This window comes from bacterium, assembly GCA_019637795.1.
Taxonomy (GTDB): domain Bacteria; phylum Desulfobacterota; class Binatia; order HRBIN30; family CADEER01; genus JAHBUY01.
Window position 1 is genome coordinate 1 of sequence record JAHBUY010000001.1, and the last position, 57,206, is coordinate 57,206.

The 57,206-nt window shown below is 72.2% G+C and carries 51 protein-coding genes and 1 tRNA gene (1 of these 52 running past the window's edge); 14 read left to right on the top strand and 38 right to left on the bottom strand.

Features of this window, described 5'->3' with window-relative positions; all coding sequences use genetic code 11:
* Positions 1-82: 82 nt before the first annotated feature.
* The gene (locus KF840_00005; protein ID MBX3023273.1) at positions 83-2,134 is read left to right on the top strand and encodes a hypothetical protein; all 2,052 of its coding nucleotides are present in this window, start codon (positions 83-85) and stop codon (positions 2,132-2,134) included.
* Positions 2,135-2,158: 24 nt separating this feature from the next.
* On the opposite strand, the gene KF840_00010 is transcribed toward KF840_00005, so the two are convergent.
* Both KF840_00010 and KF840_00015 read right to left on the bottom strand, forming a co-directional pair.
* Positions 2,159-3,412: an LLM class flavin-dependent oxidoreductase gene (locus KF840_00010; GenBank protein MBX3023274.1), complete on the bottom strand. Its 1,254-nt coding sequence runs from the start codon at positions 3,410-3,412 to the stop codon at positions 2,159-2,161.
* Between the two features lie 163 nt (positions 3,413-3,575).
* Entirely contained in the window at positions 3,576-4,430 is an 855-nt protein-coding gene (locus KF840_00015; protein ID MBX3023275.1) for a tetratricopeptide repeat protein, read from the bottom strand.
* Positions 4,431-4,567: 137 nt separating this feature from the next.
* Here KF840_00015 and KF840_00020 point away from each other — a divergent pair, with 137 nt between their 5' ends.
* Positions 4,568-5,281 (top strand): enoyl-CoA hydratase/isomerase family protein, encoded by a 714-nt coding sequence (locus KF840_00020; protein MBX3023276.1) that lies wholly within the window; start codon positions 4,568-4,570, stop codon positions 5,279-5,281.
* A gap of 7 nt (positions 5,282-5,288) precedes the next feature.
* On the opposite strand, the gene KF840_00025 is transcribed toward KF840_00020, so the two are convergent.
* From KF840_00025 to KF840_00040, 4 genes are all read right to left on the bottom strand, one after another.
* Complete coding sequence (locus KF840_00025) at positions 5,289-5,741, bottom strand: RNA-binding S4 domain-containing protein (GenBank protein ID MBX3023277.1); 453 nt, start codon at positions 5,739-5,741, stop codon at positions 5,289-5,291.
* Between the two features lie 9 nt (positions 5,742-5,750).
* Positions 5,751-5,972: a hypothetical protein gene (locus KF840_00030; protein MBX3023278.1), complete on the bottom strand. Its 222-nt coding sequence runs from the start codon at positions 5,970-5,972 to the stop codon at positions 5,751-5,753.
* 48 nt (positions 5,973-6,020) lie between these two features.
* Positions 6,021-6,290 (bottom strand): helix-turn-helix transcriptional regulator, encoded by a 270-nt coding sequence (locus KF840_00035; GenBank protein MBX3023279.1) that lies wholly within the window; start codon positions 6,288-6,290, stop codon positions 6,021-6,023.
* A gap of 172 nt (positions 6,291-6,462) precedes the next feature.
* A complete protein-coding gene (locus tag KF840_00040) occupies positions 6,463-6,633 on the bottom strand; it encodes a hypothetical protein (GenBank protein MBX3023280.1) in 171 nt (56 codons plus the stop codon).
* A gap of 146 nt (positions 6,634-6,779) precedes the next feature.
* Between KF840_00040 and KF840_00045 the strand changes: the two genes are divergently transcribed.
* On the top strand, positions 6,780-7,898 hold the full coding sequence (locus tag KF840_00045) for a D-alanine--D-alanine ligase (protein MBX3023281.1): 1,119 nt from the start codon (positions 6,780-6,782) through the stop codon (positions 7,896-7,898).
* A gap of 127 nt (positions 7,899-8,025) precedes the next feature.
* Here KF840_00045 and KF840_00050 read toward each other — a convergent pair whose 3' ends face one another.
* The 3 genes from KF840_00050 to KF840_00060 all read right to left on the bottom strand — a co-directional run bounded on the left by KF840_00050 (position 8,026) and on the right by KF840_00060 (position 9,410).
* Positions 8,026-8,310 carry a hypothetical protein gene (locus tag KF840_00050; GenBank protein ID MBX3023282.1) on the bottom strand — a complete coding sequence of 95 codons (285 nt, stop codon included), beginning with the start codon at positions 8,308-8,310 and terminating at the stop codon, positions 8,026-8,028.
* A 64-nt stretch (positions 8,311-8,374) separates the two neighbouring features.
* Entirely contained in the window at positions 8,375-9,184 is an 810-nt protein-coding gene (pgeF, locus tag KF840_00055; GenBank protein MBX3023283.1) for a peptidoglycan editing factor PgeF, read from the bottom strand.
* Between the two features lie 13 nt (positions 9,185-9,197).
* Positions 9,198-9,410 carry a hypothetical protein gene (locus KF840_00060; GenBank protein ID MBX3023284.1) on the bottom strand — a complete coding sequence of 71 codons (213 nt, stop codon included), beginning with the start codon at positions 9,408-9,410 and terminating at the stop codon, positions 9,198-9,200.
* 141 nt (positions 9,411-9,551) lie between these two features.
* On the opposite strand from KF840_00060, the gene ileS reads away from it, so the two are divergent.
* From ileS to KF840_00080, 4 genes are all read left to right on the top strand, one after another.
* A complete protein-coding gene (ileS, locus tag KF840_00065; protein ID MBX3023285.1) occupies positions 9,552-12,395 on the top strand; it encodes an isoleucine--tRNA ligase in 2,844 nt (947 codons plus the stop codon).
* Positions 12,392-12,892 carry a signal peptidase II gene (lspA, locus tag KF840_00070; protein MBX3023286.1) on the top strand — a complete coding sequence of 167 codons (501 nt, stop codon included), beginning with the start codon at positions 12,392-12,394 and terminating at the stop codon, positions 12,890-12,892. Before ileS ends, lspA begins: the two co-directional genes overlap by 4 nt.
* Positions 12,893-12,988: 96 nt before the next feature.
* Positions 12,989-13,984 (top strand): hypothetical protein, encoded by a 996-nt coding sequence (locus KF840_00075; protein MBX3023287.1) that lies wholly within the window; start codon positions 12,989-12,991, stop codon positions 13,982-13,984.
* 54 nt (positions 13,985-14,038) lie between these two features.
* The gene (locus KF840_00080; protein MBX3023288.1) at positions 14,039-15,130 is read left to right on the top strand and encodes a hypothetical protein; all 1,092 of its coding nucleotides are present in this window, start codon (positions 14,039-14,041) and stop codon (positions 15,128-15,130) included.
* Between the two features lie 40 nt (positions 15,131-15,170).
* Here the strand turns inward: KF840_00080 and KF840_00085 are convergent, their stop codons facing one another.
* From KF840_00085 to def, 11 genes are all read right to left on the bottom strand, one after another.
* Positions 15,171-15,815, bottom strand: coding sequence for a response regulator transcription factor (locus KF840_00085; GenBank protein ID MBX3023289.1), 645 nt, complete (start codon positions 15,813-15,815; stop codon positions 15,171-15,173).
* Between the two features lie 80 nt (positions 15,816-15,895).
* Entirely contained in the window at positions 15,896-17,308 is a 1,413-nt protein-coding gene (glnA, locus tag KF840_00090) for a type I glutamate--ammonia ligase (protein MBX3023290.1), read from the bottom strand.
* Between the two features lie 98 nt (positions 17,309-17,406).
* A complete protein-coding gene (locus tag KF840_00095) occupies positions 17,407-17,745 on the bottom strand; it encodes a P-II family nitrogen regulator (GenBank protein ID MBX3023291.1) in 339 nt (112 codons plus the stop codon).
* 71 nt (positions 17,746-17,816) lie between these two features.
* Positions 17,817-19,037, bottom strand: a complete 1,221-nt coding sequence (locus KF840_00100) for an ammonium transporter (protein MBX3023292.1) — start codon at positions 19,035-19,037, stop codon at positions 17,817-17,819.
* Between the two features lie 488 nt (positions 19,038-19,525).
* Positions 19,526-20,161 (bottom strand): SH3 domain-containing protein, encoded by a 636-nt coding sequence (locus tag KF840_00105; GenBank protein MBX3023293.1) that lies wholly within the window; start codon positions 20,159-20,161, stop codon positions 19,526-19,528.
* 18 nt (positions 20,162-20,179) lie between these two features.
* Positions 20,180-20,256: transfer RNA gene (locus KF840_00110), tRNA-Pro, on the bottom strand.
* A 151-nt stretch (positions 20,257-20,407) separates the two neighbouring features.
* On the bottom strand, positions 20,408-22,375 hold the full coding sequence (locus KF840_00115) for a PAS domain S-box protein (protein ID MBX3023294.1): 1,968 nt from the start codon (positions 22,373-22,375) through the stop codon (positions 20,408-20,410).
* Between the two features lie 323 nt (positions 22,376-22,698).
* A complete protein-coding gene (locus tag KF840_00120; protein MBX3023295.1) occupies positions 22,699-23,352 on the bottom strand; it encodes a ribulose-phosphate 3-epimerase in 654 nt (217 codons plus the stop codon).
* 67 nt (positions 23,353-23,419) lie between these two features.
* Entirely contained in the window at positions 23,420-24,721 is a 1,302-nt protein-coding gene (gene rsmB / locus KF840_00125) for a 16S rRNA (cytosine(967)-C(5))-methyltransferase RsmB (protein ID MBX3023296.1), read from the bottom strand.
* Positions 24,722-24,743: 22 nt separating this feature from the next.
* Positions 24,744-25,688 carry a methionyl-tRNA formyltransferase gene (gene fmt / locus KF840_00130; protein MBX3023297.1) on the bottom strand — a complete coding sequence of 315 codons (945 nt, stop codon included), beginning with the start codon at positions 25,686-25,688 and terminating at the stop codon, positions 24,744-24,746.
* A 215-nt stretch (positions 25,689-25,903) separates the two neighbouring features.
* Entirely contained in the window at positions 25,904-26,458 is a 555-nt protein-coding gene (gene def / locus KF840_00135; protein ID MBX3023298.1) for a peptide deformylase, read from the bottom strand.
* Between the two features lie 125 nt (positions 26,459-26,583).
* Here def and KF840_00140 point away from each other — a divergent pair, with 125 nt between their 5' ends.
* A complete protein-coding gene (locus KF840_00140) occupies positions 26,584-27,732 on the top strand; it encodes a nucleotidyltransferase family protein (protein MBX3023299.1) in 1,149 nt (382 codons plus the stop codon).
* Between the two features lie 50 nt (positions 27,733-27,782).
* Here KF840_00140 and KF840_00145 read toward each other — a convergent pair whose 3' ends face one another.
* From KF840_00145 to KF840_00175, 7 genes are all read right to left on the bottom strand, one after another.
* On the bottom strand, positions 27,783-28,994 hold the full coding sequence (locus tag KF840_00145; GenBank protein ID MBX3023300.1) for a hypothetical protein: 1,212 nt from the start codon (positions 28,992-28,994) through the stop codon (positions 27,783-27,785).
* 29 nt (positions 28,995-29,023) lie between these two features.
* Positions 29,024-29,818 (bottom strand): hypothetical protein, encoded by a 795-nt coding sequence (locus KF840_00150; GenBank protein MBX3023301.1) that lies wholly within the window; start codon positions 29,816-29,818, stop codon positions 29,024-29,026.
* 159 nt (positions 29,819-29,977) lie between these two features.
* Positions 29,978-30,541: a hypothetical protein gene (locus KF840_00155; GenBank protein MBX3023302.1), complete on the bottom strand. Its 564-nt coding sequence runs from the start codon at positions 30,539-30,541 to the stop codon at positions 29,978-29,980.
* Between the two features lie 83 nt (positions 30,542-30,624).
* The gene (gene priA, locus KF840_00160; GenBank protein MBX3023303.1) at positions 30,625-33,072 is read right to left on the bottom strand and encodes a primosomal protein N'; all 2,448 of its coding nucleotides are present in this window, start codon (positions 33,070-33,072) and stop codon (positions 30,625-30,627) included.
* 225 nt (positions 33,073-33,297) lie between these two features.
* Positions 33,298-36,477, bottom strand: coding sequence for a hypothetical protein (locus KF840_00165; protein MBX3023304.1), 3,180 nt, complete (start codon positions 36,475-36,477; stop codon positions 33,298-33,300).
* Positions 36,478-36,657: 180 nt separating this feature from the next.
* Positions 36,658-37,515, bottom strand: coding sequence for a CbbQ/NirQ/NorQ/GpvN family protein (locus tag KF840_00170; protein ID MBX3023305.1), 858 nt, complete (start codon positions 37,513-37,515; stop codon positions 36,658-36,660).
* Positions 37,512-38,654: a tetratricopeptide repeat protein gene (locus tag KF840_00175; protein ID MBX3023306.1), complete on the bottom strand. Its 1,143-nt coding sequence runs from the start codon at positions 38,652-38,654 to the stop codon at positions 37,512-37,514. Before KF840_00175 ends, KF840_00170 begins: the two co-directional genes overlap by 4 nt.
* 190 nt (positions 38,655-38,844) lie before the next feature.
* Here KF840_00175 and KF840_00180 point away from each other — a divergent pair, with 190 nt between their 5' ends.
* From KF840_00180 to bamE, 4 genes are all read left to right on the top strand, one after another.
* The gene (locus KF840_00180; GenBank protein ID MBX3023307.1) at positions 38,845-39,411 is read left to right on the top strand and encodes a hypothetical protein; all 567 of its coding nucleotides are present in this window, start codon (positions 38,845-38,847) and stop codon (positions 39,409-39,411) included.
* 92 nt (positions 39,412-39,503) lie between these two features.
* Entirely contained in the window at positions 39,504-41,039 is a 1,536-nt protein-coding gene (locus KF840_00185) for a matrixin family metalloprotease (GenBank protein MBX3023308.1), read from the top strand.
* Between the two features lie 262 nt (positions 41,040-41,301).
* Positions 41,302-43,710 carry a matrixin family metalloprotease gene (locus KF840_00190; protein MBX3023309.1) on the top strand — a complete coding sequence of 803 codons (2,409 nt, stop codon included), beginning with the start codon at positions 41,302-41,304 and terminating at the stop codon, positions 43,708-43,710.
* Between the two features lie 178 nt (positions 43,711-43,888).
* Entirely contained in the window at positions 43,889-44,260 is a 372-nt protein-coding gene (bamE, locus tag KF840_00195) for an outer membrane protein assembly factor BamE (GenBank protein MBX3023310.1), read from the top strand.
* A gap of 69 nt (positions 44,261-44,329) precedes the next feature.
* On the opposite strand, the gene KF840_00200 is transcribed toward bamE, so the two are convergent.
* The 6 genes from KF840_00200 to KF840_00225 all read right to left on the bottom strand — a co-directional run bounded on the left by KF840_00200 (position 44,330) and on the right by KF840_00225 (position 48,455).
* Positions 44,330-44,725 carry a secondary thiamine-phosphate synthase enzyme YjbQ gene (locus KF840_00200; protein MBX3023311.1) on the bottom strand — a complete coding sequence of 132 codons (396 nt, stop codon included), beginning with the start codon at positions 44,723-44,725 and terminating at the stop codon, positions 44,330-44,332.
* A 16-nt stretch (positions 44,726-44,741) separates the two neighbouring features.
* Positions 44,742-45,491, bottom strand: coding sequence for an SDR family oxidoreductase (locus KF840_00205; GenBank protein MBX3023312.1), 750 nt, complete (start codon positions 45,489-45,491; stop codon positions 44,742-44,744).
* A 160-nt stretch (positions 45,492-45,651) separates the two neighbouring features.
* Positions 45,652-46,440 carry a transcriptional repressor LexA gene (gene lexA, locus KF840_00210; protein ID MBX3023313.1) on the bottom strand — a complete coding sequence of 263 codons (789 nt, stop codon included), beginning with the start codon at positions 46,438-46,440 and terminating at the stop codon, positions 45,652-45,654.
* 108 nt (positions 46,441-46,548) lie between these two features.
* Positions 46,549-46,953, bottom strand: coding sequence for a VOC family protein (locus tag KF840_00215; protein MBX3023314.1), 405 nt, complete (start codon positions 46,951-46,953; stop codon positions 46,549-46,551).
* Positions 46,950-47,234 (bottom strand): hypothetical protein, encoded by a 285-nt coding sequence (locus KF840_00220; GenBank protein ID MBX3023315.1) that lies wholly within the window; start codon positions 47,232-47,234, stop codon positions 46,950-46,952. Before KF840_00220 ends, KF840_00215 begins: the two co-directional genes overlap by 4 nt.
* Positions 47,235-47,237: 3 nt before the next feature.
* Positions 47,238-48,455 carry a GNAT family N-acetyltransferase gene (locus KF840_00225; GenBank protein MBX3023316.1) on the bottom strand — a complete coding sequence of 406 codons (1,218 nt, stop codon included), beginning with the start codon at positions 48,453-48,455 and terminating at the stop codon, positions 47,238-47,240.
* A 119-nt stretch (positions 48,456-48,574) separates the two neighbouring features.
* On the opposite strand from KF840_00225, the gene ggt reads away from it, so the two are divergent.
* A complete protein-coding gene (ggt, locus tag KF840_00230) occupies positions 48,575-50,341 on the top strand; it encodes a gamma-glutamyltransferase (protein MBX3023317.1) in 1,767 nt (588 codons plus the stop codon).
* Positions 50,338-51,300, top strand: coding sequence for a flippase-like domain-containing protein (locus tag KF840_00235; protein ID MBX3023318.1), 963 nt, complete (start codon positions 50,338-50,340; stop codon positions 51,298-51,300). Before ggt ends, KF840_00235 begins: the two co-directional genes overlap by 4 nt.
* A gap of 57 nt (positions 51,301-51,357) precedes the next feature.
* Here the strand turns inward: KF840_00235 and KF840_00240 are convergent, their stop codons facing one another.
* The 5 genes from KF840_00240 to KF840_00260 form a co-directional block, all read right to left on the bottom strand.
* The gene (locus tag KF840_00240; GenBank protein MBX3023319.1) at positions 51,358-52,653 is read right to left on the bottom strand and encodes an adenylosuccinate synthase; all 1,296 of its coding nucleotides are present in this window, start codon (positions 52,651-52,653) and stop codon (positions 51,358-51,360) included.
* Positions 52,654-52,681: 28 nt separating this feature from the next.
* The gene (serA, locus tag KF840_00245) at positions 52,682-54,280 is read right to left on the bottom strand and encodes a phosphoglycerate dehydrogenase (GenBank protein MBX3023320.1); all 1,599 of its coding nucleotides are present in this window, start codon (positions 54,278-54,280) and stop codon (positions 52,682-52,684) included.
* An 11-nt stretch (positions 54,281-54,291) separates the two neighbouring features.
* Entirely contained in the window at positions 54,292-55,440 is a 1,149-nt protein-coding gene (locus KF840_00250; protein ID MBX3023321.1) for an alanine--glyoxylate aminotransferase family protein, read from the bottom strand.
* Between the two features lie 329 nt (positions 55,441-55,769).
* Positions 55,770-56,339 carry a GTP cyclohydrolase I FolE gene (folE, locus tag KF840_00255; GenBank protein ID MBX3023322.1) on the bottom strand — a complete coding sequence of 190 codons (570 nt, stop codon included), beginning with the start codon at positions 56,337-56,339 and terminating at the stop codon, positions 55,770-55,772.
* A 56-nt stretch (positions 56,340-56,395) separates the two neighbouring features.
* Positions 56,396-57,206, bottom strand: the 3' portion of a protein-coding gene (locus KF840_00260; protein MBX3023323.1) for a homoserine kinase. 224 nt of this gene lie beyond the right edge of the window; the window shows 811 of its 1,035 coding nt (coding positions 225-1,035); its start codon lies off the right edge, out of view; its stop codon occupies positions 56,396-56,398.

Sequence of the window (57,206 nt, forward strand, 5' to 3'; positions counted from 1 at the left end):
GCGAGCGGTCGTCGCCGCGGAGTCGTTTGCCCGGGTCGACGCGGTGGGGCATAGCTCGGACGGTCCGAAGGGGGGAACACCGATGCCGCTCGTGCGCCGTCTCGCCGTCCTGCTGCTCGCCTGCGCGCTCGTCGCCTGCGGTGATGACGATGCCGCGGGACCGCGGCCGACCGCGACGGTCCCGGCCGCCACGGCGACGGCGAGCGCCCCGCCGACGGCGACGGCGAGCGCGCCGCCCACCGCGACCCTGGCGCCGACCCTGACCGCGACGGCGCCGCCGGCGCCGGCGACCGCGACGCGCACGGCGCCGCCGAGCGAGACGCCGACGGCGACGGCCACGGCGACGCCGGCGGTCGGCGCCGTGGCGCTGTTCAGCGCCGATCCCGCCAGCCCGGACAATCCGTTCCCCAGCGATCGCCTGCTCGACGACTCGGGCCACGTCGTGCTCGCCGCCGCGCGGCTGGAGGCCGTCGTCCCGGCGGATCCGCGCTTCGATGCGACGCGCGCCTATCTCGCGTCGACGGCGGCGCAGTTCTCGGCCCTGAGCGGCTTCAGCACCTTCGCGCCCATGCAGGTGGTGCTCGACGCGCCGCCGGCGACGGGCGCGCTTCCGGAAGGGGCGGTGATCGTGATGCGGGCCGAGGCGCCGTTCGAGGCGGTGGCGGTCTCGGCGGTCGGCCTGGCCGCCGGCAGCGCCGGCGCCAACGTGATCGAGATCCAGCCGTCGGTGCCGCTCGACGCGCGCGCCAGCTACGTCTACGTGGTGACCAGCACGGCGCGCGATGCCGACGGCCATCCGTTGCGCCGCGACCCCGACCTGACCGCGGCGCTGCGCGGCGAGGTGCCGGCGCTGAACGGCTGGCGGGCCTCGCTGCTGCCGGCGATCCAGCACCTGCGTGACGACCTCGACGTGGCGCCGGAGTCGATCGTCGCCATCGACCGCTTCACCACCCAACCGACCACGGACGACCTGGCGTCGATCGCCGGCCGGCTCAGCGCCGGCACCCTGGTGCCGGGCGCGCCGGACTTCGCGACCCAGCTTTCCGACCTCCCGATCGGCATCTTCCCCGAGGGCACGCCGCAGTTCAGCCAGCTCGTCGGCTCCGCCACCTCGGCGAGCATCGCGGCGGTGGCGGTCGGCACCTTCGCCGCCTACGACTTCCGCGGCGAGGACGGCGCGTTCGATCCGGACAAGGTCTCCGGGGCGACCCCGCCGGGGACCAACCAGCTCGACTTCTACGTCACGATTCCGAAGGGAGCGCCGCCGCCGGCGGGCTGGCCGGTCACCCTCTTCGGCCATGGCCTGGGGCAGAGCGGGCGGGACACCATTCTCATCGCCAACGTGCTCGGCAGCCGTGACAGCATGATGATCGGCATCTCGGCGGTGTCGCACGGCCGGCGCGGCAACTTCCTCGACTTCTTCGACTTCGCCCACCCATTCGCGACCCGCGACAACTTTCGCCAGTCGGTCGCCGACATGCTGCAGGTGATCGCGATGGTGCGCGGCGCCGACGCGCCGCCGTTCGACCAGGCGGACACCTCGCACCTGCGCTATCTCGGCCTCTCGCTGGGCGGCATCATGGGCACGGTGTTCATGGCGCACGCGCCCGACGTGCCGATCGGCATGCTGAGCGTGCCGGGCGGCGGCCTGGCGGGCATCATCCGCTCGCCGTTCATCGGCGACCTGCTGCAGCCGACGCTGGCGCAGGCGGTCGGCGTGCCGCGCGGCGACCCGTACTTCCCGGTCCTGCTGCACAACTTCATCAATGTCTCGCAGTGGGCGCTCGACCCCGGCGATCCGGTGAACGCGGCACCGTTCCTGATCGACCCGGAACGGCGGCTCCCCGGCGTGCCGGCGAAACGCATCCTGGTGCACGAGGGCATCGTCGACACCATCGTGCCGAACGAGACGACGGAGAACCTGGCGCGCGCCGCCGGCCTCGCCGATGTGAAGGCCAGCGGCGGCTGTCAGTCCGAGGACGGCTGCAGCGGCATCTGGCGCTTCGTGATGGCGGAGTACGGACAGCCCGCCAGCAACGGCCACCTGGTGACCTTCGTGGTGCCGCAGGCCCTGGCGCAGGCGAGGGCCTACCTCGAATCCGACGGCACGGCGATCATCGCCGCCGATCCATGACGTCGGCGCGGCGGCGGGCGCGGGTCAGCGGGCCGGATGCTGGCGCGGGATCTGCAGGCCCGCGCCCTGCCCCGAGGTCTCGGCGACGGCGCGCCCGTAGGCCTGGAAGGTCTCGATCTGGTCGTCGCTCGGCTGCGGCATGAAGGTCTTGCGCCGCAGCGCGGCGGCGATCGCCGGCGCCAGGCGCTCGGCCTTGGCGCGCTCGCGCTCGCCTTCGTGCGCCGTGAACTCGGGCATCACCTCGGCGGCGAAGAGCTGCAGCGATTCGCAGATGTGCTCGTGGCGGTTGCGGCCGCCCTGCTGGATGAAGATGACCTGGTCGACGCCGACGTCGGCGAACTTGCGCAGGTGGGCGCGCAGCATCTCCGGCGTGCCGATGCCGCCCTCGACCGGCCCCATGTCGGGCATCGCGTCGCGCACCCCCTCGAAGCTCTTCCAGATGTCGGTGCGGCCCGGCCGGTGGATGCCGAACAGGTAGTAGTGCGCCAGGGCGAAGCCGAAGAAGCGGAAGCCGTCGAGACCGCGGCGGCGCGCCTCGGCGGCGTCGCGGTGGCAGGAGAAGCCGGTGACCATGGCGACGTTCGGATTGGGCGCCCAGCCGATCGGCTCGCACTCGCGCTCGAACGTCCGGTAGTAATCGTCGACCCAGTGGCGCGCCTCGTTGGGATCGACGAAGGCGAAGGTGAGCGCGCCGAGCCCGAGCTTGGCGGCGGTGTGGATGGTGTCGCGGTTCGAGCACGCCAGCCACATCGGCGGGTGCGGCTTCTGCACCGGCTTCGGCACCAGGTTGCGACAGGGCATGGAGAAGAACTCGCCCTGGAAGCCGGGATAGGGATCCATGGCCAGCAGGTTGGCGCACTGCTCGGTGGCCTCGCGCCACATCGCGCGCTTCTTCGCCGGGTCGATGCCGAAGCCCTCGAGCTCGGCGCGCGAGGCGGACTCGCCGGTGCCGAAGTCGACGCGGCCCCCGGAGACCAGGTCGAGGGCGGCGATGCGCGCCGCCACCTTGGCCGGGTGGTTGTATCCCGGCGGCGTGAGGACGATGCCGTGGCCGAGCCGGATGCGTCGCGTGCGTTGCGAGCAGGCGGCGAGGAACACTTCGGGGGCCGGCGAGTGCGAGTACTCCTCGAGGAAGTGGTGCTCGACCTCCCACGCGTAGTCGATGCCCAGCCGATCCGCGAGCTCCACCTGGTCGAGCGCCTCCTGGTACAGCCGCAGCTCGCTGTCCGGCTCCCAGGGCCGCGGCAACTGGTGCTCGTAGAAGATGCCGAACTTCATCCACCCTCCCCGTTCGACCGCGACCTAAGCACAGTCGGCGGCGGCATGAACAGGAAAGCGGCGCGACCGGTCGCCCGCAGGTGGCGAGCGGCTGGATGGGCTTGCGCGCGGATCGCGGCGCCATGCGCGCGCCGTCAGGCGCCGCCGGCGCGGCGCCCGGGCATCAGCGGAACAGGGCCTTCGCCAGCTCGCCGCGGAAGCGTTCGGTGAGGTCGTTGGAATTGCCGAGGATGTCGAAGATGTCGACCATCGCCCTGCGGGCGCCGTCGTCGTGGAGGCGGCGGTCGCGCCGCACGATCACCAGGAAGTGCTGCAGCGCCTCCTCGTGGAATCCGGCGCCGGCCAGCGCCTGGGCGAGGGCGAAGCGGGCCTCGAGATCGTCCGGGCTGTCCGCCAGGCGGGCGCGCAGGGCGTCGATGTCGCCACTCCCCGATTGGCGGATGCGCACCGCCGCCGCCAGTCGATCGGCGGCCATGCGCTGGGGGCCGCCACCGACCCGGTCCAGCAGCGCCAGCGCGTCCTCGTGGGCGTCGCGCCCGGCGAGGACGGTCGCCAGACCCAGCAGCGCCTTGTCCGAGTGCCGATCCTCGGCCAGCACCTGGCGGAACAGCGCCTCGGCCTCCTCCACCTGGCCGGCGGCGAGGAGCACGGCGCCCTCCTCGGCCATCCGTTCGGGGCGGCTTGGCAACAGGCGGGTCAGGAAATCGCGCACCGCGGTCTGGGATTGCGCGCCGAGGAACTGTCCGACGATCTCGCCGTTGCGCAGACCGATGACCATCGGGATGCTCTGAACGCTGAAGGCCGTGGCCAGCATCGGGTTCTGGTCGATGTTCACCTTCGCCAGCTCGAGGGCGCCGCCGTGTTCGGCGACGAGGCGCTCGAGCAGCGGCCCGAGGGTGCGGCAGGGCGCGCACCACTCGGCCCAGAAGTCGACCACCACCGGGACATGGTACGAGCGGTCCATCACCCGCGCCTCGAAATCAGCGTCGGTGACATCGAACACGTGTGGGCCAGCCATGGGGGGGAAGATGCCAGAAAGCCGCGCCCGATCAACGCCACCGCGCCTGGTCAAGCTCGCGCCGCCGCCGCTCGCGCGCGCGTGCCGCCTCTGAAATGGCTTTGCGACCCGGTCGGAGACGGGATACGGACCCGCGCATGGCCGACGACGTCTACCAGCTCGAGCTCTCCGCCCCGGGGCGCAACGCCCTGAGCAGTGATCACATGCAGCGCCTGGTCGGCGCGCTGCGCGACGCCGGCGGACGCCCGCTGCTGCTGACCGGCGCCGGCGGCGCGTTCTCCGCCGGGCTGAACCTCAAGGAGGTCGCGTCGCTCGACGTGTGCGCCATGGCCCGCTTCCTGTGCCTGCTCGATACCCTGGTGCAGGCGCTGTACGAGTACCCCGGCCCGACGGTGGCGTGCATCGATGGCCACGCCATCGCCGGCGGCTGCGTGCTGGCGCTGTGCTGCGACTGGCGGGTCGCCGTCGATCGCGCCGACGTCCGCATCGGCCTCAACGAGGTCGCCCTCGGGCTGGAGTTCCCGCCGATGATCATGAACCTGGTGCGCGATCGCCTGCCGCGCCGCCACCTCGAGCGCGTCCTTCTCGAAGCCGGCCTCCACGATCCGCGCACGGCGTGCCAGCTCGGCTTGGTCGACGAGGTCGCCGCCGACCCGCTGCCGGCGGCCCAGGCGGCCGTGGCGCGCCTGGCCGGGGTGCCGCGCGCCACCTATCAGGCCACCAAGCGGACGCTGCGCCACGGCGTGCTGACCCTGAGCGATGGGCAGTTGCGCCACTTCCACGAGGAGGTGGTGCCGTCGTGGTGCACGCCGGAGGCGAAGGAACGGATCAGCGCCGCGTTGCGGCGGTGAGCCGCCGTCAGCCGAAGAATTTCCGCATCTGCCGGCGATCGCGCTTGGTCGGGCGGCCGCTGCCCGGGTCGCGGCGCGGCAGGGTCGAGTCCGCAACCGGCTCCGGCGGCGGTGGCGGGGTGAGGTCTTCGTACAGCGCGCGAGCCACGCTGGCCGGGCCGCGGCGCTCGGCGAGGTCGAGCACTTTCCAGATGCGCCGGCCGCCCGGGGTGGTGAAGGCGACCTCGTCGCCGGGGCGGATCAGCTTGTGCGGCTTGGCGCCGGCGTCGTTGACCATGACCTTGCCGCCGTCGCAGGCCTGAGCCGCCTGCGATCGCGACTTGAAGGCGCGCGCCGCCCACAGCCAGCGATCGACGCGCGTCGTCGGATTGGATGCGTTCGTGACCGGGCCTCCCGGCTCATTACCTAGCGCAGAAGGCCAGCGCCGATCACGCGGCGGGGCGCCCCCCGCCGCGTCCATCGGTTGTCCTCATGCCGCAGCCTGTTTCACCGCCGGTTCGTGGTCGTCGACCATCCGGGGGTGGAACGGTACCGGCACGATCTCGCAGCGCGGGTCTGCGTGCGCCCGCAGGGCCAGCCATCCGATGCGGATCGCCCCCACCAGGGCCACCGTCGCCAGGCCGAGGGTGAAGAACCCCGCGGACCAGTCGAAGGCGGAGGGAATCGAGCCCGTGCACGGATACCAGAACATGCCTCTCCTTCCTTTCAGCTCATCGCTGAAGCGCGGAGGTCGCCGAATCTACGCCGCAACCGCCCGAATACCGGCGCTGCCACCGACGACGTTCCGCTCGACCGACTCGCCGCACCCTTCGGCCTCGAGGAACCACTCCATCGGCCGCCCGGTGTACCGGGCGATCCGGAAGAGGACCTCGGTCGAGGGAATGCGGCCGTTCATGTAGTTGTAGATGGCCGACAGGCTGACGCCGATGTCGTAGGCGAACGCCTTCGGCTCGTCTGCCACCACCTCGCGCAGCCGCTCCGCCACAAAGTTCGCATCGAGCCCTTGCATCGTTGTCTCCTCCATTTTCGTTGTGTTGCGCCACGCGCCGTGTCGTGAGCCGCGATCCTGCCGGCCGGTCAGATCGTGGCTCGCGCGGTCCCTCGCGCCAGAGACCAAAAAAAAGGGCCACCGGTTTTCCCGGTGGCCCTTTTTTGAGCAGAAGGTTTGAGGTCGTGTTGCCCTAGGAGATCCCTCCCGCTGGACCACCGGTCGCCGCCGGTCGAATGGTGGTACGCACCTTATTGGCGCGCGGCGCCACCACCTGGACCGAGGCGAACGCCACCGCGCCGACGCACCACATCGCGCCGCCGTCGGCGATTAGATGGGTGATTTGCGTGTGCACGGTCTGCATCGATCTAGTCCGCGATTGGTATGGGCGGCTTGTATCGCAGTTCGCGGATTCGGCGCAAGACGATTTCTCCTACGAGCGTGGAACGGCTCGCGCTGGCGACCGACCGATCCCAGGGGGTTCGCGTGCCTGCGGTCCGCGTGTGCTACATGAGCGGCCCAATGACCCCGTCCCGCCAGACCGTCGGCATCCTGTTCGGTGGCCGATCGGGTGAGCACCCGATCTCGATCCGCTCCTCCCGCTTCGTGGTCGAGTCGCTCGATCGGCAGCGATTTCAACCGGCTCTGATCGGCATCGACCGCGCCGGGGGCTGGCACCTGCTGGCGGAGGACGCGTACTGGAAGCTCGCCGACGAGCTGACGCCGGACGCCGGCCGCCCGGTGGTGCCGCTGCCGCGCGGCGGCCGCTGCGGGCTGCTCGATCCGCGCCAGCCAGGGGCGTCGCTGCCGGATCTCGACCTCGTCTTCCCCGTCCTGCACGGACCGTACGGCGAGGACGGCACGATTCAGGGGCTGCTCGACAGCTTCGACGTGCCCTATGTGGGCGTCGGCGTGCTCGCCGCCGCGGTGTGCATGGACAAGGACGTGTGCAAGCGGCTGTTGCGCGATGCCGGCATCGACATCGTGCCCTACGTTCTGGTCACCGCGCGCGACTGGGCGCAGCGGCGCGAGACGGTGCGGGGCGCCATCGCCGCCCTGGGCCGACCGCTGTTCGTGAAACCCGCCAACCTGGGGTCGTCCCTCGGCGTGACACGGGTGAGCGAGAACGCCCCCGCCGTCCTCGAGGCGGCGATCGACGCCGCCCTGGCGCTCGACGCCAAGGTCCTGGTCGAGCGCGCCATCGAAGGCCGGGAGATCGAATGCGCGGTGCTCGGCAACGACGACCCCCGGGCCTCGGTTGCGGGCGAGATCGTGCCCGGCGAGGCGTTCTACTCGTACGAGGACAAGTACGCCGCCCACAGCCTGGCGCAGACGCGGATCCCAGCCGACCTCGACGACGAGACCGGTGAGCGCATCCGCGAGCTCGCGGTCCGCGCCTACCGCACCGTCGAGTGCAGCGGCATGGCGCGGGTGGACTTCTTCCTCGAGAACGGCAGCGGCAGGGTGTACGTCAACGAGCTCAACACCATCCCCGGGTTCACCTCGATCAGCATGTACCCGAAGTTGTGGGAGGCGAGCGGACTGGCGGGACCGGCTCTGGTCTCGCGGCTCCTCGAGCTGGCGGCGGAACGCCACGAATCGCGCCGCCGCCGCGCCGTGGCGGGCTGACCTCGGGACGAAAAAAAACCGCGGATCACACCGATTCGGATGAAGGCGGCCTCATCCGTGCAATCCGTGTGATCCGCGGTTCGTCGTTCGTCCGTCGCGGATGCCCCGGGCGCGCCGGCCGGCGCTGCTACATGTGCTCGCCCATCCGGTTGTAGTTCCCCTCCTCGCCGATCGGCTGGTAGCCGAACACGCGGTCGAGGCCGGGCCGGGACACGATGTAGTGGAAGGGGCGCATCACCAGCCACTCGACCGTGAAGCCCACCGGGTAGATCACGTAGTAAGCGAGACGGAGCGGGTTGCTGAACGCGTCCTCGTACTCCTGCTCATCCGCGTACCGATCGTCGGCGGTCGCCGCGCGAGCCGCCAGCGACACCATCGACGCCATCATCAGGGCCAGAAGCAGACGTTTCATGACCGACTCCCTTCCGGCTGCAAACTAGCCCCGCCCGTGGCGCCTCGCAACCGCGATTTGTGCATCATTGCGAGGGGGACGCGGGGCCTGCGAGCCGCCCGATGACGCTGAGCTGGCGGCCAGCCCGACCGCCGGAACGGCGGTGGGAAAAGAACTCGTCGCTGGCGCAACTGGTGCACGGCCCGACGTCGACGATCGCCTCGGACGGCACCCCCTCGGCGACCAGGATGAGGCGGTTCACCTGCCGGAGGTCGAGTTGCCCGTGCCCGCCGGCAGGTTGCCAGGCGTCCGGCATCGCCCCCCAACGGTCCACGAACTGGTCGCCGATCGCCGCCTCGACCCGGTAGCAGCAACCGCCGATCGACGGTCCGAGCGCGACCTGCCAGTCGGCCGCCGGGATTCCCAGCTCGCTGGCCGCCCGGCGCAGTCCGGCGGCGGCGATCCCCGCCAGCGAGCCGCGCCACCCGGCATGCAGGGCCATCACCGCCCCGTGCCGCGGCGCCATGGCCAGCAGGGGGACGCAATCGGCGGTCAGCACCGCCAACCCGATCCCGGGCGCGGTGGTGAGCAGGCCGTCGGCCTCGCCGACCGCGTCGTGATCGGTGGCGACGTGCACCACGCGGGCGCCGTGCACCTGCTGCATGCGGACGATGCGCAGCCCGGGAAGGGCGCGGCGCACCTGGGTCCAGTTGGCGCCGACCGTCCAGGGCCGGTCGCCGACCCGCTCCGAGAGGTTCAGCGAGGCGAGAACGCCGCCGCTGAAGCCGCCCCGTCGGCCAAAGAAACCGTGCCCCACCCCGCCCTGCCCGACCCAGGACGCCACCTGCAGCAGCGGCGGCGGGGCAGCGGCGAGCGACGGGGGAGCAGCGGACATGCGCCCGTCGCGGTCAGCGCAGCGGACGGCGCACCAGGGCGTCGTCCGCGAGCGGCTCGCCGCGCGGGCCGGTGCGCTGGTGCCCGTGCTTCTCGAGCGTCGCCAGCGTGTCCGGGTTCACCCACCGCACCCCGTAGACGCACGGCTTCGCCTGGCCGTCCTCGTCGATCGCCTGCGAGCTCGGAAATCCATCGCGCGAGAAGTTACTGACGATCCGCTTCCCCATCGCGCCTAGTTACCGCAGATCCGCGGACGTGCCAACGCGGGGCGCCGGCGGGGCGCGCGCTGCCAGGTCGGATCACCACCGCCGTCAAGCCCGAATTGAACTGGCCAGGGGGGGTTGGTACATCCAGTCTCCCCCGCCGCGATGGACTACAAGCACACGCTGAACCTGCCGCAGACGGACTTCCCGATGCGCGGCAACCTGCCGACTCGCGAGCCGGAGGTCCTGGCGCGCTGGCAGGCCGAGGCCCTCTACCAGCGGCTGCTCGACGCCAACGCCGGCGGCGAGCGGTACCTGCTGCACGACGGACCGCCGTACGCCAACGGCAACGTCCACCTCGGCACGGCGCTCAACAAGATCATCAAGGACATCATCGTCAAACGGCAACTGATGGCGGGCCGCTACGCGCCCTACGTCCCCGGGTGGGACTGCCACGGCATGCCGATCGAGCACCAGGTGCTGCGCGAGCTCGGCGGCAGGGCGCGCAGCCTGTCGCGGCTGGAGATCCGCCGCCGCTGCCGCGCATTCGCCGAGAAGTACTTCGCCATCCAGCGCGAGCAGTTCCAGCGCCTCGGCGTGCTCGGCGACTGGCAGCATCCGTACCTGACGATGACGCCCGACTACGAGGCGGCGATCGTCGGCATGTTCCGCCGCCTCGCCGAGCGCGGGTTCATCTATCGCGGCCTGCGCCCGGTGCACTGGTGCGCCACCTGTTCCACGGCGCTGGCCGAAGCCGAGGTCGAGTACGGCGACCACACCTCGCCATCGATCTACGTCCGCTTTCCATTCGCCGGCACGCCCGACGAAGCGGCGGCGCTGGCGCGGAACCCGGGCGATGGCGAGGCCCTGCGTGACGCGGCGCAGGCGGGACGGCTGGCGGCGGTGATCTGGACGACGACCCCGTGGACGCTGCCCGCCAACCTCGGCATCTGCTTCAACCCGACGCTCGACTACGTCGCCGTCGACCTCGGCGAGGAGACCGTGATCGTCGCCGCGCGCCTGGCCGACGCCTTCCTCGCCGCCACCGGCCTCGCCGCCAACGAGGGGCGCCGCTTCGCCGTCGCTCTCGACAGCCTCGACGGGCGCGACGCCTTCCGTCATCCGCTGTTCGCACGCCCGTCGCGGGCGATGTTCGAGACCCACGTCACCGCCGACGTCGGCACCGGCTGCGTCCACACCGCGCCCGGACACGGGTACGAGGACTTCCAGGTCGGCCAGAAGTACGGTCTGCCGACGCTGACGCCGGTCGACGCCGAGGGGCGGTTCACCATCGACGCCGGCCCCTACGTCGGCGGCAGGGTGTTCGAGTCGAACCAGCGCGTCGTCGACGACCTGCGCGCCGCCGGCCGCCTGGTGCACGCCGAGCAGGTCGCCCACTCGTATCCGCACTGCTGGCGCTGCAAGAACCCGCTGATCTTCCGCGCCACCGAGCAGTGGTTCCTGCGCATCGACCACGCCGGCCTGCGCGAGAACGCGGTGGCCGAGATCGATCGCGTCGGCTGGGTGCCGAAGTGGGGCCACGACCGCATCAGCAACATGATGCAGACCCGGCCCGACTGGTGCCTGTCGCGCCAGCGCGCCTGGGGCGTCCCGATCCCGGCCTTCGCCTGCGACGGCTGCCACGCGGCCCACGCCGACCCGGCGGTGATCGCGCACGTCGAGGCGATCTTCCGCCAACGCGGCTCCGATGCCTGGTACGAGCTGTCCGAGTCCGAGCTGCTGCCGCCCGGCTACGCCTGCCAGTGCGGCAGCACCGCGTTCACCCGCGACGACAACATTCTCGACGTCTGGTTCGACGCCGGCTGCTCGCACGACGCCGTGCTCAACGCGCGCGCCCTCGGCTGGCCGGCCGACCTCTACGTCGAGGCGGTCGATCAGCACCGCGGCTGGTTCCAGGTGTCGCTGATCACGTCGGTCGCCACCACCGGCACGGCGCCGTACCGCGCGGTGCTGACGCACGGGCTGATCCTCGACCAGAATGCCAAGAAGATGTCGAAGTCGCTCGGCAACGTGGTCGCCCCCGACGAGGTGATCGCGAAGCACGGCGCCGACATCCTGCGCCTGCTCTTCGCCTCCGTCGATTTCACCGCCGACACCTGCTTCTCGCAGAGCCTGATCACGCCCCTGCTCGAGTCGTACCGCAAGATCCGCAACACCTGCCGCTTCCTGCTCGGCAACCTCGCCGGCTTCGACCCGGCGCGCGACGCGCTCGCCGTCGACGCGATGCCCGAGCTCGATCGCTGGATCCTGCACCGCGGCCAACAGCTCCTCGCCCGCTCCCTCGCCGCCTACGACGAATTCGCGTTCCACCACGTGGTCCAGGGCGTGGTGAACTTCTGCGCCGTCGACCTCAGCGCCCTCTACCTCGACGTGGTCAAGGACCGTCTGTACACCTCGGCCCCCGACGCGCCCGGACGCCGCGCCGCGCAGACGACGCTGCACCGCCTGCTCGATCTGCTGGTGCGCCTGATGGCGCCGATCCTCTCGTACACCGCCGACGAGATCTGGGCCTACGTGCCCGGACGCCGCGCCGCCACCGTGTTCGAGGCCGGGCTGCCGGCGGTGGACGCCCTGCTGGTCGACGAGGCGCTCGCCGCGCGCTGGGAGCGCCTGCTGGCGGCGCGCGCCGTCGTCACCAAGGCGCTCGAGGAAGCGCGCAAGAGCGGCGCCATCGGCCACTCGCTGGACGCTCGCGTGCAGCTCGTGCCGAGCCGCGAGCTGCGGCCGCTGCTCGCCGGCGTGCTCGAGACGCTGCCGGCGCTGTTCATCGTTTCGCAGGTCGAGCTGGCCGACGCGCTCGGCGACGGCGCCCACGTCGCGACCTCCGAGCACCTCGGCGTCTCGGTGTCGGCGGCGCGCGGCGCCAAGTGCGGGCGCTGCTGGAACTTCAGCGAGCAGGTGGGCACCGACGCCGCGCACCCGGCGCTCTGCGAGCGCTGCCTGCCGGTGGTGCGCGCGTTGCCCAGCGAGGCCCGGGAGACGGCATGAGCAAGGGCCTCTTCGTCGGTCTGGTCAGCGCCAGCATCGTCGTCGTCGATCAGCTCACCAAGTGGATGGTGCGCAACGAGCTGCCCCTGCACGACGGCGTGCCGGTGTTCCCCGGCTTCTTCTCCATCGTCCACGCCGCCAACCGCGGCGGCGCGTTCTCCCTCTTCGCCGACACCCACGAGGCGATCCGTCTGCCGTTCTTCTTCGCCGCCGCGGCGGTGGCGGTCGGCTTCCTGATCTACTTCGTGCGCCAGATCCCCGCCGACCAGCGCCTGCTGCTGTTCGCCCTCGCCTCGGTGCTCGGCGGCGCCCTCGGCAATCTCATCGACCGCGCCCTCTTCGGCCAGGTCACCGACTTCCTCCTCGTCTACTACCGCGGCTGGACCTGGCCGGCGTTCAACGTCGCCGATTCGTTCATCTCGATCGGCGTGACGATTCTCGTCGCCCATTCGATCTTCGGCCGCGAGGCCGACCAACCCCGCGCCGCGGCGGGGTGATTCGCGAGCAGGATCACGCCACGGCCCACGCGGATGACACGGTTCGGGATGGACCTGCATCCGTGACCTCCGCGTGAACCGGGCGCGGCTCTTCCGATGAAGCGCGGCGCGGTGCTGGAGGCGGCGCTCGAGAAGCTGGCGGCGGTGCGCGCCGATCCCGCATCCCCGACGTCGCTCGCCACCCTGCGCACCGTCCTCGCCGGCCGCTCGAACCACGCCGCGGCGCAGGCGGCGGCGCTCATCGCCGCGCACGAGATCGACGGCCTGGTGCCGGAGCTGGTCGCGGCGTTCGACCGCTTCTTCGAGGATCCGCTCCGCCGCGACCCGGGCTGCGCGGCGAAGACGGCGATCGCCGACGCGCTGTACCGGATCAATGCCCCCGAGGTCGGCGTCTACGAACGCGGCATCCGTCACGTCCAGCTCGAGCCGGTGTACGGCGGCAAACAGGACACCGCGGTGCCGTTGCGCGGCACCTGCGCCCTGGCGTTGGTGCGCGTGCGCCATCCCGACTATCTGCTGGCCGTCGCCGAGCTGCTCGCCGACCGTGAAGCGCCGGCCCGGCGCCTGGCGGCGCAGGCGCTCGCCTATAGCGAGAACCCGGCGGCGCAGCCGCTGCTGCGCCTGAAGGCGCTGCTCGGCGACGACGAGCCACAGGTCCTCGGTGAATGCCTGCTGGCGCTGCTGGCCGTCGCGCCCGCGGCGTCGCTCGACTTCGTCGCCGGCTTTCTCGACCGCGACCCGCCCGAGGTCGCCGAGGCGGCGGCACTGGCCCTCGGCGGCTCGCGCCTGCCGGCGGCCCTGGCGCCGCTCACCGCCTGGTGGGAACGGGTGTTCGACCCGGCGATACGGCGCACGGCGCTGCTCGCCATCGCGATGCTGAAGAGCGACGCCGCCATCGCCTACCTGCTCGACCACGCCGCCCACTCGGCCGCGTCGCACGCCATCGCCGCCGTCGACGCGCTGGCCCTCTACCGCCACGACCCACGCCTCCGCGGCCAGGTCGAGGCGGCCGTCGCGCAACGACCCGAGCGCCCGTTGCACGCCGCCTTCCGGGCCGCCTTCGATGGCAAGGCGGCGCGCGGGGGCGACTGAGGGCCGCGGCGGCTCGCGCGGTCGAACGGCGCGTCGGCAAGGGGAACGGCACACATGACCAAGACGGTTCGGATGGAAGAGCAGATCGCGCGCTGTCGCATCGTGCTGTCGCTGGCGGCGATCGTGACGGTCTACATCGACTCGCAGACGCCCCTGCTGGCGCGCTGGATCCCGTTCGTCAGCGGCCGCTTCACCATGGACACGCGGCTCCTCGCGGTGATGCTGGCGTATCTCGGCTACAGCGTCGCCCTGTACGCGCGCACGGTGCGCGGGCTGTCGCCGCGCACCATCGCCGTGACGCCGTGGACCGACCTCGCCTTCGCTCTGACGATCGCGGCGATGACCGAGGGCGTGGCCAGTCCGGCGTACCCGTTCCTCGCCTTCGCGGTCGTCAGCGCCGGCCTGCTCAGCGGTCCGCGACGGGCGACTTTGCTCACCACCGTCACGCTGTTGCTGTATCTCTGCGTGCTGCTGGCCTCGACCCACGAGGACGCCGAGAGCTACATCCTGCGGCCGATCTATCTCGGCATCACCGGCTACCTGCTGGTGTATCTCGGCCAGCAGCGCCTCGACGCCGAGGAACGCATCCGCTCCCTGCAGGTCGCCGATCAGCGACATCGCATCGCCCGCGACCTGCACGACGGCTACGCGCAGGCGCTCGCCGGCGTCAACCTGCGCCTGGAAGCGGCGCGCGCCCAGTTGGCGAACGGCGCCGCCGATGTGGTGCTGGCGGACCTGACCCGGCTGCAGGCCAGCGTCCAGCACGAATACGACGACCTGCGCGACTACGTCCGCTCGCTCGCCGGCGTCGGATCGACCGCCAGCGAGCCGGCGCCGCGCCAGAACACCCGCATCCACTTCCGCGCCGATTTCACCGGCTCGCCGGACCGCCTGACGAGCGTGCTCAGCATCGTGCGCGAGGGGCTGAGCAACATCGTGCGCCATGCCAGGGCGCAGGCCGCTTCGATCGACATCCGCAGCGCCGACGACTCGGTGCAGGTCGTGATCCGCGACGACGGCGTCGGCTTCCGCGGCCAGAAGGCGCCCTGGTCGATCGACTCGCGCGTCCGCGAGGCCGGCGGGCAGATGCGCATCGGCCGCGAGGCCACCGGCACCGATCTGCGGATCACCCTGCCGCGGCCGTAGCAGCGGCGCGACCGCCGGGGCGCGTCCACCCGGCAGCGCGTCAGGATCTGGGCGCCGGCGGATCGCGGCGTTCGGTCGGGCTGATCAGCCCGGTGCGGACCGCGTAGAGGGTGAGCTCGACCCGATCGCGCACCCCGAGCTTCTGGAAGACGTTGTTGAGGTGCGTCTTGACCGTGCCCTCGGTGACGCCGAGGCGGCCGCCGACCTCGGCGTTGCGCAGGCCGCGCGCGACGTGGCGGACGATCTCGCGCTCGCGGCGGGTGAGCGGCGCGAAGGAGGGATCGCGCAGGCGCGCGGCGATCTCCGTCTGCAGGGCCGGCGGCACCCACACGTGCCCCTCGGCCACCGCCTCGATGGCCGTCATCAGCGTCTCGATCGCGAAGCGCTTGAACACCACGCCGCGGGCGCCGGCGCGCAGGGCGGCCACGGCGTCCTCCGACCGCTCGCTGGCGGTCACCACCAGCACGGCGGTGCGCTCCGCGAGCCGCTCGATGTCCGAGAAGGTCGCGCGGTCCATCTGCAGATCGAGCAGCAGGATGTCGTGCGGCGTCGCGGCGAGCGTGGTCAGCAGCTCGTCGGCGCGCGCCAGCTCCGCCACCACCGAGACGTTCGGCTTGAGCCTCAGGATGGCGACCAGGCCCTCGCGGAAGAGGGCATGGTCGTCCGCGATCACGATCCGCACCATGAGTTGGAAACCTCGGCCTCGAAACAACGACGGCCGGCACGCTCACGCGCGCCGGCCGTCGCTCCGATCGGCGGTGCCGATCACGCGTCGTAGTACAGGAAGAACTCGTACGGATGCGGCCGCAGGCGCAGCGCGCTGACCTCGTTCTCCATCTTGTACTCGATCCAGGTCTCGATGACGTCCTCGGTGAAGACGTCCCCCTTGAGCAGGAAGGCGTGGTCCTTCTTCAGGTTGGCGAGCGCCTGCTCGAGCGAGGCCGGCATGCCGGCAACGTCCTTCAGCTCCTCCGGCGTCAGCGAGTAGATGTCCTTGTCGAGCGGATCGCCGGCCGCCAGGCGGTTCTCGATGCCGTCGAGCCCGGCCATCAGCATGGCGGCGAAGGCCAGGTAGCCGTTGGCGGTCGGGTCGGGGAAGCGCACCTCGATGCGCTTCGCCTTCGGGCTCGGCGAGTACATCGGAATGCGGACGGCGGCGGAGCGGTTGCGGCTCGAGTACGCCAGGTTCACCGGCGCCTCGAAGCCCGGCACCAGGCGGCGGTAGCTGTTGGCGGTCGGGTTGGTGAACGCCGCCAGCGCCGGCGCGTGCTTGAGGATGCCGGCGATGTAGTGCATCGCCAGCTCGCTCATCCCGGCGTAGCCGCTGCCGGCGAAGAGCGGCTTCTCGCCCTTCCAGATCGACTGGTGGACGTGCATGCCGCTGCCGTTGTCGCCGAAGATCGGCTTCGGCATGAAGGTCGCCGTCTTGCCCCACTTGCGGGCGACGTTCTTCACCACGTACTTGAACCACTGCAGGTTGTCGGCCATCTTCAGCAGCGGCGCGAAGCGCATGTCGATCTCCGCCTGGCCGGCGGTGGCGACCTCGTGGTGCTGCTTCTCGACCACGATGCCGACCTTCTCCATGTACATCACCATTTCCTGGCGAATGTCCTGCTGGGAGTCGGTGGGCGGCACCGGGAAGTAGCCTTCCTTGTGGCGCGGCTTGTAGCCGAGGTTCGGCCCTTCCTCGCGGCCGGTGTTCCAGATGCCCTCGTCGGAGTTCAGGAAGTAGTAGCCGCTGTGCGAGTTCTGGTCGAAGCGGATGTCCTCGAGGATGAAGAACTCCGGCTCCGGGCCGAAGTAGGCGATGTCGCCAGCGCCGGTCGCCTTCAGGTGCTGTTCCGCCTTCTTGGCGATGTGGCGCGGATCGCGGGAGTACTCCTCCTTGGTGATCGGATCGACGACGTTGCCGATGAGGCTCAGCGTCGGCGCCGCGGTGAAGGGATCCATCACCGCCGTCGCGGGATCCGCCACGATGAGCATGTCCGACGCGTTGATCGGCTGCCAGCCGCGGATGGAGGATCCGTCGAAGCCGCTGCCCTCTTCGAACAGGCCCTCGTTGAACTCGCTCATCGGCAGCGTGAAGTGCTGCCACGTGCCAAGGAAATCCATGAACTTCAGGTCGACGCACGTCGCCTTGTTGTCCTTGGCGAACTTGATCGCGTCCTTTGCGGACATCCGGCTAAACCTCCTTCTCCATTGCGATGGGTGCTCCCGGCGTGCGGAAGCGCGGTTGATGGTGGTGAGGGATCGGGTGGTACCTCGAACGAACGATGCTAGATGGCGTCGGGGCCGCGTTCGCCGGTGCGAATGCGGATGACTTCTTCGATCGGCAGCACGAAGATCTTGCCGTCGCCGATGCGACCGGTCTTCGCCGCCTTCTCGATGGCGGCGACCACCTCCGCCACCTTCTCGTCGGCGGCGATGATCTCGAGCTTCACCTTGGGCAGGAAGTCGACGACGTACTCGGCGCCGCGATAGAGCTCGGTGTGGCCCTTCTGACGGCCGAACCCCTTGATCTCGCTGACGGTGAGGCCCTGCACGCCGATCGCGCTCAGGCTCTCCTTCACCTCGTCGAGCTTGAAGGGCTTGATGATCGCTTCAACCTTTTTCATGGCTTCTCCTTGCGTGCGGCGTCGCGGTATCTACGCCAAGCTTCCCAGAGCTGTAAAGCGAGCCGGCCCGGTCACAGGCTGTACGCGCGCTCGCCGTGCTGCGACAGATCCAGTCCCATCACCTCCTCCTCCTCGCTGGTGCGCAGACCCATCGTCGCATCCACCACCTTGAGGAGGACGAACGAGACGGCGAACGAATAGACGATGGTGGCGACGACCGAGACCGCCTGAATGCCGAACTGCGCCGCATTGCCGAAGAAGAGCCCATCCGCGCCGCCGGAGTTCACCGCTGCGCTGGCGAAGAGACCGGTCGCGAGCGCGCCCCAGGTGCCGCCGGCGCCGTGCACGCCGACGACGTCGAGCGAATCGTCGTACCCGAACTTGAACTTGAGACTGACGGCGAAGTAGCAGAGCCCGCCGGCGACGGCGCCGATGAGCACCGCCGCCATCGGTCCGACGAAGCCCGCCGCGGGCGTGATCGCCACCAGGCCGGCGACCGACCCCGAGGCGGCGCCGAGCACGCTCGCCTTGCCGCGCTCGAGATACTCGGCCAGCGCCCAGGAGAGCGTCGCCGCCGCGGCCGCGAGATGCGTCGCCCCGAACGCCGATGCCGCGAGCCCGCTCGAGGCGAGCGCGCTGCCGGCATTGAAGCCGAACCAGCCGAACCACAGGATGCCGGCGCCCAGCACGGTGAAGGGCAGGTTGTGCGGCAGCACGGGCTCGCGCGGCCAACCGAGCCGGCGCCCGAGCACCAGCGCCGACGCCAGCGCCGCCACGCCGGAGCTGATGTGCACCACCGTGCCGCCGGCGAAGTCGAGCGCCCCGAGGCGGCCGGCTCCCATCCACCCGCCACCCCACACCCAGTGCGCGATCGGCGCGTAGACCAGCGTCGCCCACAGCAGGGTGAAGACGACGAACGGTCCGAACCGCATCCGCTCGGCGAACGCGCCGCTGATCAGCGCCGGCGTGATCACCGCGAACATCCCCTGGTACATGACGAAGAGGATGTCGGGAATCGTCTTGGCGAACGGGCTCGGCCCCTGGCCGACGCCGTTGAGGAACAGATAATCGAAGCCGCCGATGAGGCCGCCGATGTCGGTGCCGAAGGCCAGCGTGTAGCCGATGACGGCCCAGTGAATGCTCACCAGGCCGATGATGAAGTAGCTGTGCATGATCGTGCCGAGCATGTTCTTCTGCCGCGTCATGCCGCCGTAGAAGAGCGCCAGTCCCGGCGTCATGAAGAGCACCAGAGCGGCCGAGGCCAGCATCCATGCCGTGTCGCCGGTATCCAACGTCGACGCCGCTCCTTCCTGTGCCATCGCCTGCGCCGCCGACAGGCAGACCGTTGCCACGCACCCGTACCGCGCTATCCGTCTCATCGTCTGGAACCCCCTTCGAACTCGCCCGGGCCTCGCTGCCGATGCTCCCGAACGCATTGCTCTGTCAGTGGTTGAAAAGCCCGACCTGGCGAGTGAGCAACCGCGGTGCCGACGTCAGCGATCCAGCAATGCGTCGCTAAGAGCCCTCGCATCCCGGCCATCACTGCTCAATTGCCGGGCACTGCCCAGAAAGCGGGCAGAGCGGGGCCATCGCTGATGCAAGGGTCGGAAGCTTCAGCGGTGCTCGGACGGGAGCACCGAGGCAGGCGGTTGCGCGGTTGGTGTTGGCTGTACCGGGCCCAGAATTTCTGCCCCCGACTGGTGCACGCCGTGGGCGTGCCAGCGCCTAGCCGGGGGTCGAGCGCATGGCAGTGCCGCTCCTCTCAGAAGCGACCCGCGACTCAGAAGCGCACCCGCGACCGCCGGTTGCGCTCCTGGCGCTGCCCGTACAGCGTCCCGAACAGGAAGCCGATGATCAGGCCGACCCCGGCGAGGGCCAATGACGGGCCGACGTCGAGCGCTGCCGGTGGCTCGACGATGGTCGGCACGGGCGGAGGCGCGACAGCCGGCTCCTCGGCCCGGGGGCGGGAGCCGGAGGTCGAGCCGGAGTGCTCCACGGCGGCCTCGAGCGACGCCAGGCGTTCGCGCAACGCGGCGAGCTCGCGGTCGATCGCCGGCGCTGCGGCGACCACGGCGGTCGCCGTCGGGTCAGGCGTCGCCGCCGGCGGCGTGTCGATGGCCGTCGCGACAGCGGCCATGGCGGGCAGCGCCGCGCCCGGGGCCAGCTCGACGAAGGCGGCGTTGACGTAGCCCCGCTCGCCGCTCTCGAGCACCACCACCACCCACTGCCCCACCCGCTCCTCCACCTGCACCCGCGCCCCCCGATGCAGGGCCGTGATCGCCGCGGTGTCCGGACCCGGTCCGCGGCGCACGTTGACCGCCGCGGCCCCGGTGATGGTTCCGGCGACACTGGCCCCGGCCGCGCGCTCGGCCGAGGGCACCAGCAACGCGGCCAGGACGGCGGAAAGGACGAGCATCCTGGGCATGGGCGAGAATGGTCGGGGTGACTGGACTTGAACCAGCGACCTCACGGTCCCGAACCGTGCGCTCTACCAGTCTGAGCTACACCCCGTCTCGAAGGGCCCGGCCGCGGCCGGAACGAATGCAGTGAAGGCACGGTGCCTAACACACCCGTTCGGCTTTGCAAACCAACCGGCGCGGAGCGCGCGCGCCGCGGCGGCCGGCGGATCCGCGACCACGGTGAGGAGGGCGGCGCGCCGCGATCAGGCCGAGGCGAGGCCCCGGGCGGCGCCGGCGCTGCTGCCGGGCTCGAGGGTGAAGAAGAAGGCGGCGCCCGCGCCGACGCGGCCGTCCGCCCAGATGCGGCCGCCGTGCCGGTGGATGATGCGCTGCACCGTCGCCAGGCCGATGCCGACGCCGTCGAACTCGCGCTCGCCGTGCAGGCGCACGAAGGGCTGGAACAGGGTTGCCGCGTGTTCGGGGTCGAAGCCGACGCCATTGTCGCGGACGAAGAAGACGTCCGGCGCGCCGGCGATCACCCCCACCTCGATCGCCGCCACCGGGCGCGGCGCGCTGTACTTCCAGGCGTTGGTGAGCAGGTTGTCGATCACGACACGCAGCAGGCGGCGGTCGCCGTGCGCCTGCAGTCCATCGCCGGCGGTCATCCGCACGTCGCGCCCGGGATCGCGTGCCCGCAGGTCGTCGAGCGCGGCGCGGGCGAGCGCGCCGAGGTCGACGGGCGCGCGCTCGATCTCGCCGCTGGCGGTGCGCGCCAGGCCGAGCAGCGCCTCGATGCGCTCGCCCATGCGCGCCGTGGCGATCCGCACGCGCCGCAGATGCGCCAGTCCGCGCGCGTCGAGTTGATGGCCCGCGTCCTCGAGCAGGGCGCGGCTGAATCCCTCGATGGCCCGCAACGGCGCCCGCAGATCATGCGAGACCGAGGCGCTGAACGCCTCGAGGTCGGCGTTCGCCGCCTCGAGCTGCGCCGTCCGCTCGCGCACCCGCCGCTCCAGGGTGTCGTTGAGCGCCCGCAACTCGCCATCGGCGCGCCGCCGCTCGCTGATGTCGCGGGCGATGCCGAGGAAGCCGAAGGGCTTGCCGTCGCGCAGCAGCACGCGGGTGCTGACCTCGACCGGCAGGCGGCGCCCTTCCTTGGTGCGGATCTCGACCTCGACCACCGACGGCACCGGCAGGTTGGCGATCGACCGCCGCAGCAGCGCCTGCAGCCGCGGCAGGTCCTCGTCGGCGAGCAACTGGCCGACGTGCATGCGCCGCGCCTCGGTTTCGTCGTACCCGGTCACCCGCCGACCGACGGAGTTGAGCTCGACGAAGAACCCCTCGAGGTCGAGCACGAAGATGGCGTCGCGCGCGTTGTCGAACAACGCCCGGTATCGCTCCTCGCTCGCCCGCAGCGCCGCCGTCGCCCGGCGCTGGGCGGTGACGTCGCGCAGGATCACCTGCAGGGTCCCATCGGCGGTGGCGCCGAACGGCAGCAGGGTCACCGCCATGTCCACCATCACGCCGTCCAGCCGCACGAAGCGGTGCTCGACGGTGTCCACCGGCGCGCGGCGTTCCATGGCGCTCAGCGCCCGCGTCATCAGACGGGCGCGATCCTCGGGATGGGCGAAGTCGAAGATCGACTGGCCGATCAGATCGAGCGGCCGCCGCGCGCCGAGGAGCTCGGCGCCGGCGCGATTGAGGAAGACCAGGCGCAGATCGCGATGCACGCCGATGCCGTCGGGACTGCGCTCGACGAGGTCGCGGTAGCGGCCCTCGCTCTCGCGCAACGCCGTTTCGGCGCGGACGCGACCGGTGATGTCGCTGACGACGCCCTGCAGGCGCACGCCGCCGTAGTCGCTGCGGCCGCGATGCATCCGGCTGCGCACCCAGCACATGGCGCCGTCGGGGTGGAGGATCCGGAGCTCCACCTCCTCGTGCTCGGTCTCGCCGGCCCACAGGCGCGCCACCGCCGCGCGCACCCGCGTACGGTCGTCCGGGTGCACCATCTCCACCCACCGCGTCTCGTCGTCGGCGAGGTCGCGCAGCGGCCGCCCGAGGATCTGGTCGGCCATCGGGGAGTGGTAGCGGGCGCGCAGGCGCCGGGCGGCGTCGAAGTCGGCGCTCCACAGAAAGTCGGGGACCGCCGCCAGCAGCGTGTCGATCGGCGAGCCCGGCGGCGGCGCGGCCGCCCGCCGCACGCTCCGCCGGCCGATGCGACGCCGAGTGATCATACGCCTCGCCATCTCGCCGGCGGCGGCGCGCCGGCCGCGCCCGGCGGGGCGGCGCGACGGCGGGTGCGGGATGCGATGCGGGAACGATCCATCGGGAACAGGCGGAGAACGCTCCGACTCCGTCTGCCGATGCCATGCCATCCCACACAGCGCAGTCGACGCGGCGCAGGAAGGGCGCCGCGCCCACGGTGCCGCGGCAGATCCGCGACGCCGCGACGGACGCCGCGTCGATTGGGCGCTCCGCGCGCCGGCGCGCCGTCCGCTCGCGCGCTGGCGACCGCGCTCGTCACCGCGCACACCGCCGCGCACGCCGCGGCGGTCGCTCAGCCGATGGCGCCGCGGATCTCGGCGATCGTCGCCTGGTAGCTCGCGGTCTGGAAGATGCCGGTGCCGATGACGAAGACCTCGGCGCCCGCCGCCGACACCGCGCCGACGTTGCCGGTCTTCACGCCGCCATCGACCTCGATCAGGAAGTCCAGCCCGCGCTCGCGCTTGATGCGACTCGCCAGCGCCAGCTTGTCGAGCGCGGTGGAGATGAAGCTCTGCCCGCCGAAGCCGGGGTTGACGCTCATGACCAGCACCATGTCGATGTCGGGCAGGATGTCGTCGAGAGTATGGAACGGCGTCGCCGGATTGAGCACCACGGACGGCTTGCAGCCGTGGGCGCGGATGTCCTGCACGACGGCGTGCAGATGCGGGCAGGTCTCCTGGTGCACCGAGATGTAGGTCGCGCCCGCCTTGGCATAGTCCGCGATGTAGCGGTCGGGATTGGTGATCATCAGGTGCACGTCGAGCGGCAGCTCGGTCGCCCGCCGGATCGCCGCCACCACCGGCGGGCCGATGGTGAGATTGGGCACGAAGTGCCCGTCCATGACGTCGACGTGGATCCAGTCGGCCCCCGCCGCCTCGACCGCCTTCACCTCGGCGCCGAGGCGGCCGAAGTCCGCTGCCAGAATCGATGCCGCGATCCGCTTCACGGTCCGGACCTTACCGGGAATCGGTCCACGAGACCACCGCGCCGGCGCGCGCGCCCGGCGGCCGGGCTCAGCGGCGCGTCATGCGCACGGCGAAGAACCCGTCGAGGCCGTGGCGGTGCGGCGCGGTGCGCAGGGCGCCGCCGGCGTCCACCAGCGCGTGCGCCGCGGCGGGGAGCAGCCGGCGCGGATCATCGGTGGCGAAATCCGGATGCGACGCCAGGAACGCGGCGACGACGTCGTCGTTCTCGGCGCGCACGATCGTGCAGGTGGCATAGAGCAGCACGCCGCCGGGGCGGACGTGCGGCGCCGCGGCCGCGAGCAGCCGCGACTGGAGGGCGGCGAGATCGGCGAGATCGGCCGGCCGGCGCCGCCAACGGATCTCCGGATGCTGGCGCAGGGTCCCGAGGCCGGAGCACGGCGCGTCGACCAGCACCGCGTCGAAGGCCGCCGCCGCGGGCAGCGGCAGCCGCGTCGCGTCGGCGCGGGCGCGGACGATCCGCAATCCCAGTCGCCCGGCCTCGGCGCCGAGGCGCGCCAGGCCGCCGTGCTGCAGGTCGAGGGCCAGCACGACGCCGCGGCCACCGACCTGCCCGGCGGCCGCCAGCGCCTTGCCGCCGGGCGCGGCGCAGACATCGAGCACGCGGCCGCCCGGCCGCGCCCCGAGCATCGCCGCGACGAGCTGCGATGCCTCCCCCTGCACCGTGAACCACCCGTCGCGCCACCCGGGCAGCGCGATCGGATCGGCCGCCGTCTCCAGCACCAGGCCGTCGGGCGCGTAGGTCGTCGGCCGCGCCGCGACCTGCGCGTCGGCGAGCGCGGCGATCACCGTCGACCGCGGCACGCGCGCCGACAGCACGCGCAGCACGGTGGGCGCCGCGTCGTTGTCCGCCGCCAGCAGCGCCGCCGCCTCCGCGTCGCCGAGCTCGCGGCGCCAGCGCTCGACCAGCCAGGGCGGATGCGAGGTCGCGACCGCCAGGTGAGCGGTGCGGTCGGACTCGGGCGGCAGGTGGAGCGGCCGGCCTTCGCGCAGGAAGCGGCGGAGCACGGCGTTGACCAGGCCGCTCGGCGCGCCGCCCTTGATCGTCTTCGCCAGCTCGACGGCGGTGTCCACGGCGGCGAACGCCGGCACGCGATCGAGCCGGACGAGCTGGAAGAGGGCCAGCCGCAGCAGCGTCCGCACCTCGACGTCGAGCCGGCGCGGCGCGCGCCCCAGATGCGCGAGCACGTGGTCGAGGAGCCCCTGCCAGGCCAGCGTGCCGTAGACCAACTGGGTGGCGAAGCCGCGGTCGCGCGGTTCCAGGTGCGCGCCGCGCAGGCTGGTGCCGAGCGCGGCGTCGGCGAACGCGCCGTCCTCGACGGCGTTCAGCACCCGCCAGGCGAGGCGTCGCGGCTCAGCGCGCGGCGGCCGCGGCGCCAAGCCGCTCTCCCACCGCCACGCCGCCGCCGCGGGTGAACTCGCGCGCCGGCAGCGCCTTGCGGCCCTCGAGCTGCAGCGTCTCGATCGCCAGCACCCCCTCCCCGGTGGCGACGCGGATGCGGTCGCCGATCGCGACCACGCAGCCGGGTTCGCCGCCGCCGCGCTCCGGGTGGGCGACGTGCACCTTGAGCAGTTTGCCGCGCAGCGTCGTGTGGGCGGAGGGCCACGGATTGAAGCCGCGCACCTGGCGCGCCAGCACCGCCGCCGGCCGCCGCCAGTCGATCGCGCCCTGCTCCTTGCGGATCATCGGCGCCAACGTCGCCCGCGCGTGATCCTGCGGGGTCGCCGTGAGCGTCCCGGCATGGAGGCCGTCCAGCGCCTCCATCAGCGCCGCGGCGCCGAGCAGCGCCAGCCGCGACTGCAGGGCGCCGTAGGTCTCGTCGGCGCCGATCGGCGTCGCGCGCTGCAGCAGCACGTCGCCCTCGTCCATGCGCTCGTTCATCCGCATGATGGTGACGCCGGTCCGCTCATCGCCCTCGAGGATCGCCCACTGGATCGGCGCCGCGCCGCGGTGAGCGGGCAGCAGCGAGGCGTGCACGTTGAGGCAGCCGAGATGCGGCGTCTCGAGGATCCGCGGCGGCAGAATGCGGCCGTAGGCCGCGACCACCGCGAGATCCGGCCGCCAGGCCGCCAGCGCGGCGGGGAATTCGTCGCTGCGGAGCTTCACCGGCTGCGCGACGCGCAACCCGCACGCCTGCGCCAGTTGCTTCACCGGCGGCGCCTGCAGCTTCTGGCCCCGGCCGGCCGGCCGATCCGGCTGGCAGACGACGCCGACCACGTCGTCAGGCCCGTCGATCAGCGCCTGCAGGACCGGCACCGCGAATTCGGGCGTGCCGAAGAACGCGACGCGATACCTCATGGCGGGGCGGGATGCGGGAGTCTCGCTGTGGCGGAGACGGGATCAGCGCCGCGGAGCGAAGCCGCGCCAGGGCGCAGGGGCCTGCGGGCCCGGATCGGCGTTCGCGACCCCACCCGCCAGCGGCCTCGGCGGCCGGGTCGTCGAGGCCGCCTCTCGCCCCGGGCTGGGCGTCCCCACGCCGCCGCGTTGATGGTCGTCCCTCATCGCGTCGGGGCTCAGATGCCGGCGTCGTCCGCGCGCGCCGGCTTGTAGGTGTCGAGGTCGATGCCGTCGCGGATCATCTTGCGCAGGCGGCGCTTGTACGAGTCGCGCTTGAGGGCGCTGATGCGATCGATGAAGAGCTTGCCGTCGAGGTGGTCGAGCTCGTGTTGCAGGGCCACGGCGAGCAGGCCGTCGGCCTCGATCGCGATCTCCCGCTGATCGACGCTCCAGGCCTTGAGGAGGATGCGCGCGCTGCGCCGCACCTCGGCGGTGTAGTCGACGACGCTGAGGCATCCCTCCTCCCAGAGGATCGTCCCCTCGCGCTCCGCGATCACCGGGTTGATCAGCTTCAGGAGATGCTGGCCGGGATGCTCGGTGTCGACGTCGACGACGATCATCCGTTCGCCGACGCCCACCTGCGGCGCCGCCAGTCCGACGCCCGGCGCCGCGTACATCGTGTCGACCATGTCCCGCAGCAGCTCGTCGACCTGGCCGTCGATGTTGGTCACATCGGTCGCCGTCCTCTTCAGGACCGGTTCCGGGTATTTGAGAATGCGTCGCAGGGCCATCGCGCGGAAGCTACCGCAATCGCGCCGGCGATGCAGCAGGGTCGGCCACTCGTGGACCCGCCCCGCCTGGACAAGGCGCCGGGCGCGCCGGCATAGTCGCCGGCGGTGTCGAGGCGGGTTCCGAGGTGACGGCAGGTGGGGCAGACGCGGCGACCCGTGCCCTGCTGCGGCTCGCGCTCCGCCCGGACGGCGCGGCGTTCGCCGCCGCGGCCGGGTCGGCGGCGGTGGACTGGCCAGCGCTGTTCGACCTGGCCCAGGCCCACAAGGTCGAAGCGCTGCTGGCAGCGCGCGCCGCCGCTGCCGGCCTGCCCGCCCGGCTGGGCGAGGACCTGGGGGAGCGGATCGCCGCGGCGCAGCGCACCGCCGTCGCCCGCGGGGAGATGGCGGCGCGCACGCTGGCGATGCTGGCGACGGCGTTCGGCGAGGCCGCGGTGCCCTACTTCGTGATCAAGGGCAGCGTGCTGGCGCACGAGGTCTACGGCGCGCCGGAACGGCGGCGATTCTCCGACATCGACGTCGTCGTCCGCGCCGCCGACGTGCCGCGCGCCGAAGCGGCGCTCGAGCGCCTCGGCTATCGCCTCGGCGTCTGGCTGATCGCGCGCGGCGAGCTGAGCGCCGCGGAGCGCGCGGTCGCGGAACGATTGACGCGCCGGTTCGCCGACCGCCACCTCGCCGCGCACGATTGGGCCGCGCCTCCGCGCCGTGGGCTGCTGGGCGTCGATCTGCACTGGCGGATCGCCCCCGACCGCCTGCCCGCGGACGAGAACGCGCTGTGGGAACACGTACGCGCGCTGTCCCTCGACGGCACCACCGTGCCGACGCTGTCGCCGCCGGCCGCGCTGCTGCACCTCGCCGCGCACGCCACCCGGCACTACCTCGCCAACTTCCGCCTCCTCCACCTCTGCGATCTCGCCTGGGCGGCGCAGCGCTACGCGAGCGAGTGGCCCGCGACCGTGGCGCTCGCCGAGCGCTGGCGCATGCGCTCCCATCTCGCGCGCGTCTTCGCGCTGGTCGAAGCCGTCTTCGACACGGCGCCGCCGGACGTCGCGGGCGCGCGCGAGCGGACGACGCGCGCCACCGTCGATCTCGACCTCTTGTTCGGGGCGCCGCGCTACGCGCAGGGCACGCTGCGCGCGCGCCTCGGACCGGAGCTGCGCTGGGCGTGGGCCATGCGCAGCCTGCACGTGAACATCCCGACCTTCTTCGCCATCACGGCCGCCCGCGCCCGCATGCGCCGCGCCCGCGCCGGCATCGGCCAGCCGGCGCCGCGCTGACGGGGCCGCGGCGCCGCCGCAGGCTTCGCGACGGACCGCGAGGCGCCCGGTCAGGCCCAGCGTTGGCGGCGCCGCCAGGCGACCGCCACCAGCACCACGAACGCCAGGACCAGCGCGGGCGGCGCCAGCGCCGGCGCGGGCACGCGGATGGACGCGGTGCCGCCGACGCGACCTCCGCACAGGTCCGCCGCGAAGAGCAGGTCGTTCGGGGTCACCGGACGGTTGAGCGGAATGCCCGGCAGTCCGGAGGCATCGACGAAGTTGCCGTTCGCGTCCGTGCTGCCGGTGCCCAGCAACTCGTCGTCGACGCTGCCCGGCGGCTGGTCGGGAACGCCGTTGGCGCCGGCGGCGAAGATCGCGAGGCAGGCGTCATCCGACTGCGCGTGCGGCGCGCCGACGCCGAAGACCCGCGTGGCTCCGGACGCGATGCCGCCGCTGCCGCCCATGCCACCGGGACCGGGCATGCTGCCCTGGATCGACGGCGGCGGCGGCGCGACGCCGCCGAGCGTCGCCGACAGGGCCGACAGGTCGGCGGCGGCCCAGCGCGCATGTTGCGCGGCGCCGGCGTAGACCAGGCTCCAGGCATTGGTGGCGGGCGTGAAGGCGAGCACGTCCTCGTCGTTGAAGGCGATTCCCGCGATCACCCCGCTGGTGTCGAAGGACAGCAGCAGATCGCCGTTGGCGAGACGATCGAAGGCGTCGAGATCCAACCCGTCCGGCACGCCGTGCTGCGAGCCGTCGAAGAACAGGGTCGCCACCGCGCCGTCGAGCTGCACGATGTCCTCGTCGTCGGCGACGAACGACCCGAAGTCGACGCTGGTATCGAACGAGAGGAGGAACTTGCCGGCGCCGAGCACGCGCAGCGCATCCACCTGCGCGCCGGACGGCACGCCGCGGGCGGCGGCGTCGAAGGCCAGCGCGTAGGTAGCGCCGTCGAAGCGCACGACATCGCCGGGGCGGACGATCAGGCCGCCGGGCAGCTCGAGGTCGACGTCGAAGGCGAGGAATTGGTCGCCGTTGCCGGCGCGGTCATAGGCGACGATGCCGCTGCCCGCGGGATAGGTGCCGACGGGCACCAGCGACACGAGGCCGTTGGCGGTCTCCTGGGCGACGGTCTGCGGCGTCACCAGGGTGGCGCCGAGCTCGACCGCGACGTCGGTGGTGTAGCGCAGCGACTGCAGCACCGGCGCAGCCGCCGCCATGGATGGGACGAGCGCCAGCGCCAGCAGCGCCAGCGGCCAGCGGCGACGGCGGGCGGTCATGGGTCTCGACCGAGGCGAGGCGCCGCGTCTCACGGGCACGGCAGCGCGCCGCAACTGTTCATCTTCGGCGCGCCGGCGGCGACGAGGTCCGTGCCGCCGTTGCCGCCGGTCTGGCAGCCGATCGCCACCGACGCGACGACGCCGTTGCCGCCGTTCGCCTGGGTGAAGGCGTTGAGGATCGACCCGCCGCGAACGCCGTCGCCCTTGTTGCCGTTGCCGACGCAGCCCGAGGCCACCGACGGATCGGCGATGCCGTCGACGCCGTTCACCGACCCTTCCGAGTTGGTGACGACGCCGGTGGAGCCCTGAATCCCCGAGCCGCCGCAGTGGAGCACGCGCACGCTGTCGACGCGCCCGAAGGTGCCGAGCGTGATGCCGTTCGCTCCCATGCCGCGGATGCCGCCGTTGCGCACCGCCACGCCCTGTCGGCCGGTGGCGTCGATGCCGACGCCGCTGCCGAGCGGCGAGCAGGAGCCCACCGGCGTGCCGACGCAGGTGGTGGCCCCGAGGATGCTGAAGCCGTTGAGGTCGATGGTGACGTCGTTGGCGGTGACGAGGATCGCCGTCGTGTCCTGCGCCGTCGCGCCGCCGCCGCGGGCCGCGGCGTCGGTGAGGTCGAGGTTGCTGGTCAGTCGATAGCTGCCGGGGCGATCGATGGTGACCGGGAACTTCGCCGCGTCGCTCGGCGTGACCCCGCCCGCCTTGGCGCGGGCCTGGTTGATCTCGATCACGCCGTCGACGCCGCGCGCCGCCGTCGCCGATGCCGCGACGAGCAGCGACAGGGTGAACGCGCGGACTCGCCGCAGCCATCGGGTGTGCGCCATGGGACTCCCTCCTGTGCGAGGCGGCCCCTCGAGTGGCGCGCCTCCTCTCCCGGACCGCGCGTCCCTATGGCGCCGGCGTGCCGATGTCAACGTCAGGCTCGCGGGCGCGGCGCGCCGGCCGTTGGCGGCGCCCAGGGGACGCGCGGCTGGAGCCGGCGTTCAGGGCGCGAGGTCCGCGACGCAGTCGCTGCCGTTCCAGCAGGTGCCGTTGGGACAGTCGCAGCGCGCCACCTGGTGGCTCGCGGACGGCGCGCAGCCGCAGGCCCCGATGTCGCAGGTCGCGGGAAAGTCGGAGCTGCCGAGACAGCACAGCGCGCTGCTCACCGTGCCGCCGCTGTCGCGGCAGGCCTGGGCGAGCGGGTCGGGCGCCGGGGTCGCGGTCGGCGTCGCGGTGGCGGGCGCGACACAGGCGCTGCCGCTCCAGCAGGTGCCGCCCGGGCACTCGCAGCGCGCCACCTGGTGGCTCGCGGACGGGGCGCAGCCGCAGGCGCCGATGCCGCCGCAACTCGACGCAAAGTCGGCGGTGCCCAGGCAGCACGCCGCGCTGCCCACCGCGCCGCCGCTGTCGCGGCAGGCCTGGGCGAGCGGGTTCGGCGTCGCGGTCGGCGTGGCGGGTGGCGGTGTCGCGGTGCGCGTGGGCGTCGCCGAGTGATCGTCGCCGCCGCACGCGGCCAGCAGCACCAGCACGCCGACGAGCGGCAGCGAACGCAGGCGGGTCGTCATGCGCGCAGGGTATCCGGCCGCCGGCGCGGAGGAAGGGCAAAAGTGACGCCGCGCCCGCCGGGCCGGAGGACCCGCCGCGCCGCTCACAGCAGGTGCTGCGGGTCGACGTCGACGATGACCCGGGTGTCGCTGGGGCGGGCGGCGGCGCGCAGCTCGGGCACCGCCTCGCCGACCGCCTGGCGCAGCACGCCGCCCTGCGGGCCGCGGACCAGGATGTGGTGGCGATGTCGCTGGCGCAGCCGTTCGATGGCGGCGGGAGCCGGACCGAGCACGCCGAAGCGGCCGTCGGCGCGCTCGCGCAGGGTGCGCGCCGCGGCGGCGGCGAGCGCCTCCACCGCGGCCGCCTCGGGTCCCTCGAAGCGCAGGAGGACGAGGCGCGAGAACGGCGGGTAGCCGAGCTCGCGCCGCGCCGCCAGCTCGGCGGCGGCGAAGGCGGCGTAGTCGTGCGTCGCCGCCGCCTGCAGCGCGTAGTGCTCCGGCTGCAGGGTCTGCACGATCACCCGGCCCGGCTTCTCGCCGCGGCCGGCGCGGCCCGCCACCTGGGCCAGCAATTGGAAGGTGCGTTCGGCGGCGCGGAAGTCGGGGAAGTTGAGGCCGGCGTCGGCGAGCACGACGCCGACCAGCGTCACCCCCGGCACGTCGTGCCCCTTGGTGATCATCTGGGTCCCGATCAGGATGTCGAAGCGGCCGGCGCGCCAGTCGCCGAGCAGGGCCTGCTGGCTGCCCTTGCGCCGCGTCGTGTCGCGGTCCATGCGCGCCACCCGGGCGCCGGGAAAGCGCTGGCGCAGCAGCGCCTCGAGCTGCTCGGTGCCGACGCCCCACTCGATGAGCGCCGCCTCGCGGCACTCGGGACACAGCGCCGGCGGGCGGACGGTGTAGTCGCAGTAGTGGCAGCGCGCGGCGCCCCAGCGCCGGTGCACGGTGAGCGCGACGCTGCAGTTCGGGCACATCGCCGGCTCGCCGCAGGCGCGGCACTGCAGGAAGTTCGCGAAGCCGCGGCGATTGAGAAAGACGAGGCTCTGCCCCCCGGCCGCGAGATTGGCCTCGAGCGCCGCCGCCAGCTCGGGGGTGAGCACCGGCGGTTGCGCCGCGGCGTGGGCGCGCAGGTCCACCAATTGCACCGGCGGCAGCGGCCGGTTGGCGACGCGCTCTGGCAGCTCGAGCAGGCGGTAGCGCCCGCCGCGGGCGTTGGCGAGGCTCTCCATCGACGGCGTCGCCGAACCGAGGATGATCGGGCAGGCCGCCAGCTTGGCGCGCATCACCGCCACGTCGCGGCCGTGGTAGTGCACGCCGTCGCCCTGCTTGTACGAGCCGTCGTGCTCCTCGTCGACGATGATCAGGCCGAGCCGGCGCAGTGGCGCGAACACCGCCGAGCGCGCGCCGACGACGATGCGCGCCATGCCGCGGGCGATGCGCCGCCACTCGTCCCAGCGCTCGCCGACCGAGAGCTGGCTGTGCAGCACGGCGACCGCGTCGCCGAAGCGCGCCCGCACCCGTTCGACGAGTTGGTGGGTGAGCGAGATCTCCGGCACCAGCACCAGGGCGCTCATCCCCGGCGGCATGGCGGCGATGGCGCGCAGGTAGACCTCGGTCTTGCCGCTGCCGGTGACACCGTGCAGCAGCCAGGCGACGAACCCCGCGTCGCGCGCGCCGGCGATCGCGTCGACCGCCGCCTGCTGCGCCGCCGTCAGCGCCACCGCGACGTCGCGCGCGGCGACCGGCGGCAGCACCGGCCGGTACTGCTCCTCTTCGCGCACCCGCGCCAGGCCGGCGTCGAGCAGCACCCGCAGCTTGGCGCGCGCGTCGGGGAACGAGTGCCGCAGCTCGTGCTCCGGGGCGCGGCGCAGCGGATGGTCGCGCAGGTAGGCGTAGAGCGCGCGCAGCGCCGGCCGGCGGGCGAGCGCCGGATGGCCGTCGTCGACCGCCGCCGCGGCCTCGTAGAAGCGCTGCCGACGGGTCGGCGCGACCTCGCGCAGCAGGCGTTCGCTGATCCGCGCCACGCCCCGCCCGACCAGCGCCGCGAGCCCGCGCCGGCCGCGCGCGCCCAGCTTCTCGGCGACCGTCGCCACCGGCACCTCGGCGGCGCCGAGGAGCGCCACCACCGCCGCCTCGGCGGCCGGCAGCTCGTCGGGCGGGTCGGCGATCAGCATCGCCGCGCGCGCCGTCTCGATGCGCAGCGCGCCGGGCAGCGCCGTGCTCAGCACCTCGCCGAGCGGGCTCAGGTAGTAGTCGGCCATCCAGCCGGCGAGCCGCATCAGCGAGGCGTCGAGCACCGGCTGCTCGTCGAGGACCGCGATCAGATCGCGCAGCGCCGCGCGCGCCGCGCCGTCCTCGAGCACCACCCCCATCGCCCGCCGGCCGCCGAGCGGCACCAGGACGCGCGTCCCCGGTGCCAGCGACGTCGGCGCTCGATAGTCGAGCGGCGCGATGCGGCCGGGCGAGGGTACCAGCACGACCCGCACCACCGCGCCGCACTCGCTCTGGCGCGGCGCCTCCTCGGGGGGAGGCGTGAAGGCCGACGTCGACGACACCGCCGTTCCGTCACGCGACGAAGACGACGCGATCGATCGTCGGGACCAGCCGCCGCGACGTCAGCATCTCCATTGCGCCGCCTTCATCGCACATCGCCGCCAGGTCGTCACACCGGCCCCGCGCCGCCGCTCTCTTCTCCGTTCCGCGAAGCAGTCGGACACGACCTCGCGCATGTGGGGGACAGCGGAACGCCCGGGGGCGGCGAGCACGGCCGAGGTGGGCGCTCAGGCGCGGACGATGCGCTGGTAGATCTTCGGCAGCTCGCGCGGCAGGGCGGTGATGTCCTCGATCACCATGTAGCGGCTCTCGTCGCACATCTGGCGCAGATAGTCGTGGCCGGCCTTGTCGACGGTGATGCAGAAGGGCGTCACGCCGGTGGCCTCGGCCTCGCGCAGCGCCGCGGCCGTGTCGCGGATGCCATACACGTTGCTGCGCCGGTCCTGGCCGTAGTCGTAGTCCTGGGGGAAGCCGTCGCTGAGCAGGAACAGGTGCTTCACGCGCGAGCTCACCGCCGACAGCTTCTCCACCGCGTGGCGCAGCGCGGTGCCCATGCGGGTGCTGCGCTTGGGCTCGATGCCGCCGAGGCGGCCCTTCACCGTCGAGGTCAGGGCCTCGGCGAACGACTTCACGCGGTAGACCTCGACCCGTTCGCGGCCGTGACCGGAGAAGCCGTAGATCGCGTAGGCATCGCCGATCTCCTCCAGCGCCTCGGCCATGATCACCAGCGTCTCCTTGGTGACGTCGATGATGCGGCGCGACCGACTCGAGCCGCGGCCGGCGCCGTTGCTCTCGAACGGCTCGTCGGTGGAGGCGCTCATGTCGACCAGGAACAGGGTCGCGACGTCGCGCTCCTCGCGCTTGCGGGCGACGTAGACGCGGCTCGACGGCGCCAGGCCGGCGCGGCGGTCGACGCGCGCCGCGATGGCGGCGTTGAGGTCGAAGTCCTCGCCGTCCTCGAGCCCGCGCACGGTGCGGTACATCTCCGGCCGGACGCGCTGGAACTGCCGCCGCACCTCGGGAATCAGGCGCGCGTAGTCGCCCAGCGCCTGGGTGAAGAACTCGCCCGAGTCGCCCTCGATGTTGAGCTCGTACAGCCGGCACCAGGCGCTGCGGTAGTCGTCGATGTGATAGTCCCACTCGTCGTAGGCGAAGAAGGAGCCGTCGCTCCGCTCGTCCGGCAGCCGCCGGCGGGCGCGGCGGGCGCCCGCCTCGGGGTCGCCGACGAGAGCGCGCAGCTCGTCGATCTGCTCGCTGGGGAGCTTGCCGATGAGATCGGTGATGAAGAGGCCGATGCCGTCGACGTCCTCGGCGGCGGCCTGCGTGATGTCGAGCCTGGCGCCGCTGTCGAGCAGGCGCTTGAGCTCCTCGGGCGACATCGGCACGGCGCCGCCGGCGCCCTGCATCTCGTCGGGCGAGAGTTGCAGCGGCAGGCGCTCGTCGTCGGCGAGGCGCTCGCCGCTCGACGGCGCCGCCTCGGTGCGCGGCGCCTCGCCGCTCGGCGCCGGCGGCCCCTCGTCGTCGCCGTACATGTCGAGCAGCGCGTCGCCGGTGATCTGGTCGAGCGCGAAGCCGTCGAGGTCGCGGTCGCTCGCCAGGTAGGCGGGCTCGGCGGCGGCGAGGGCGCCGGCCAGCGAGTCGGCCACGCGCAGCGCATCCTCGACCGTGGCGCGCGGATCGGCCAGCGGCGCGACGCAGGCGACGATCAGTCGCGCGCCGGGTTCGTCGAGCCAGCGCGGCAGCGCCGGCGCTGGCGCGCCGCGCAGCGCCAGGCAGAACACGGCGTCGAGCCGCCCGCTGCGCGGCGGCGCCGGCAGCGTCGCCCAGCGTTCGAGCAGGCGGTCGGCGACCCAGCGCCCTTCGGCGGCGAGGCCGCGGTACTCGGCGCACAGGCGATGGTGGACGCGCACCCCCTCCGCCAGCAGGAAGAGCTCCTCCAGCGCCTCCGGCCGGGCGGGATCGGACAGGTGGTGACAGAGCGCGCCGCCCGGCGGCACCTCGGCGGACGGTGGGCCGTCCGGTGGCGTGAACGCGTAGGTGCCGAACTCGCGCCGGCCGGCGAGCTGGGCGGCGACGAAGCGGTAGAGGCGCTGGTTGTCCTCGTGGGTCGGCAGCCAGTCGATGCGCAGCGGCAGCGCGATCTCGTTCTCCGCCGGGCACTCCTCGAGCGGCGGGCGGAGGCGAATGGTGTCGAGCGAGCGCAGCGACGCCGCCTCGCCGCTCAGCATCTGGACGTATTTGCGCAGCAGGCCCTGCACCTCCTCGAGGGTGGCGGCGGTGGAGGTCGCGCGCAGCACCTTCAGGCTGGTGCGCGACTCGAGGGCGAAGTAGGCCATGCCGGCGTCGGCATTGTCCCGCGCCAGGCGCAGACCGGTGTCGAACCACTCGCGCACCATCGCCGGCGCCGCCTCCTCGTACACGCGGGGCAGCGCCCGCAGCGCCGCGACGGTGGCGGTCGGGCACGTGGCGGCGACGCGCTCGAGCTGCGCCAGGGCGTCGAGCCGCTGCGCCTCCGGCACCTGCAGGACGAGCGGGCCGGCGACCGGCGCGATGTCGGCGGCGGCCCCGGCCAGCCGCTTGCCGGTCTGGCGCAAGGCCCGCAGCAGGGCGGCGCGCACCGGCGCGGCGAGCGCGGCGAGCGACTCGGGCAGGTCGCGGTAGAGGGCGGCGGCATCCCGCGCCGCCGCGACGGCGAGGGCGATCACCGTGCGCAGCAGATCGGCCTGCTCCTCGGCGCCCCAGCCGCGCAGGGCCCGCGGCAGGGTGGCGAAGAGCTCGCGCTCCTTGATCGTCGGGTACAGCGCGGCGCCGGCGCCGGCCCACAGCCGGTAGGCGGAGGGATCGAGGATCACCACCGGCTGCGGCGCCGCGGCGAAGTAGGCCTGGGCGAGGAACTCGCCCTGCCATCCCTGCTGGCCGTAGAGGTCGCGGCCGATCTCGACCCAGGCGCGCAGGCGGGTGAGGCCGTCGCCGCGGCGCAGCAGCGAGCCGGTGGTGCGGAAGAACGTCGCCGCCAGCTTGCTCGACGTCGCCGCGAGCTCGCGCCCGAGCCCGCACCAGGCGGCGGCGGTGGACAGCGGCTCGCGCCCGAAGGCGGCCGGCGCGAGCGCGAAATAGGCCATCGCGCCGTCGCGGCACGCGGGCTCGCCGCCCGCGAGATCCTCGCCGAGCCGTACCCACTCGGCGAACCCGTCGGCGCCGAACGCCTCCCACGCGGCGGCGGCTCGCCGGTAGTAGCGCTGGGCGAGGACCGCCGAGAGCGCGGCGAGGCGGTCGCCGACCTGCAGCATCGGCGCGTGCACCGCGGCGCCGAGCGCCTCGGCCGCCGCGTGCGCCGCCGCGCCCTCGGGATCGTCGAGGAGGTGGCTGCTCAGCCAGACAGCGCGGAGCGGGCTGCGCTCAGACATCGTCGATCAGCGACACGGCTGAACGCTGGCCCGCCGCCGCTGCCCGCCGATGGACACCGACCCGCACGGCCGCGTCGCTGGCGACCGGACGCATCCGCCGGTCCCGGTGTCTGGCTCCGTGTTCATCGCGGGGAAGGGCGGCGGGGATCCATGTTCATTCGTGGATCGGCGTCCGTGCGATCAATCCCCGAAGATCGATCCGACCAGATCGTCGATGGCGCGCTGGCTCTCGACGTCGTCGGTCAGCGACTTGGCGACCGATACCTGGCAGGCACGGCGCGGGGCGACGCCCTGGCGGATGAGCTGGCCGGCGTAGACCAGCAGGCGGGTGCTGACGCCCTCCTCGAGGCCGCTCGCCTTGAGGTGGCGCACCTTCTCGCCGAGCTTCGCCAGATCCATGGCGACCTCGAGCGAGGCGCCGCTCTCGTGCGCGATCACCTGCGCCTCCTTGTCGCGCGGCGGATAGTCGAAATCGATGGTGACGAAGCGCTGGCGGGTCGAGTGCTTCAGATCCTTGAGCACGCTCTGGTAGCCGGGGTTGTAGGAGATGACGAGCAGGAAGTCGGGATGCGCCTCGATGATCTCGCCGCGCTTGTCGATCGGCAGGATGCGGCGGTGGTCGGTCAGCGGATGGATGAGGACGGTGGTGTCCTTGCGCGCCTCGACGATCTCGTCGAGGTAGCAGAAGGTCCCCAGCCGCACCGCCTGGGTGAGCGGTCCGTCGACCCACACGGTCTCGTCGCCCTTGATCAGGTAGCGGCCGACCAGATCGCTGCCGGTGAGGTCCTCGTGGCAGGCGACGGTGATCAGGTTGCCGGCGACGCCGTGCTCGCCGCCGCTGCGCAGCCGGTGCGCCATGTGCTCGACGAACCGCGTCTTGCCGCAGCCGGTCGGGCCCTTGAGCAGGATCGGCAGGCGGCAGGCGTAGGCCGCCTCGAAGATGCCGACCTCGTCGCCGACCGGCAGGTAGTAGGGCTGTTCGTCGCTCATCGCTGTGCGCTCTCGTCGGCGGCGCGGCGAACGCCGCGCGCCGGTCATTCGGCGATGGTCTCCATGACCGTGCCGCTCTCGGCATCGACCAGCTCGACGGTGACGGGGGCGGTCACCTGGTGGTCGCTCTTCGCCTGGCGGAGGCCGCCGCGGATGCGGTCGACGAACTTCTGCCGCACCATCGGCGGCATGCTGTTCATCGGGAACTCGCGCAGCAGCACGCGCGCCGAGTCGTCGCCGGTCCAGTCGATGCGGTCGACGCGCGAGCCGGCGATCGGGTGCGAGCGGAAGATCGCCTCGACCGCGCCGTGCAGATCGCCGGCAGCGCCCGCGCCGGCGCCGCCCGGCGCCGCGCCCTCGCCCGGCGGCGGCCCGCCGGACACGTGCGCGACCAACTGATCGACCCGCTGGCGGGTGTCGTCGTCGGGCGCGATCTCGCGCGCCCGCCGCAGCGCCGCCACCGCCAGCTCGTCTTCGCCCTTGGCGCGGTAGGCGATGGCGAGGTTGAACTGGGCCTGGAAGAACGTCGGATCGCTGCGCAGCACCGCCTGGTAGCCGGCGAGCGCGTCGTCGTACTGCTTGGCCGCGAGCTGCATGGTGGCGAGGTCGGTCTGGATGCCGAGGTCGTCCGGCTTGTGGGTCAGATAGCGGCGGTAGAGCTCCATCGCCTGTGCCGGGTCGTTGCGGTCGTAGGCGATGTTGCCGAGGGCGCGCAGCGCATCGAGGTCGTCCGGCGCCTTCTCGAGCACGTGCCCATACGTGGCGGTGGCGTCGGTCAGATAGGCCGGATCCACTTGGCCGGCGCGGTACTGGACGAAGCCGAGCTGGCGCCAGGCCTCGAGGTCGTCCGGCTTCTGCTTCGCCGTGTCCGCCATCTTGGCGATCACCTTGCGGACGTCCTCGGGCACCTCGAGCGGCGGATGGTCCGCCGGCATGCCGCCCGGCGCCTGCGCCTGCTGGCCGCGTGGCGGCGGGATGTTCGGCGGCGGCGCCGAACGACTGCCGATCGCGACCGCGAATCCGCCCAGGGCGAGGACGGCGCCGAGCACGAGCAGCGGCGCCCAGCGCTCGAGGCCGGGGCCGCGCAGGGCGACCCGCGCGCTGCCCACGCGCTGCCCGCAGGCGGTGCAGAAGCGCGCCTCGGAGAGCAGCGTGGCGCCGCACTGCGTGCAGAAACGGTTGCCCATGGCGAAACGCCGGAACGCTAACAGCTCGCCGGGAGGCTGCCAACCAACCCCGGGCGCGGCGGCGGAGGGGCATCGGCCCAGGCGGCGCAGGATGCCGAGGATGGCAGTAGCGGCACGCCCCGGGGTGATTTGGCCGAGCCGATGCATCCGTGTACAGTCGGCGGTCGAGGTCGAGGAGGTCGAGGAACCAATGACGCGCCTGTCCCCGTTCGTGGCCGCCGCCGTACTGGCACTGACGTTCAGCTCGTGCACCTGCAGCAGCTCGACCCCAGAGGCGCCGCCGACGCCACAGCCTCGCACGCCGAGCAAGTTCGGAATGCTGAAGAGCAACGAGCGCTCGGCGCCCGACATCGCCAGGGGCGAGGTGACCCCCGATGCGGTGGAGGCGCGGCCGGCGCCGACCCTGCCGACGGCCCCGGTCGAGGCCAAGCTCCCCGAGGACTTCCCGAGCGACGTGCCGGTCTTCGACGGGGCGAAAGTCGCGCAGGTACAGCAGCTCGCCAACAGCGCCCACAACGTCATCTTCATGGTCGACAGCGCCGAAGCGCCGAAGGTCTTCAATTTCTACAAGGACGACATGGAGCACGGCGGCTGGAAGACGACGCAGGAATACCAGGGCGGCGAGCAGTCGTTCCTCTCGTTCCAGAAGAACGGCATGATCACCAACGTGTCGATCACCAAGGATCCGAAGTCGGGCAAACGGGTGATCGCGGTGATGTATTACAAAGAGGAGCCGCTGCCGTTCCCCGAATTCTGACAGCGGCGGCCCGCGGCCCGGGCCCGCGCCGGCTCGTCCTCGCCCTGCTCGCCGTCGCGGCCCTGTCGGCGCGGGCGGACGCGACCACGGTGGTGCCGCTGCGCACCCGCGATCTCGTCGCCTCGTCGGTGGGCGCGGTGCGGGGTCGGGTGACGGCGATCGCCGCCACGCCGGAGGCCAACGGCGGCGTCTCGACCTACGTGACGCTCGCCGTCGACGAGGCGCTGTTCGGCCCCTTCGCGCCCGGCGAGCTGGTCCTGCGCGAGCGCGGCGGGCAGGTCGGCGCGCGCCAGGAATGGGCCTTCGGCAACCCCACCTATCGGGTCGGCGAGCGGGTGCTGGTGTTCCTCGCCGTCAACCCCGACGGCACCCTGCGCACCACCGGCATGGCGATGGGCAAGTTCGCGGTGCGCGACGACTTCGGGGGCCAGCGGGTGCGGCGCGACTTCGGCCGCGACGTGCTCGTCCTGGCCCCGCCGGGCGGCCGCGCGGGCGCCGACAAGGACGACCTGCCGCTGGCGGCGCTGCGCACCGCGATCCGCGCCGCGGCCGGCGACGCGGCGGCGGTGGCGGTGGCGCTGCGGCCGCGCCCCGCCATGGCGGGCCTGCGCCTGGAGGCGCGCGCCGAATTCACCTTGCTGCAGCCGGCCTCGCGCTGGTTCGAGCCCGACGATGGCCTGCCGATCGGATTCCGCATCGACGTCACCGGCGACGCCACCCTGGGCAAGCTGATCTCGCGCACCGCCGTCCAGGCCGGCTTCGCCGCCTGGTCGAACCTGGAGAGCTCGCCGTTGACCCTGTTCGACGCCGGCGACGATCAGCCGGCGTCGTTCGCCGGCTGCCCGGACGCCAACCGCGTCGTCTTCAACGACCCGTTCGGCGAGCTCGACGACCCGCGCGACTGCCGCGGCACCCTGGCGATCGGCGGCTTCTGCAACACCGACGAGACCCGGGTCGTCGGCGGCGCCAGGTACAAGCGCATCGTCACCGGCAAGGTCACCTTCAACGACGGCTGGAGCAACTGCGCGGTATGGACGCCGTGCAACCTGGCCGAGATCGCGACCCACGAGCTCGGGCACACCCTCGGCCTCGGCCACTCCGCCGACGGCACCGCCACCATGGCGGCGATGGCGCACTTCGACGGCCGCTGCGCCAGCATCGAGCCGGACGACAGAGCGGCGATCGAGACCGTCTATCCGATTCCACCGCCGCCGACCGAGACCCCGACCGCGACCCCATCGCCGCCGTCCACCACGACCCCGACGCGCACCGGCACGGTCACCCGCACGCCGACGCCGACCCTGTCGCCCACCCGCACCCTGAGTCCGTCACGGACGTTGACGCCGACGCGCACCCTCTCGCCGACCCGCTCGGCGACGCCGACGCGCACCGGCACGGCCACTGCCACGCCGACCGCCACCGCCACGCCAACCGCGTCGGCGTCGGCGACCCGCACCGCGACCGCGTCGCCGAGCGCGAGCCGCACGGCCAGCGGCACCGCGACGGGGACCGCCACGGCGACCGCCTCGCCGACCCCCTCCGCGACGGCGCCGCCAGCGCCGAGGTCCTGGCTCGACCTCGCCGTCGAGGCGGTGCGGCGCGCGCTCGGCGCGCCCCCCGGCCAGTAAGCGCCACCGCGCGCCTGCCGCGCCACGCCGCCGGCGCGGTGGCGCGGCGGCTGGCGTGGCATCGCGCATGTCGGCGCGGCGGCCCGGCTCGCCGTCACTGACACCTTGCCGCGTTCGTTATTTTGCTGACGCGGCCCTTCCTGCCGCGAGGCGCGATCGAGCGTTTGGCGCAGTAGGTGAGGCGAGTGGCACATCGCTCGCTCTACCGCTTTGCACGATGTCTTCACGATGGTTGAGCTGGAGCCTGGCGGTATGGGTTGTCATGAGCGGCGCCGGGCGGCGCGCCGACGCCAGCACCTTCGTGATGCTGGACGAGGCGCAACTCGCGGCTCGCTCGGTCGCCGCGGTGCACGGGACGGTGCGCGCGATCGAGTCGTCGCTCGACCGGACGTCGGGCGGCGTGCACACGTACATTCACATCGCCCCAACCGCCATCCTCTATGGCGCCCTGCCGGCCGGCGAGGTCGTGCTGCGCGAGACCGGCGGCAGCGCCGGTGGGACCAGCGAATGGCTGTACGGCAGCCCCGAGTACCGGGTTGGCGAGGAAGTGCTGGTCTTCGTCTCCAGCGACGCCGACGGCGCCCTGCGCACCACGGCGATGGCGATGGGCAAGTTCAGCATCACCCATCATGCCGACGGGTCCGCCACCGCCGAACGCACCCTCGGCGAGGGCGCCGCGGTGTGGGATCCCGGCACCGGCAGCCTGATGGAGAATCCGGGCCCCGAGGAGTACCCGCTGGACGCCATGCGCGATGCGTTGCGCGATGCGGCGGCCGCCTGGCCGCAGAAGGACGTGCGCGCGCCGCGCGCCGTCCGGCTCGTTCCGGCCGAGCTCACCAAGGTGCGCCTCAGCGAGCCGCGGGCGGAGTTCACCTACCTGAGCACGCCGTCGCGCTGGTTCGAGCCCGACGACGGCACGCCGATCAGCTACCAGATCGACGGCACCGGCGATGTCGGGTTGGGGCCGGTCACCTCGCGGGCGGCGGTCAACGACGCCTTCGGGGCCTGGACCAACGTCGCCGGCTCCGATCTCATCCTCACCGACGGCGGCACCCTGCCGGCGCCGGTGACCTTCGCCGGTTGCACGGGCGGCAATCGCATCGTGTTCAACGATCCGTTCAACGAGATCAGCGATCCGACGAGCTGCGGCGGCGTGCTGGCGGTCGGCGGCTTCTGCGCCTCGTCCGAGACCAAGACGGTCAACGGCACCAGCTTCCGCCGCATCCGCGTCGGCAAGATCTCCTTCAACAACGGGTGGTCGAGCTGCCTCGGCTGGAACCGCTGCAACCTGTCGGAGGTGGCGACGCACGAGCTCGGTCACACCCTCGGCTTCGGCCATGCGACCGACGTGACCGCCACGATGTACGCCAGCGCCCACTTCGACGGCCGCTGCGCGTCGCTCCGCAGCGACGACCTGAACGCGCTGCTGTTCGTCTATCCGAGCATGGCGTCGCCGGCGCCGACCTCCACCCCGCTGCCGCCGACCGCGACCCCGACCCCGACGTCGCCGCCGCCGACCGCGACCTGGACCCGCACACCGACGGCGACCGTGCCGACGGCGACGCCGACCCGGACGCTCACCGCGACGCCGACCGTCCCCGCCGCGACCGCCACCGCGACCCGCACCTTCACCGCCACCCGCACCCCGACCTCCACGTCGCCGCCGACGGCGACCGCCACCGCGTCCGCGACGGCGACGGAGACCTCCACGCCGCGGCCGCGTCATGGCGTCCGTGGCCGGGTGCAGTACTACGCCGCGGCGCAGGCGGTCCCCGGGGTCACCGTGACCATCGAGGGCGACGGCGCCACCGCCACCGAGACCTCGATGGCCGGCGACTATGCCTTCCCCGACGTGCCGGAAGGCACCTGGGAGCTCGGCGCCGCCAAGCAGCGCGATTTCGGCAACGCGGTCTCACCGCTCGACGCCGCCTACATCCTGCAGCACATCGCCCGGCTGCGACAGCTCGACGACACGCAGCAGCTCGCCTGCGACGTCACCGGCGACGGCCAGGTGAGCGCGCTCGACGCCGCGCGCATCCTCCAATTCACCGTCGGCGCGATGCCGCGCCTGCCGGTCGCCACCACCTGCGGCGGCGACTGGATGTTCATCCCCGACCCCGACCCGCCGCAGTCGCAGGCGGTGATCAATCCGCTGGTCGGCGGCGGCGTCTGCCAGGGCGGCAAGATCATGCTCCAGGATCTGCTCGCCGAGACCAACCAGCAGAACTTCCGCGCCGTCCTGTTCGGCGACTGCACCGGCAACTGGCAGAGCAGCATGACGGCATCGCTGGCCGTGCGCAGCGGGCGGAACGCCGCGACGGTGCGCGTCGGCCGCCCCGCGGTCCGCGACGGCGTCGCCCGGGTGCCGGTCCACGTGCGCAGCGGCGCCCCGTTCAACGCGCTCGACCTGCAGGTCTCCTACGACCCGGCGCGCTTGACGCCGAGCGCCGCGCGCCTGCGCCGGCCGGCGAACGGCGCGATCGTCACCTCCTACGCCCCGGCGCCGGGCACGCTCCGCGTCGCCCTCGCCAGCGGCGAGGCCATGGGTCGCCAGCACGGCACCCTGATGTTCCTCGAGTTCGCGGTCGCCGCCAACGGCGACGCCGGGACGATCGGCGTTCAGTCGGCGAGCATCGACGAGCAGCCGGCCCTCCTCGCCGGGCCACGCTGAGCCGCCGCGTCGGGCGGGGCGCCGTCGTCCTCTCCGGAAGAGGGAGTCGTCCTCTTCGGGCGCCTCTCGCCGTGCCCCGCGATCGGCTGCCCGCGCCGTCACCGCCCGCCACGGGCGGCTTGACTCGCGCGGCGCGTAGGATAAGCAGCGGCGCTCACCAACCCTGGAGGGGAACGCAATGCAGCGCGCAATCGGACTCATCGTCGCGTCGATCCTGCTGGCCGGGCTCGTCGGCTGCTCCTCGCGCAGCGCTCAGGCGCCGGCACCGGCCGCGGCGGCTGCGCCGGCGGGCAGCAAGCTGGCCGAGGTCAAGATCGGCATGACCAAGAAGCAGGTGAAGGACATCCTCGGTCCGCCGACCGACGAGAACAGCTATTCCACCGGCAAGGTCTGGATCCCCTTCTACTTCGGCAACGACGCGCGACGCACGTCGTTCTACTACAAGGGCGTCGGGCGGGTGGTGTTCGCCGACGGCAATGCCTTCGGGGGCGGCAGCTCGGAGGTGGTGCGCGTGGACTACGACCCGACCGAGAGCGGCAACGCGCGGTAGGAGAGCGGCGGGCGATCTCCCGGCGCCCCGGCGCGCGAGCGATCGGCTCCGCCGGGAGCCGGAGCCGACTCAGCGCACGGTCACGATCACGCGCCGTTGGCGCGGACCGTCGAGATCGACCAGCATGATCGCCTGCCACGTCCCCAACTGCAGGCGCGCGTTGCACACGGGAATGGTTTCACCGGGACCCAGGATCGCGGCCTTGATGTGCGCGGCGCCGTTGCGGTCGATGCGATCGTGGCGCCACGCGCCCTCGGGCACCTGCTGGGCCAGCGCGTCGAGCAGGTCGAGGCACAGGTTCGGATCGTCGTTCTCGTTGACGACGATCGCCGCCGTCGCGTGCGGCACGTAGACGTGGCAGAGGGCCTCGGCGGCGCCGCTCTCGGCGACGACACGCGCCACGTCGGCGGTCAGGTCGATGACCTGGCACTGCTGAGCGCTGCGGACGGTCAGCTCGCGTTGCATCGCTCCCCGCGTGCCCTCACATCCACGCGCCGCCGTCGACGCGCAGGATCTTGCCGGTGACGAAAGCGGCGTCATCACTGGCGAGGTAGACCGCGGCGCGGCCGATGTCCTCCGGCCGGCCCGGCCGGCCGAGCGGGATGCCGCTGAGGATCGCGTCGCCGTACGCCTTCATCATCCGCGTGCCCATGTCCGTCTCGATGAGGCCCGGGGCGATGCAGTTCACCCGCACGCCGGCGGGCGCGCATTCCTTGGCGAGGGTCTTGGTCAGGGCGTTCACCCCGGCCTTGGCGACGTAATATGGCGCGCCGAGCGGCGCGCAGACGTCGGCGCCGATCGAGGACACCAGGATGATGCTGCCGCGCCGCTGATCGACCAGCCGTTTCGCCGTCGCCCGGCAGGTGTAGAAGGCGCCGTGCAGGTCGACGCCGATCACCTTGTGCCAGTGGTCGATGTCCATGTCCCACACGGTCTGCGTGCGCGAGGCGACGCCGGAGTTGGCGACCACGATGTCGAGCCCGCCGAAGGCCTCCAGGGTGCGCGCCACCATGCCCTCGACCGCCGGCCAGTCCGCGACGTCCGCCTGCACGGCGACGGCGCGCCGGCCCAGGCGCTCGATCGCCGCCACCGTCTCGCGCGCCGCGTCCTCATCGCGGCGGTAGTTCACCGCCACGTCGGCGCCCTCGCGCGCCAGTTCGATGGCGATGCCGCGCCCGATGCCGCGAGATCCGCCGGTGACCAGTGCGATCTGTCCGTCGAGTCGAGCCATGCGCGTGGACCCTACGCGATCGGACGCGGCCCAAACAAGATCGCCCCCCGTCACGGAATGAAGCGCCTCCGGCGCGTATGCGCCGGCCCCGTCAGCGCGGCGGCGCGGGCCCCGACCCGCTCGGGGAGGAGCGGGTCGGGGGTGGTGGGTGGGCCGTGGCTCAGCCCTGTGGGAGCTCCTCGATGGCCGCCAGACCGCTCTGCGCGGCGTGGCGCTGCATGCGGCGAATGATGCGGTTCGCGTCGGCCAGCAGCGCGCGGCGCAGCACCGGCTTGGTGGTGCGCGCATACCACTCGCGCAGCGCCTGCAGGTCGCGCCCGAGCTGCGCCAACTGCGCCCGCTCGCGCGCGCCGCGCGCCGGCTGGCGCTCGCTGACGATGCGCCAGCGCTCGAGCTGCGCGTCGATCGCGTTGAGCGAGAGGTCGAGCGTCTCGCCATCCGGGACCGCCCGCCGCGCTGGGCGCGGCGTCGCGGTCGGCCGCGGCGCGCCCGCCGACCGCGGCTCGCGCCGCCGAGTCGCCGGCGGCCGAAAGCCGAACTTGCGCAGCACGCCGACGACCAGGCCGCGGACCCGCACCTGGTCGCCGCCGATGATCAGCGGCAGCATCTCCGGATTGGCCGGCTGCAACCGCACCTGGCCGCCCGGGGCGCGGAACAGCTTCTTCACCGTCACCTGGCCGTCGACCTCGGCAACCACGGTGCGCCCGTCGGCGGCGGTCTCCGCCGGCTCGACGATCAGGTAGTCGCCATCGTGGATGCCGGCGTCGATCATCGACTGCCCGCGCACCCGCAGCGCGAAGACCTTGCGGCCCTGCCACATCGACTCCGGGACATCGAGCGTCTCCTCGACCGAGAACATCTCGATCGGCCGCCCCGCCGCCACCTCGCCGAGCAGTGGGATCGCGATGGTGTCTTCCATCGTCCAGGATTCGCCGAGGGCGCCGCGCATGTTCGCCTCCTGTTCGCCTGGTCGGCTTCTAGGCGAATAGGGGGCGAAGGTCAACCGCCGCGAACCTCCCGGCGCGCGCGGACGCCGCCGCGCGCGCTGGTCGAGGTGCTACGACCGCTTGCGGGTCACGAGCTCGATCATCGTGCCCTGGGCGGCGTCGGGGTGGAGGTACTGGATCCGCATGTCGCCGCCCTCGCGCAATTGATCGGCCAGCGGCACGCCGCGAGCGGCGAGCTCGGCGGCGGCGGTCTCGACGTCGTCGACGCGCAGTCCGATGTGGTAGACGCCCGGCGCGCGGTGCGGCAGCAGGCGCATCATGGTCTGGTCCGGATCGCGCGCCTCGATCAGCTCGAGCTCCACCTCGCCGGCGCGCAGGCAGCAGCGGCGGATCGGCGGCTGCTCGCGCGTCTCGATCGGCCCGGCGGTGAGGCCGCAGGTGTCGGTGTAGAAGCGCAGAGCGGCTTCGAGATCGGTCACCAGGATACCGATGTGGTCGACGCCGGTGACCTTCACCGCGGGCCCCGCTCGCGCGCCAGGCGACCGACCAACATCAGCGTCAGGCCGTTGAGCGCCAGCAGACCGCCGGCAACGGCACCGCTGGCGAGGAAGGCGAGCTGCGAGGTGGCGACGAAGAACTGGAGATCGTACATCGCGTTGCCGGGATTGCGTTCGCGCAGGAGCCGGGCCTTGCTGAAGTCGCCGCTGCCCTCGATCGCCACCGCGCCGAAGCCGATCAGCACCGCCACGCCGATCGCGGCGATGACCATTCCGATCGTCCCGGCGCGGCGCAGCACGGGCTACTCCAGGTCGCGGCGCAGGACGCGAATGCGGGCCCGCCGCTGGCGGTCGTAGCCGACCCACTTCGCCGCCGGGACCTCGTCGGGCGTGACGCGGCGGAAGCCCTGGCGGGCGAAGAACGCCTCGGCGCGCGGATCGAGCGTGCAGGCGAAGACGTAGCGCAGTCCGATCGCCTGCGCCTCCTCGACGACGCGAGCCAGCAGCCGCGTGCCCGCGCCTTCCCCCTTGAAGCGGGTGATGGTGTACAGGCCCACGATCTCGCCGACCGGCTCGGGCGCGAAGGCCGCCGTCTCCAGACCGCAGACGCCGGCGAAGTGATGCGACCCGATCTCGGCGCCGAAGCCGTTGAGCAGGATGCGCGCCACCTCCGTCGCCGAGCGCGGCTTCAGGTAGCCCTCGCGCTGGCCACGGGCGATGAGGCGTTCGACCTCCTCGAAGTCGTCGATGCCCAGCCGCTCGATGCGGCAGTAATCCTCGAGGGTGAAGAGCGTTCCCGACCCCTCGTAGGTGTAGAGCTCGCGTGCCAGCAGATCGAGCGAGCACAGGTTGACCGAACGCACGCCGGCGCGGAGCGCGGCGCGGACGGCATCCAGCGTGGCGCGGCGCGCCGCCAGTCCCGCCCATTCGGCCTGGCCGGGCTGCAGGACGGTGGTGAGCACGTCATCGTCCATGAAGGAGAGCTGGGTACCGTCCGGGGCGCGGATGCCGCCCTCGGGCTGCGCGATGACCAGCTTGTGCACCCGCAGGCGGCCGGCCAGCCGCTGCGCCGTATCGACCAACCGCGCCGCGTCGAGCAGCGCCACCATGAGCGGCCGTTTGCGCAGCGTCAGCCAGACGGCGGAGAGCTCGGCGTCGATCTCGCCGCCGGCGGCGGCGAGATCGACGAAGGATTCCGCCGCGCTGCGCCGGCCGCGCACCAGCGGGAAGCGGCGGGCCGCGTCGTCGCCCAGCACCCAGCGCTGCAACCGGCGGCGGACGCGCCGCAGCTCGGTCGGCAGGTCGCGCCCGGCGGCGACACCGAGCAGCACGATCACGCGCGTCTCGTTGGCGATCAACTCGCGCAGCACGCGGCCGAGCGACTCGAAGCCGCCGCTGCGTTCGCAATCGCGCAAGGTCGTGGCGATGCACAGCGTATGGGCGTGGAATTCGTCGAGGTAGAACTCCTTCTCCCCGAACTCCTCCGGCGGGAGCGATGCCGATTGCGCGCGCGTGGTCACGATCGGCGCACTCTACCACACGGGTCCGGGTGACGGAACGCGCGCTTGCGGCTCATTCCACGCCCGTCTAGGAGGAGGCGCGGCGGGAGACGGAAGTGCTGACCTGTGGACGAGCCGAGGTGCGAGCGGGGACGTGCGGTGGCCGACCGCCGTGCCCGGCTGCCGCGCGCCGGCGCGCGCGCACGCCACCGCAGCGCCTCCCCCCCGCGATCAGCGCCCTCGTCCTGGCTCTTGCCGTCGCCCTGCCGGCCAGCGCTCTCACCGGCACCCACGGCATGGTCGCCGCCGAGCACCAGCTCGCCTCGCAGGCGGGGCTGCAGATCCTGCAGGCGGGCGGCAACGCGGTCGACGCGGCGGTCGCCACCTCGCTGGCGGTCGGAGTGACCAATCCGACCTCGTGCGGCATCGGCGGCGGCGGATTCATGCTCATCTACGACCAGGCGACGCGGCGGGTGATGGCGCTCGACTATCGCGAGACGGCGCCCGCCGCCGCCAGCCGCGATATGTTCGTGCGCGACGGCGTCGCGGTGCCGGAGCTCAGCCTGCACGGGGGCCTCGCGGTGGCGACGCCGGGCGAGATCGCCGGTCTGTTCGCGGCGCTGCGACGCTACGGCAGCCGGTCGTTCGCCCAGGTCGCCGCGCCGGCGATCGGCTTGGCGCGCGACGGCTTCGCGGTGGAGACCCATCTCGCCGATTCGATCGCCCGCAACGTCGAGCTGATCCGCGCCCGCCCGGACCTCGCCGCCCTGCTCCTCCATCCCGACGGCACGCCGCTGCAGGCCGGCGAGACGCTGCGTCAACCGCAACTGGCCGCCACCCTGGAGACCATCGCGGCGGACGGGCCGCGCGCCTTCTACGACGGCGCGATCGCGACCGCGATCGCCGACGCGGTGCAGGCGGCCGGCGGCGTCCTGACGCGACGCGATCTGGCGGCGTACCGGCCCCGGTGGCGACGGCCGGTGTCGGCACCCTTCGACGGCTACACGGTGTACGGCATGCCCCCCCCGAGCTCGGGCGGCGGCGTGATGATCGAGGCGCTCAACATCATGCGCCGCGACGACCTGCGCGCCCTCGAGCAGGGCTCCGCCACCTACCTGCACCTGCTGGCTGAGGCGCTGCAGTTCGCCTTCGCCGACCGCGCCGACTTCTACGGCGATCCCGACGCCGTGCGCGTGCCGCTGGCGGCGCTCACCGCGCCGGCGCGGGGACGCGCGCAGCGGGCTCGCATCAGCGCGCCGACCTCCTTCTCACCCGACTGGTACGGCACCCGGGTCACGCCGGACGACCACGGCACCTCGCATCTCTCGGTGGTCGACGAGCGCGGTAACGCCGTCGCCTGCACCACCAGCATCAACACCGCCTTCGGCTCGCTGGTGGTCGCCGGCGACACCGGCATCATTCTCAATGACACCATGGACGACTTCTCGGCCCAGCCGGGAAAGCCCAACGTCTTCGGCCTCGTCGGCTCGCAGGCGAATGCGATCGCACCGGGCAAGCGGCCGTTGAGCAGCATGTCGCCGACCATCGTCACGCGCCGTGGCGAGGTCGCGGCGGTGGCCGGCGGCTCGGGCGGACCGTTGATCATCACCGGCACGCTGCAGGCGCTGCTCAATGCGCTGGTCTTCGGCCAGGACGCGCTGCAGGCGGTCAGCGCCCCGCGCATCCACCATCAGTGGATGCCACCGGTGCTGTTGGCCGAGGCGGGCATCGACGCGGGCACGCGGCGCCTGCTCGGCCGCCTCGGCCATCGCGTCGTCGTCCCGGAAACGCCGCCCGGGCGGAGCGCGCCGCCCTGGGCGTCGGTGCAGCTCGTGCTGCGGGCGCCGGACGGCACGCTCGACGGCGCCTCCGACCCGCGCAAGGGCGGCAAGGCTGCTGGGTGGTGAGGCGCTGGCCGCGGCTGCGCGCCGCGCTGCAGTCGCGCGTCTTCAAGCTGATCCTCAGCGCGGCGCTGTTGGGCGGGCTGCTGCTCGCCAGCGACGCCAGCGACATGCGAGCGGAAGTGGCGAAGGCCGATCCGGCGTGGCTCGCGCTGGCGCTGCTCTGCTTCCTCGGCAGCCAAGCGATCAGCGGCGCTCGCTGGTGGCTGCTGACGCGCGCGGTCGGCTTCGACGTCCCGCCGGGGCGGGTGACGGCCTACTACTTCAGCGGTCTCTACATGAACCTGTTCGCACCGGGCACGGTCACCGGCGACGTCGGCCGCACCCTGTACCTGGCCGAAGGCCGGCGCCGCGCCCTGGCGCTCACCACGGTGATCGCGCACCGCGCCACCGGCTTCCTGGCGCTGGTGTGGGTGGCCGCGCTCGGCATCGTCAGCGTGCGCTCGCTGCCGATCCCGACGGCGGTCCGCGCCCTCGCCGCGCTGGCGGTGCCGCTGACGCTCGCCGCCTGGCTGTTCGGCCCGCGCCTGGCGGCGCGGCTGCTGCCGCCGGAGAATCGCTGGCGCTTCCTCATCGGGCGCGAGCTGGCGCCATACTGGCACGACCGGCGGCTGCTCGCCGCTTCGCTCGCCAGCGCCGCGGTCACGCACCTGCTGCAGATCAGCGGCCAGATGGCGGTGTCGCGCGCGCTCGGCCTGGCACTGCCGTGGACCTTCTTCTGGGTGGTGGCGCCGCTCCTCAACTTCGGCAGCACCTTGCCGTTCACCTTCAACGGCATCGGCCTGCGCGAAGCGGGATACTGGTACGCGTTGTCCGGAAGCGACGTCGGCGCCGCGCCGGCGATCGGCATCGGGCTGCTCACCAGCGCGGTGGTGCTGGCAACCGGCCTGTGCGGCCTGCCCTTCTTCCTGCTGTTGCGGCCGCGCCGCGAGCCCCGACGGGAGGGCGCCGGCGGCGCCCGGTGATATCGACGTCCGCGCGCGCACCGCGGCGTGGACGGATCCGGCGCGGCCGCGCCGGCGTCACGCGTTGAAGGCGTTGCGCAGGATGATGGTGTCCTGGCGGCGGGCGCCGACCGACACCATGAAGATCGGCGTGCCGGTCAGCTCCTCGATCGCGGTGAGGTAGCGGCGCACCGTGGACGGCAGGTCGTCCAGCGAGCGGGCGCGCGAGAGCGTCTCGTCCCAGCCGGGGAACTCCTCGTAGAGCGGGCGGACGGCGTTGAAGGCGGCGATGCTCGCCGGCACCTCGTCGATGCGGCGGCCGTCGAGCTCGTAGCCGACGCAGACGCGCACCGTCTTCAGGCCGGTCAGGACGTCGAGCTTGGTCACGGCCAGACCGTTCAAACCATTGAGCCGCACCGCGTGACGGGCGACCACCGCGTCGAACCACCCGCAGCGTCGCGGCCGGCCAGTGGTGGCGCCGAACTCCTCGCCGTCGTGCTGCAGCTTCTGGCCGAGGTCGTCGAGCAGCTCGGTCGGGAACGGCCCGCTGCCGACGCGGGTGGTGTAGGCCTTGGTGATGCCGACGACGCTGGAGATGCGGCTGGGCGCGATGCCGCCGCCGGTGCAGGCGGCGGCGCTGATGGTGTTCGAGGAGGTGACGTACGGATAGGTGCCGTGATCGACGTCGAGCATCGTGCCCTGCGCGCCCTCGAAGAGCACGCGGCGGCCGGCGGCGAGGGCGCGATCGAGGAAGACGCTGGCATCGATGACGTGCGGCGCCAGGCGCTCGCGGAGGCGGCGGTACTGCTCCGAGATGCGGGCGAAGTCGAGCGCCTGCTCGTTCAGCATGGTGCGCAGGTAGGTGTTCTTCTCCTCGAGCACGGCGCGCAGCGCATCGGCGAACGTCTCCTCGTCGAGGAAGTCGGCGAACCGCAGGCCGATGCGCGCCATCTTGTCCTCGTACGTCGGACCGATGCCGCGCCCGGTGGTGCCGATGCGCCCCTCGCCGCGCAGCCGCTCGCGCGCCTGATCGATGGCGCGGTGGTAGGGCATGATCATGTGGGCGCGGTCGCTGATCTTCAGCAGCGCCGCGTCCTGCAGGTAGCCGCGCGCCCGCAGCGCATCGACCTCTTCCAGCAGCGCCACCGGATCGACGACGACGCCGTTGCCAATGACACAGACCTTGCCGTCGTGCAGGACGCCGGAGGGAACCTGGTGCAGCACGGTCTTCTGGTCGCCCACCACCAGGGTGTGGCCGGCGTTGTTGCCCCCCTGGTAGCGGACGACGATGTCGGCGTGCTCGGCGAGGATGTCGACGACCTTACCCTTGCCCTCGTCGCCCCACTGCACGCCGACGCCCACGACCGCTGGCATCTCGCTCCCCGTGTCCCGAGCGCGCGGCTCAGAGCTCCAGCAGGTCGGCCGACACGATGTTCGGCAACTGCCGTAGCTTCTCCATGACCGGCGCCGGAATGCGCTCGTCGACGTGCACCAGCGACAGCGCCATGCCACCGACGTTCTCGCGGCCGAGTTGCAGGCCGGCGATGTTGATCTTCGCCTCGCCGAGCAGCATGCCGACGTTGCCGACGACGCCCGGCACGTCGCGGTTGTTGAGCATCAGGATGAAGCCCTCGGGCACCGCCTCGAGATAGTAGCCGTTGATGCGGACGAGACGAATCACCTCGCGCCCGAACACCGCGCCGCCGACCTCGCTGGTCTTCTGCGCCGTTGTCACCCGCACGGTCAGCGAGTTGGTGAAGCCCTTCGGCTGCGACGTCTTGGCCTCGACGATCTTGATGCCGCGCTCGCGGGCCAGCTCGCGGGCGTTCACGAAGTTGACGACGCTGGTTTCGAGCAGCCGGCCGAGCAACCCCTTCAACACGGCGATGGTCACCGGTTGCACGTCGTGCGCCGCCACCTCGCCGGCATACTCGACCGTGACCTCCGTTGGCGCCTCCTCGAGCAGTTGCGCCTGCAGGCTGCCCAGTCGCTCGCCGAGCATCAGGTAGGGCCGCAGCACGTCCATCTGCTCGGCGCTGATCGACGGCATGTTGACCGCGCAGCGCGTGACGTTGTGCACCAGGAAGTCGACGACCTGCTCGGCGACGGCGACCGACACGGCGACCTGCGCCTCGGCGGTGGCGGCGCCGAGATGCGGCGTGCAGATGACGTTGTCGAGTTGCAGCAGCGGATGATCCGCCGGCACCGGCTCCTGCTCGAAGACGTCGAGCGCCGCGCCGGCGAGCTTCTTGTTGCGCAGCGCGTCCGCCAGCGCCAGCTCGTCGACGATGCCGCCGCGGGCGCAGTTGATGAGCCGCGCCGTCGGCTTCATCTTCGCCAGCGCCGCCGCGTCGACGAGGTTGCGCGTCTCGGGCAGCAGCGGCGTGTGGATGGAGACGAAATCGGCGCGCTGCAGCAAGCCGTCCAGGGTTACCAGCTCGATGCCCATCTCGCGCGCCTTGGCCTCGGTGATGAACGGATCGTAGGCGATCACCTTCATCTTCAGGCCCTGGGCGCGCTCGGCCACCAGGCGGCCGATGTTGCCGATGCCGACGATGCCGAGCGTCTTGTTGGAGATCTCGGAGCCGGTGAATTTCGACTTCTCCCACTTGCCCGCCTTCATGGAGGCGGTGGCCTGCGGGATCGAGCGGGCCAGCGACAGCAGCATGCTGATCGCGTGCTCGGCGGTGGTGACGTTGTTGCCGCCGGGCGTGTTCATCACCGCGATGCCGCGCCGGGTCGCCGCGTCGACGTCGATGTTGTCGACGCCGATGCCGGCGCGGCCGATGACCCGCAGATGCGGCGCCGCCTCGACGACGTCCTTGGTGACCGTGCTGGCGCTGCGCACGATCAGCGCCTGATAGTCGCCGACGGCGCGGCAGAGCTCGTCGGGCTTCATCCCGACGCGCTCGTCGACCTGCAACTGGCCGGCGGCGGCGGCCGCCTCGAGGATGGCCATCCCCTCCGGGGCGAGTTTGTCCGCAACGAGGACGCGGTCCATGTCGTCCTCCGTCAGGCGGGCAGCGCGGACATCAGCTCGGCCTGCGCCGCGCCGACACCGCGACCGAGCTCGACCGGGTGGCCGAAGTGCTTGAGCGCCATCTCGAGCGCCGCCACCGCGGTGATGGTGTCGAAGGCGCCGATGTGGCCGAGATGGGCGATGCGGATGATCTTGCCCTTGAGCTGATCCTGGCCGCCCGCGAAGACCACCTGCATCTTGTCGCGCAGGTAGGAGAAGAGCTTGCCGCCGTCGATGCCCTCGGGCGTGTAGAGCCCGGTCACCGCCGGACTGGGATTGTCGGGCGCGACCAGCCGCATGCCGAGCGCGGCGCCGGCGGCCCGCGTCGCCTTCGCGAGGCGCTCGTGCCGGGCGTACACGTTCGGGTAGCCCTCTTCCTGCAGCATGGTCAGGGCTTCCTTCAGTCCGATGACCAGGCTGATGGCGGGCGTCCAGGCGGTGGTGTTCTTCGCCTGGTTGGTGCGCTCACGCGGCAGGTCGAAGTAGAAGCGCGGCTGTTTCGTCTGCTCGACGCGTTCCCAGGCGCGGGCGCTCAGCGCCACGAGCGCCAGGCCCGGCGGCAGCATCAGGGCCTTCTGCGAGCCCGTGACCAGCACGTCGATGCCCCACTTGTCCATCGGGATCGAGTACACGCCGACGGCGGTGATGCCGTCGACCACCAACAGCGCGTTCGTCTTGCGGGTGATGGCGGCGATCTGGTCGATCGGGTGGACGGCCGCGGTCGAGGTTTCGCTCGCCTGCACCAGCACGCCCTTGCAACTCGGGTGCTCGGCCAGCGCCTGCTCGATCTGCTCCGGACGCACCGCGCGACCCCATTCGACGCGGATCTCGATCGGCTTCAGGCCGAAGGTGGTCGCCAACTTGCCCCAGCGCTCACCGAACTTGCCGCCGTTGACGAAGATCACCTCGTCGCCGGGAGCGAAGCAGTTGTTCACCGACGCTTCCATCGCGCCGGTGCCGGAGGCAGCCAGCATCAGCACGTCCTGCTCGGTCTGAAACAGCTCCTGGAGCTGCTTGCGGACCTCGCCGAACAAGGCGCTGAACTGGGGCGTCCGGTGGTGGAACATCGGCTGCGCCATGGCCAGGCGCACACGCGATGGGACGGGGGTGGGACCAGGGGCGAGCAACAATTGCTTGATCACGACAGCCTCACGAGTTCGATGCGGGCAAAGCCCGAGCCTCTCCAAACAGTGGCCCAGGCGGACGGCCTACTGCCCGTTCAGCACTCCCCCGTGGTCGATTCCACGCCGCGCCAGTTGTGCAGGAGCTACGATGTGAGAGCTTGCAGCTAGCGGATCGTTCTGAGCGAGTCAACGCACCGGTCACGAAAGTGAACCCACGGAAGAACGCGGGAAAACCCGCCGACAGGGCCAGGCGTGATCGGGGGCGGCACCCTGTGTCGTGAGGCGCTCTGGGACGCCGGGGAGCTCGCCCCTCTCTTCTCTCCGCGCACCGCGTGCTTCCGCTCTCGCTACCGGTGCAGACCGTTGGCGACCAGGCTCATGAATTCCTGGCGCGTCTCCTGATGGGAGCGGAACACCCCGAGCATGGCGCTGGTGACCACCACCGAGTTCTGCTTCTCGACGCCGCGCATCCGCATGCACAAGTGCTCGGCCTGCAGCACGACCCCGACCCCCTGCGGGTCCAGCTCCTCCATCAGGGTGTTGGCGATCTGCGTCGTCATCCGTTCCTGCACCTGCAGGCGGCGGGCGTAGACCTCGACCAGACGGGCGAGCTTGCTGATGCCGACGATCTTGGTCGAGGGGATGTACGCCACGTGCGCCTTGCCGAAGAACGGCAGCATGTGGTGCTCGCAGAGCGAGAAGTAGTCGAGATCCTTGAGGACGATCATCTCCTGATAGTCCTCGGTGAAGAGCGCGCCGTTGATCACCGATTTGGGGTCCTCGGCGTATCCCTTGGTGAGGAAGCGCAGCGCCCGCGCGACGCGCTCGGGCGTCTTGAGCAATCCCTCGCGGTCCGGATCCTCGCCCAGATCCGATAGAACGCCGCGCATGCGCGCAGCCAATGAATCGCTGTTCATTCGCTGATCATACGCAAGGGATGCGGCTCGACAAGCGCCCGCATCCTGGGGCGGCGTCAGCGGCTGCGACGCTCGACGGCCTTGACCTTCTGATACTTGCGGTAGTCGTAGCCAGTGGCCATGGCCATCAACATGGCCTCCATGCCGCCGTCCTTCTCACGCCGCAGTATCAGAAGCCGTTCGTAGAAATCCTGGAAGTCCTTGTTGATGCGCTGCCGTTCGTCGACCGGGTTGAGGAAGAAATCGCGCAGCCGGGTGACCGTGAAGCGGAAGGCCGAGAAGCGTAGCTCGTTGGGAAACGCATCCCACTCCGCCAGCGACAGCGTCCGCAACGTCTCGTAGCCCGCGATCAGCGACTCGAACCGCTTCAGCGCGTAGCGACCGCCCTCGAAGCAGAGCGCGTTCACCGCGGTGGCGAGGTCGAAGATGAACTTGCCACGACCGGCGGCCTCGAAATCGAGCACCGCGACGACCTTGTCGCCCTTGATCATCACGTTGTCGGCAAAGATGTCGCCGTGGATGATGCCCTTCGGCAGCTTGTTCTCGAGGTAGTTCTGCAGGTACTCGAGCTCCTCGTCGAGGGTGCGGACGATCTTCTTCAGGTAGTGCGGCAGGCGGCCGCGCACCCCGGCATAGATCTCGGCGACCCGATCGAAGTTGAACCGGGAGTCGACGCCCTTCTTGTAGGCCTTGGTGATCAGGTGGAGATCGGCCATCACCCGGCCGATGTTCTCCAGTTGCCCCCCGCTCAGGTCCTCGGGATCGACGCCGTGACCGTCGATGTGCCGATACACGGAAAGCTGGCGCCCACCCCAGTCGCGACAGTGGCGACCGCGGCGGTCAGCCAGAGCGACCGGACAGGGAAAC

What these genes read in the sequence shown, in the direction of transcription:
- KF840_00005 (MBX3023273.1), top strand. Translation starts at nt 83, where the DNA reads ATGCCGCTCGTGCGCCGTCTCGCCGTCCTGCTGCTCGCCTGCGCGCTC.
- KF840_00010 (MBX3023274.1), bottom strand. Translation starts at nt 3,412, where the DNA reads ATGAAGTTCGGCATCTTCTACGAGCACCAGTTGCCGCGGCCCTGGGAG.
- KF840_00015 (MBX3023275.1), bottom strand. Translation starts at nt 4,430, where the DNA reads ATGGCTGGCCCACACGTGTTCGATGTCACCGACGCTGATTTCGAGGCG.
- KF840_00020 (MBX3023276.1), top strand. Translation starts at nt 4,568, where the DNA reads ATGGCCGACGACGTCTACCAGCTCGAGCTCTCCGCCCCGGGGCGCAAC.
- KF840_00025 (MBX3023277.1), bottom strand. Translation starts at nt 5,741, where the DNA reads ATGGACGCGGCGGGGGGCGCCCCGCCGCGTGATCGGCGCTGGCCTTCT.
- KF840_00030 (MBX3023278.1), bottom strand. Translation starts at nt 5,972, where the DNA reads ATGTTCTGGTATCCGTGCACGGGCTCGATTCCCTCCGCCTTCGACTGG.
- KF840_00035 (MBX3023279.1), bottom strand. Translation starts at nt 6,290, where the DNA reads ATGCAAGGGCTCGATGCGAACTTTGTGGCGGAGCGGCTGCGCGAGGTG.
- KF840_00040 (MBX3023280.1), bottom strand. Translation starts at nt 6,633, where the DNA reads ATGCAGACCGTGCACACGCAAATCACCCATCTAATCGCCGACGGCGGC.
- KF840_00045 (MBX3023281.1), top strand. Translation starts at nt 6,780, where the DNA reads ATGAGCGGCCCAATGACCCCGTCCCGCCAGACCGTCGGCATCCTGTTC.
- KF840_00050 (MBX3023282.1), bottom strand. Translation starts at nt 8,310, where the DNA reads ATGAAACGTCTGCTTCTGGCCCTGATGATGGCGTCGATGGTGTCGCTG.
- pgeF (MBX3023283.1), bottom strand. Translation starts at nt 9,184, where the DNA reads ATGTCCGCTGCTCCCCCGTCGCTCGCCGCTGCCCCGCCGCCGCTGCTG.
- KF840_00060 (MBX3023284.1), bottom strand. Translation starts at nt 9,410, where the DNA reads ATGGGGAAGCGGATCGTCAGTAACTTCTCGCGCGATGGATTTCCGAGC.
- ileS (MBX3023285.1), top strand. Translation starts at nt 9,552, where the DNA reads ATGGACTACAAGCACACGCTGAACCTGCCGCAGACGGACTTCCCGATG.
- lspA (MBX3023286.1), top strand. Translation starts at nt 12,392, where the DNA reads ATGAGCAAGGGCCTCTTCGTCGGTCTGGTCAGCGCCAGCATCGTCGTC.
- KF840_00075 (MBX3023287.1), top strand. Translation starts at nt 12,989, where the DNA reads ATGAAGCGCGGCGCGGTGCTGGAGGCGGCGCTCGAGAAGCTGGCGGCG.
- KF840_00080 (MBX3023288.1), top strand. Translation starts at nt 14,039, where the DNA reads ATGACCAAGACGGTTCGGATGGAAGAGCAGATCGCGCGCTGTCGCATC.
- KF840_00085 (MBX3023289.1), bottom strand. Translation starts at nt 15,815, where the DNA reads ATGGTGCGGATCGTGATCGCGGACGACCATGCCCTCTTCCGCGAGGGC.
- glnA (MBX3023290.1), bottom strand. Translation starts at nt 17,308, where the DNA reads ATGTCCGCAAAGGACGCGATCAAGTTCGCCAAGGACAACAAGGCGACG.
- KF840_00095 (MBX3023291.1), bottom strand. Translation starts at nt 17,745, where the DNA reads ATGAAAAAGGTTGAAGCGATCATCAAGCCCTTCAAGCTCGACGAGGTG.
- KF840_00105 (MBX3023293.1), bottom strand. Translation starts at nt 20,161, where the DNA reads ATGCTCGTCCTTTCCGCCGTCCTGGCCGCGTTGCTGGTGCCCTCGGCC.
- KF840_00115 (MBX3023294.1), bottom strand. Translation starts at nt 22,375, where the DNA reads ATGATCACTCGGCGTCGCATCGGCCGGCGGAGCGTGCGGCGGGCGGCC.
- fmt (MBX3023297.1), bottom strand. Translation starts at nt 25,688, where the DNA reads ATGAGGTATCGCGTCGCGTTCTTCGGCACGCCCGAATTCGCGGTGCCG.
- def (MBX3023298.1), bottom strand. Translation starts at nt 26,458, where the DNA reads ATGGCCCTGCGACGCATTCTCAAATACCCGGAACCGGTCCTGAAGAGG.
- KF840_00145 (MBX3023300.1), bottom strand. Translation starts at nt 28,994, where the DNA reads ATGACCGCCCGCCGTCGCCGCTGGCCGCTGGCGCTGCTGGCGCTGGCG.
- KF840_00150 (MBX3023301.1), bottom strand. Translation starts at nt 29,818, where the DNA reads ATGGCGCACACCCGATGGCTGCGGCGAGTCCGCGCGTTCACCCTGTCG.
- KF840_00155 (MBX3023302.1), bottom strand. Translation starts at nt 30,541, where the DNA reads ATGACGACCCGCCTGCGTTCGCTGCCGCTCGTCGGCGTGCTGGTGCTG.
- KF840_00165 (MBX3023304.1), bottom strand. Translation starts at nt 36,477, where the DNA reads ATGTCTGAGCGCAGCCCGCTCCGCGCTGTCTGGCTGAGCAGCCACCTC.
- KF840_00170 (MBX3023305.1), bottom strand. Translation starts at nt 37,515, where the DNA reads ATGACCGGCGCGCGGCGTTCGCCGCGCCGCCGACGAGAGCGCACAGCG.
- KF840_00175 (MBX3023306.1), bottom strand. Translation starts at nt 38,654, where the DNA reads ATGGGCAACCGTTTCTGCACGCAGTGCGGCGCCACGCTGCTCTCCGAG.
- KF840_00180 (MBX3023307.1), top strand. Translation starts at nt 38,845, where the DNA reads ATGACGCGCCTGTCCCCGTTCGTGGCCGCCGCCGTACTGGCACTGACG.
- KF840_00190 (MBX3023309.1), top strand. Translation starts at nt 41,302, where the DNA reads ATGAGCGGCGCCGGGCGGCGCGCCGACGCCAGCACCTTCGTGATGCTG.
- bamE (MBX3023310.1), top strand. Translation starts at nt 43,889, where the DNA reads ATGCAGCGCGCAATCGGACTCATCGTCGCGTCGATCCTGCTGGCCGGG.
- KF840_00200 (MBX3023311.1), bottom strand. Translation starts at nt 44,725, where the DNA reads ATGCAACGCGAGCTGACCGTCCGCAGCGCTCAGCAGTGCCAGGTCATC.
- KF840_00205 (MBX3023312.1), bottom strand. Translation starts at nt 45,491, where the DNA reads ATGGCTCGACTCGACGGACAGATCGCACTGGTCACCGGCGGATCTCGC.
- lexA (MBX3023313.1), bottom strand. Translation starts at nt 46,440, where the DNA reads ATGCGCGGCGCCCTCGGCGAATCCTGGACGATGGAAGACACCATCGCG.
- KF840_00240 (MBX3023319.1), bottom strand. Translation starts at nt 52,653, where the DNA reads ATGCCAGCGGTCGTGGGCGTCGGCGTGCAGTGGGGCGACGAGGGCAAG.
- serA (MBX3023320.1), bottom strand. Translation starts at nt 54,280, where the DNA reads ATGGACCGCGTCCTCGTTGCGGACAAACTCGCCCCGGAGGGGATGGCC.
- folE (MBX3023322.1), bottom strand. Translation starts at nt 56,339, where the DNA reads ATGAACAGCGATTCATTGGCTGCGCGCATGCGCGGCGTTCTATCGGAT.